46 protein-coding genes and 2 pseudogenes (2 of these 48 cut by a window edge) are annotated in these 57,671 nt (G+C 72.8%); 25 read left to right on the forward strand and 23 right to left on the reverse strand.

Annotated elements, in window-relative coordinates; genetic code table 11:
• The 3 genes from murQ to FJK98_RS26560 form a co-directional block, all read right to left on the reverse strand.
• Positions 1 to 8, reverse strand: the 5' end (the start) of a protein-coding gene (murQ, locus tag FJK98_RS26550; RefSeq protein WP_370516925.1) for an N-acetylmuramic acid 6-phosphate etherase. Its footprint begins 967 nt before the window's first position; only the first 8 of its 975 coding nucleotides appear in the window; it begins with the start codon at positions 6 to 8; its stop codon lies off the left edge, out of view.
• Positions 5 to 919 carry a MurR/RpiR family transcriptional regulator gene (locus tag FJK98_RS26555; RefSeq protein WP_145921405.1) on the reverse strand — a complete coding sequence of 305 codons (915 nt, stop codon included), beginning with the start codon at positions 917 to 919 and terminating at the stop codon, positions 5 to 7. The genes murQ and FJK98_RS26555 overlap by 4 nt, the downstream gene beginning before the upstream one ends.
• Before the next feature lie 148 nt (positions 920 to 1,067).
• Positions 1,068 to 1,808 carry a thymidylate kinase gene (locus FJK98_RS26560; protein WP_194821545.1) on the reverse strand — a complete coding sequence of 247 codons (741 nt, stop codon included), beginning with the start codon at positions 1,806 to 1,808 and terminating at the stop codon, positions 1,068 to 1,070.
• 156 nt (positions 1,809 to 1,964) lie between these two features.
• Between FJK98_RS26560 and FJK98_RS26565 the strand changes: the two genes are divergently transcribed.
• From FJK98_RS26565 to FJK98_RS26580, 5 genes are all read left to right on the forward strand, one after another.
• A complete protein-coding gene (locus FJK98_RS26565) occupies positions 1,965 to 2,570 on the forward strand; it encodes a nucleotidyltransferase (protein WP_088642727.1) in 606 nt (201 codons plus the stop codon).
• Complete coding sequence (locus FJK98_RS26570) at positions 2,567 to 2,833, forward strand: hypothetical protein (protein ID WP_088642728.1); 267 nt, start codon at positions 2,567 to 2,569, stop codon at positions 2,831 to 2,833. The genes FJK98_RS26565 and FJK98_RS26570 overlap by 4 nt, the downstream gene beginning before the upstream one ends.
• Before the next feature lie 10 nt (positions 2,834 to 2,843).
• Positions 2,844 to 3,566 carry a metallophosphoesterase gene (locus FJK98_RS26575; RefSeq protein WP_145921406.1) on the forward strand — a complete coding sequence of 241 codons (723 nt, stop codon included), beginning with the start codon at positions 2,844 to 2,846 and terminating at the stop codon, positions 3,564 to 3,566.
• Between the two features lie 42 nt (positions 3,567 to 3,608).
• Complete coding sequence (locus FJK98_RS33385; RefSeq protein WP_007464364.1) at positions 3,609 to 3,752, forward strand: GPGG-motif small membrane protein; 144 nt, start codon at positions 3,609 to 3,611, stop codon at positions 3,750 to 3,752.
• A gap of 157 nt (positions 3,753 to 3,909) precedes the next feature.
• Positions 3,910 to 4,404 (forward strand): TspO/MBR family protein, encoded by a 495-nt coding sequence (locus FJK98_RS26580; protein ID WP_145921407.1) that lies wholly within the window; start codon positions 3,910 to 3,912, stop codon positions 4,402 to 4,404.
• A gap of 39 nt (positions 4,405 to 4,443) precedes the next feature.
• Here the strand turns inward: FJK98_RS26580 and FJK98_RS26585 are convergent, their stop codons facing one another.
• A complete protein-coding gene (locus FJK98_RS26585; RefSeq protein ID WP_145921408.1) occupies positions 4,444 to 5,214 on the reverse strand; it encodes a M23 family metallopeptidase in 771 nt (256 codons plus the stop codon).
• A gap of 276 nt (positions 5,215 to 5,490) precedes the next feature.
• Here FJK98_RS26585 and FJK98_RS26590 point away from each other — a divergent pair, with 276 nt between their 5' ends.
• From FJK98_RS26590 to FJK98_RS26610, 5 genes are all read left to right on the forward strand, one after another.
• The gene (locus FJK98_RS26590) at positions 5,491 to 6,831 is read left to right on the forward strand and encodes an ABC transporter substrate-binding protein (protein ID WP_145921409.1); all 1,341 of its coding nucleotides are present in this window, start codon (positions 5,491 to 5,493) and stop codon (positions 6,829 to 6,831) included.
• 76 nt (positions 6,832 to 6,907) lie between these two features.
• On the forward strand, positions 6,908 to 7,957 hold the full coding sequence (locus tag FJK98_RS26595; RefSeq protein WP_145921410.1) for a carbohydrate ABC transporter permease: 1,050 nt from the start codon (positions 6,908 to 6,910) through the stop codon (positions 7,955 to 7,957).
• A 1-nt stretch (position 7,958) separates the two neighbouring features.
• Positions 7,959 to 8,924, forward strand: a complete 966-nt coding sequence (locus tag FJK98_RS26600) for a carbohydrate ABC transporter permease (protein WP_145921411.1) — start codon at positions 7,959 to 7,961, stop codon at positions 8,922 to 8,924.
• 69 nt (positions 8,925 to 8,993) lie between these two features.
• Positions 8,994 to 10,067 (forward strand): LacI family DNA-binding transcriptional regulator, encoded by a 1,074-nt coding sequence (locus FJK98_RS26605; RefSeq protein ID WP_145921412.1) that lies wholly within the window; start codon positions 8,994 to 8,996, stop codon positions 10,065 to 10,067.
• Positions 10,068 to 10,114: 47 nt separating this feature from the next.
• Positions 10,115 to 11,788: a glycoside hydrolase family 13 protein gene (locus FJK98_RS26610; protein ID WP_228543147.1), complete on the forward strand. Its 1,674-nt coding sequence runs from the start codon at positions 10,115 to 10,117 to the stop codon at positions 11,786 to 11,788.
• Between the two features lie 680 nt (positions 11,789 to 12,468).
• On the opposite strand, the gene FJK98_RS26615 is transcribed toward FJK98_RS26610, so the two are convergent.
• From FJK98_RS26615 to xylA, 3 genes and pseudogenes are all read right to left on the reverse strand, one after another.
• A complete protein-coding gene (locus FJK98_RS26615; protein WP_145921414.1) occupies positions 12,469 to 13,881 on the reverse strand; it encodes an MFS transporter in 1,413 nt (470 codons plus the stop codon).
• 137 nt (positions 13,882 to 14,018) lie between these two features.
• Positions 14,019 to 15,478, reverse strand: a pseudogene (xylB, locus tag FJK98_RS26620) (xylulokinase).
• An 11-nt stretch (positions 15,479 to 15,489) separates the two neighbouring features.
• Positions 15,490 to 16,677 (reverse strand): xylose isomerase, encoded by a 1,188-nt coding sequence (gene xylA / locus FJK98_RS26625; protein WP_145921415.1) that lies wholly within the window; start codon positions 16,675 to 16,677, stop codon positions 15,490 to 15,492.
• Positions 16,678 to 16,750: 73 nt separating this feature from the next.
• On the opposite strand from xylA, the gene FJK98_RS26630 reads away from it, so the two are divergent.
• The 3 genes from FJK98_RS26630 to FJK98_RS26640 all read left to right on the forward strand — a co-directional run bounded on the left by FJK98_RS26630 (position 16,751) and on the right by FJK98_RS26640 (position 20,862).
• Entirely contained in the window at positions 16,751 to 18,013 is a 1,263-nt protein-coding gene (locus tag FJK98_RS26630; RefSeq protein ID WP_145921416.1) for an ROK family protein, read from the forward strand.
• A gap of 129 nt (positions 18,014 to 18,142) precedes the next feature.
• A complete protein-coding gene (locus tag FJK98_RS34725) occupies positions 18,143 to 19,819 on the forward strand; it encodes a PP2C family protein-serine/threonine phosphatase (protein WP_305070081.1) in 1,677 nt (558 codons plus the stop codon).
• On the forward strand, positions 19,816 to 20,862 hold the full coding sequence (locus tag FJK98_RS26640) for a B12-binding domain-containing protein (protein WP_145921417.1): 1,047 nt from the start codon (positions 19,816 to 19,818) through the stop codon (positions 20,860 to 20,862). Before FJK98_RS34725 ends, FJK98_RS26640 begins: the two co-directional genes overlap by 4 nt.
• A gap of 11 nt (positions 20,863 to 20,873) precedes the next feature.
• Here the strand turns inward: FJK98_RS26640 and FJK98_RS26645 are convergent, their stop codons facing one another.
• Positions 20,874 to 21,383, reverse strand: coding sequence for a MarR family winged helix-turn-helix transcriptional regulator (locus FJK98_RS26645; protein ID WP_145923010.1), 510 nt, complete (start codon positions 21,381 to 21,383; stop codon positions 20,874 to 20,876).
• A gap of 94 nt (positions 21,384 to 21,477) precedes the next feature.
• Here FJK98_RS26645 and FJK98_RS26650 point away from each other — a divergent pair, with 94 nt between their 5' ends.
• Positions 21,478 to 22,611, forward strand: coding sequence for a PP2C family protein-serine/threonine phosphatase (locus FJK98_RS26650; protein ID WP_145921418.1), 1,134 nt, complete (start codon positions 21,478 to 21,480; stop codon positions 22,609 to 22,611).
• A 42-nt stretch (positions 22,612 to 22,653) separates the two neighbouring features.
• On the opposite strand, the gene FJK98_RS26655 is transcribed toward FJK98_RS26650, so the two are convergent.
• The 7 genes from FJK98_RS26655 to FJK98_RS26685 all read right to left on the reverse strand — a co-directional run bounded on the left by FJK98_RS26655 (position 22,654) and on the right by FJK98_RS26685 (position 31,129).
• Complete coding sequence (locus FJK98_RS26655) at positions 22,654 to 24,141, reverse strand: sugar transferase (protein ID WP_145921419.1); 1,488 nt, start codon at positions 24,139 to 24,141, stop codon at positions 22,654 to 22,656.
• A 214-nt stretch (positions 24,142 to 24,355) separates the two neighbouring features.
• Positions 24,356 to 26,098: a substrate-binding domain-containing protein gene (locus FJK98_RS26660; RefSeq protein WP_145921420.1), complete on the reverse strand. Its 1,743-nt coding sequence runs from the start codon at positions 26,096 to 26,098 to the stop codon at positions 24,356 to 24,358.
• A gap of 165 nt (positions 26,099 to 26,263) precedes the next feature.
• On the reverse strand, positions 26,264 to 27,295 hold the full coding sequence (locus FJK98_RS26665) for a lactonase family protein (protein WP_205789221.1): 1,032 nt from the start codon (positions 27,293 to 27,295) through the stop codon (positions 26,264 to 26,266).
• A gap of 110 nt (positions 27,296 to 27,405) precedes the next feature.
• Positions 27,406 to 28,008, reverse strand: a complete 603-nt coding sequence (locus FJK98_RS26670) for an ATP/GTP-binding protein (protein WP_145921422.1) — start codon at positions 28,006 to 28,008, stop codon at positions 27,406 to 27,408.
• Entirely contained in the window at positions 27,989 to 28,378 is a 390-nt protein-coding gene (locus tag FJK98_RS26675) for a DUF742 domain-containing protein (RefSeq protein WP_145921423.1), read from the reverse strand. The genes FJK98_RS26670 and FJK98_RS26675 overlap by 20 nt, the downstream gene beginning before the upstream one ends.
• Positions 28,368 to 28,787, reverse strand: a complete 420-nt coding sequence (locus tag FJK98_RS26680; protein ID WP_145921424.1) for a roadblock/LC7 domain-containing protein — start codon at positions 28,785 to 28,787, stop codon at positions 28,368 to 28,370. Before FJK98_RS26680 ends, FJK98_RS26675 begins: the two co-directional genes overlap by 11 nt.
• A complete protein-coding gene (locus tag FJK98_RS26685; RefSeq protein ID WP_145921425.1) occupies positions 28,787 to 31,129 on the reverse strand; it encodes a nitrate- and nitrite sensing domain-containing protein in 2,343 nt (780 codons plus the stop codon). The genes FJK98_RS26680 and FJK98_RS26685 overlap by 1 nt, the downstream gene beginning before the upstream one ends.
• A gap of 420 nt (positions 31,130 to 31,549) precedes the next feature.
• On the opposite strand from FJK98_RS26685, the gene FJK98_RS26690 reads away from it, so the two are divergent.
• From FJK98_RS26690 to FJK98_RS26710, 5 genes are all read left to right on the forward strand, one after another.
• The gene (locus FJK98_RS26690; protein ID WP_145921426.1) at positions 31,550 to 32,143 is read left to right on the forward strand and encodes a hypothetical protein; all 594 of its coding nucleotides are present in this window, start codon (positions 31,550 to 31,552) and stop codon (positions 32,141 to 32,143) included.
• A 29-nt stretch (positions 32,144 to 32,172) separates the two neighbouring features.
• The gene (locus tag FJK98_RS26695; protein WP_145921427.1) at positions 32,173 to 33,306 is read left to right on the forward strand and encodes a hypothetical protein; all 1,134 of its coding nucleotides are present in this window, start codon (positions 32,173 to 32,175) and stop codon (positions 33,304 to 33,306) included.
• Positions 33,307 to 33,521: 215 nt separating this feature from the next.
• Complete coding sequence (locus FJK98_RS26700) at positions 33,522 to 35,180, forward strand: sodium:solute symporter family protein (protein ID WP_145921428.1); 1,659 nt, start codon at positions 33,522 to 33,524, stop codon at positions 35,178 to 35,180.
• 31 nt (positions 35,181 to 35,211) lie between these two features.
• On the forward strand, positions 35,212 to 35,517 hold the full coding sequence (locus FJK98_RS26705; protein ID WP_145921429.1) for a hypothetical protein: 306 nt from the start codon (positions 35,212 to 35,214) through the stop codon (positions 35,515 to 35,517).
• Between the two features lie 72 nt (positions 35,518 to 35,589).
• Positions 35,590 to 35,964 (forward strand): hypothetical protein, encoded by a 375-nt coding sequence (locus FJK98_RS26710; RefSeq protein WP_145921430.1) that lies wholly within the window; start codon positions 35,590 to 35,592, stop codon positions 35,962 to 35,964.
• A gap of 120 nt (positions 35,965 to 36,084) precedes the next feature.
• Here the strand turns inward: FJK98_RS26710 and FJK98_RS26715 are convergent, their stop codons facing one another.
• A complete protein-coding gene (locus FJK98_RS26715) occupies positions 36,085 to 37,887 on the reverse strand; it encodes a glycoside hydrolase family 6 protein (protein WP_145921431.1) in 1,803 nt (600 codons plus the stop codon).
• A gap of 546 nt (positions 37,888 to 38,433) precedes the next feature.
• Between FJK98_RS26715 and FJK98_RS26720 the strand changes: the two genes are divergently transcribed.
• Both FJK98_RS26720 and FJK98_RS26725 read left to right on the forward strand, forming a co-directional pair.
• A complete protein-coding gene (locus tag FJK98_RS26720; protein WP_145921432.1) occupies positions 38,434 to 39,561 on the forward strand; it encodes a hypothetical protein in 1,128 nt (375 codons plus the stop codon).
• A 1-nt stretch (position 39,562) separates the two neighbouring features.
• The gene (locus FJK98_RS26725) at positions 39,563 to 40,285 is read left to right on the forward strand and encodes a class F sortase (protein ID WP_145923011.1); all 723 of its coding nucleotides are present in this window, start codon (positions 39,563 to 39,565) and stop codon (positions 40,283 to 40,285) included.
• A gap of 76 nt (positions 40,286 to 40,361) precedes the next feature.
• On the opposite strand, the gene FJK98_RS26730 is transcribed toward FJK98_RS26725, so the two are convergent.
• The gene (locus FJK98_RS26730; protein ID WP_145921433.1) at positions 40,362 to 45,428 is read right to left on the reverse strand and encodes an NAD-glutamate dehydrogenase; all 5,067 of its coding nucleotides are present in this window, start codon (positions 45,426 to 45,428) and stop codon (positions 40,362 to 40,364) included.
• A 362-nt stretch (positions 45,429 to 45,790) separates the two neighbouring features.
• Between FJK98_RS26730 and FJK98_RS26735 the strand changes: the two genes are divergently transcribed.
• Positions 45,791 to 47,752 (forward strand): penicillin-binding transpeptidase domain-containing protein, encoded by a 1,962-nt coding sequence (locus FJK98_RS26735; RefSeq protein ID WP_145921434.1) that lies wholly within the window; start codon positions 45,791 to 45,793, stop codon positions 47,750 to 47,752.
• Positions 47,753 to 47,942: 190 nt separating this feature from the next.
• Here FJK98_RS26735 and FJK98_RS26740 read toward each other — a convergent pair.
• From FJK98_RS26740 to FJK98_RS26765, 6 genes and pseudogenes are all read right to left on the reverse strand, one after another.
• A pseudogene (locus FJK98_RS26740) lies at positions 47,943 to 48,878 on the reverse strand (arginase family protein); the annotation flags it as partial.
• Positions 48,879 to 48,942: 64 nt separating this feature from the next.
• Positions 48,943 to 49,866, reverse strand: a complete 924-nt coding sequence (locus FJK98_RS26745) for a tetratricopeptide repeat protein (protein WP_145921435.1) — start codon at positions 49,864 to 49,866, stop codon at positions 48,943 to 48,945.
• A 145-nt stretch (positions 49,867 to 50,011) separates the two neighbouring features.
• Positions 50,012 to 51,700 carry a methylmalonyl-CoA mutase gene (locus tag FJK98_RS26750; protein ID WP_145921436.1) on the reverse strand — a complete coding sequence of 563 codons (1,689 nt, stop codon included), beginning with the start codon at positions 51,698 to 51,700 and terminating at the stop codon, positions 50,012 to 50,014.
• Between the two features lie 286 nt (positions 51,701 to 51,986).
• The gene (locus FJK98_RS26755; protein WP_145921437.1) at positions 51,987 to 52,400 is read right to left on the reverse strand and encodes an Asp23/Gls24 family envelope stress response protein; all 414 of its coding nucleotides are present in this window, start codon (positions 52,398 to 52,400) and stop codon (positions 51,987 to 51,989) included.
• An 87-nt stretch (positions 52,401 to 52,487) separates the two neighbouring features.
• Positions 52,488 to 53,423, reverse strand: coding sequence for a methylmalonyl Co-A mutase-associated GTPase MeaB (meaB, locus tag FJK98_RS26760; RefSeq protein ID WP_228543233.1), 936 nt, complete (start codon positions 53,421 to 53,423; stop codon positions 52,488 to 52,490).
• Positions 53,424 to 53,671: 248 nt separating this feature from the next.
• A complete protein-coding gene (locus tag FJK98_RS26765; protein WP_145921439.1) occupies positions 53,672 to 54,865 on the reverse strand; it encodes an acetyl-CoA C-acetyltransferase in 1,194 nt (397 codons plus the stop codon).
• Positions 54,866 to 54,928: 63 nt separating this feature from the next.
• Between FJK98_RS26765 and mce the strand changes: the two genes are divergently transcribed.
• The 3 genes from mce to FJK98_RS26785 form a co-directional block, all read left to right on the forward strand.
• On the forward strand, positions 54,929 to 55,405 hold the full coding sequence (gene mce / locus FJK98_RS26770) for a methylmalonyl-CoA epimerase (RefSeq protein ID WP_145921440.1): 477 nt from the start codon (positions 54,929 to 54,931) through the stop codon (positions 55,403 to 55,405).
• Between the two features lie 371 nt (positions 55,406 to 55,776).
• Positions 55,777 to 57,042: a DivIVA domain-containing protein gene (locus FJK98_RS26780; protein ID WP_088642764.1), complete on the forward strand. Its 1,266-nt coding sequence runs from the start codon at positions 55,777 to 55,779 to the stop codon at positions 57,040 to 57,042.
• Positions 57,043 to 57,219: 177 nt separating this feature from the next.
• A protein-coding gene (locus tag FJK98_RS26785; RefSeq protein WP_145921442.1) for a hypothetical protein crosses the window boundary here: on the forward strand, positions 57,220 to 57,671 show its 5' end (the start). 1,744 nt of this gene lie beyond the right edge of the window; only the first 452 of its 2,196 coding nucleotides appear in the window; it begins with the start codon at positions 57,220 to 57,222; its stop codon lies beyond the right edge, outside the window.

Here is a 57,671-nt window from a genome sequence, read left to right on the forward strand (position 1 = left end):
GCGGTCACGAGCGCCTCCGACTGCCGCCGACCCGGTGTGTTCGCACCGCCTCGGCGGTGACCTCCAGCGCCCGCCGGGCCCGGGTCCGGTTCCGGGCGGCCACCCCGACGAAGAGGCAGTCCACCACGGTGAGCTGGGCGATCCGGCTGGCCATCGCCCCGGACCGGTACGTCGTCTCGCGGGCGGCGGTGGTGAGGACGAAGTCGGCCCGTTCGGTGATCGGCGAGCGGGGGAAGTTGGTCAGCGCGACGGTGACCGCCCCCCGGGAGCGGGCCTGTTCGAGCACCTCGATCACGTCGGAGGTGGTGCCGCTGTGCGAGATGCCGATCGCCACGTCGCCCTTGCCGAGCAGGGCGGCGGAGGTCAGCGCGGTGTGCACGTCGGGGAAGGAGAACGCGATCCGGCCGATGCGGTGCAGCTTCTGCTGGAAGTCCGAGGCGACGAAGCCGCTCGCGCCGGCGCCGTAGACCTCGATCCGGCCGGCGCTGACGATCGCCTCCACGACCTGCTCGCAGACGGCCGGGTCGAGCTGCTCGGCGGTCTCCTCGACGGCCCGCGCGTCGTTGAAGGAGATGGTGGCGATGATCTGGGCCAGGTCGGCGCCGGGCGGGATGTCCCCACCGACCACCCGGGCGTCCGGCGGTTCGATCCGGCGGGCGGCCTCCGCGGCGAGCCGGATCCGCAACTGCGGGTAGCCGTCCATGCCGACGGACCGGCAGAACCGGATGACGGTGGCCTCGGAGGTCTCGGCGGCGGTGGCGAGGTCGGTGATGGTCCGTCGGGCGGCATCGGCCGGGTCGGCGACGACCAGTCGGGCGACCCGCTGCTCGGCGGGGGACAGCGACGGGAGCAGGCCGCTGATGTGGACGATCAGTCCACCCGGCTCGTGACTCGCGGAAATCTTCGGACTTTTCGCCACGGATGAAACTTACTTTCATGAGCCGCGAGCGTCAACCACGACCGCGCGGATCCGACAGGAAGTATCCCCCGGCCCGGGGGCGTACCGGCACAGACTCCCATTTGCGCAGCCTGACGCGCCTCCGCCGGTCCGGTGGAATCGCCTCGGTCTACGGGCGGGACTGCGCGGCGACCGGCTCCCGGGGCCCGCCGGCGGCCTCCGGGGCGGACGGGCCGGTGTCGTCCGGCGGATCATCGACGACCGGCCCCGCCTCCTCCGGCGGCAGCCAGCGCGCCAGGTGCGCCCGGATGCGCCGGGAGACCTCGTCGGGCCCGCCGCCGGCGTCGACCACCACGAAACCCGGGTACTCGGGCAGCGACCGGTAGGCAGCGTCGGCGGCGGTCAGCCAGCCCATCGTCTCGTGGTCCTCCCCCCGCCGCTCGATCCGCCGGTACGCCTCGGCCGGGTCGACGGCGAGCAGGAAGGTGACCTGCGGCGCGGGGAAGACCCGGTAACCGGCCCGGGCCAGCCGCTCCCACCGCTGCCCACCGTGCGCCCGGATGCTGGCGTACTGGCAGGCGGAGTAGCGGTCCATCACGGCGGTACGGCCGGTCACCAGGCAACTGAGCAGCGCGGCGGCGATCGCCAGCCAGCGCAGCACGGACTCCACCGCGAGCATCCCGTCCCGGCCCACCAGCAGCTGCGCGTCGGCCCGGCCGAACCGGGCGGCGAGCCGGCCCAGCCAGCGCCGGCCGCCCGCGTTGCGGTGGTAGGTGGCGGGTCGCCCGGCCGCGGTGAGCGCGGCGGCGAGCCGGTACGCCTGGGTGGTCTTGCCCGAGCCGTCGATGCCGATCAGCGCGACGCGCCGCAGTCGGGCCCCGCCGTCGGTCGCGCGCCGTGATCTGGCCACCCTGCACAGGATATCCGACCGGCGCATCTCCCCCGTCCGGTTGATGCCCGTCCGGGGCGCGGTGACCGGGACCGGCACGCCGGGCAGGTGTGGGCGGGCGGACAGCCGGGTACGCAACGTCATTTCCCACCGACCATCCACGACGGGAGAGACCAGATGGCCGAGCGCGGGGACGTCAGCCTCCTGCACACCCTCAAGCGGGTCGCCGCCGTGCTCAAGCAGAACGAGATCCCCTTCGCCCTCGGCGGCAGCTTCGCCGTCTACGCCCACGGCGGCCACTCCAGCGAGCACGACGTGGACTTCCTGCTCCCCGAGGAGCATGTCGAGCGGGCGTTGGAGGCGCTGACCGACGAGGGCTTCACCGCCGAGCGCCCGCCGGAGGACTGGCTGGTCAAGGTCTACGACGACGGTCGGATGGTCGACCTGATCCACCGGCCGGTGGAGACCCCGGTGACCCACGAGACCCTCGCCGACACCGTGGTCCGCCCGGTGGACGCCATCCACATGCCGGTGCTGTCGGCGACCCGGCTGATGGTGCACAAGCTGCTCAGCTTCTCCCAGCACTACTGCGACTTCGCCCGGGGCCTGCCCCTGGCCCGGTCGCTGCGTGAACAGATCGACTGGGAGCGGGTACGCAAGGAGACCCAGCACTCGCCGTACGCCGAAGCGTTCCTGATGCTGCTGGACCGGCTCGACGTCGTCCCGTACGGGGGCACGCCGGTGCCGTACGCCCGCATCCCCGAGGGAAGGGAGACCCCGTGACCGAGCACAGCGCCGGCCCGCCGGACGCCTACGTCGAGGCGGAGATCCAACGGCTGCTGACCGAGGACCCGGACGTCGCCGAGCAGGGGATCACCGTGGTCCACCGGGAAACAGGACTGGTCCTCACCGGCGAGGTGGAGAGCCCGCAGCGCCGGGCGGAGATCCTGCGCCGGGTGGCCGAGCGGTTCCCGGACGAGGCGATCACCAGCGACATCGGGGTGATCCGCACCCAGGCCCCGGTCCAGGTCGAGGAGCTGCCGTGAGGAGGACCCGATGATCCGGATCGCCGCGGTCGGCGACGTGCACCTGGACGCCGACGTGCTGGGCCGGTTCCGCCCGGCCCTGGAGGAGTTGCCCGACTGCGCCGACGTGCTGCTGCTCGCCGGCGACCTGACCCGGCACGGCACCGAGTCCGAGGCGCGCTGCGTCGCCGAGGAGTTCGGCGGGCTGGGGGTGCCGGTGGTCACCGTGCTGGGCAACCACGACCACCAGTGCGACCAGGTGCCGCAGGTGGTCAAGGTGCTGGAGGATGCCGGGATCACCGTGCTGGAGGGGACCGGCACGGTGCTGGAGTGCCCCGGTGGCCGGCTCGGGGTGGCCGGCGTCAAGGGCTTCGGCGGCGGGTTCGCCGGCCGGTGCGCCAGCGACTTCGGCGAGCCGGAGATGAAGTCCTTCGTCCGGACCAGCAACGAGAGCGCGGCGGCGTTGGGCGCGGCGCTGCGTGGGCTGGACTGCGACCTGCTCGTCGCGCTGACCCACTACGCCCCGGTGCCGGACACGCTGGCCGGCGAGCCGCTGGAGATCTACCCGTTCCTCGGGTCGTACCAGCTCGGTCAGGCGATCGACTCGGCGCCGACGGCGCTCGCCCTGCACGGGCACGCGCACGCCGGCAGCGAACGCGGCGTCACCCCGGGCGGGGTACGCGTACGCAACGTCGCCCACCCGGTGATCAAGCAGGCGTACAGCGTCTTCCACCTGGGAGATCAAATCGACTGAGAACCAGGTTTTCGGGTTCGGACGGCCGGGTATTCAGCAGCCATGGAGCTGATTCTCTGGATTCTCGCAGTCGTACTCGTGGTCGCCGGCATCCTCGCGCTGTTCCGCCGGCAGATCCTGTGGGGCATCGTCCTCATCGTGGTCGGCCTTCTGGTCGGCCCGGGTGGTGTCAGCATCTTCAATTGACGCCGGAACCCGCACCTGACCCGCCGGGGTCGTCGCCCCCGGAAGCTCCGTCCTCCCAGACAGGAGCCTCCGGCACCGACGACCCCGGCGCTGTGCTGTGCGGGGGTCGGCGCGGTGGGGCGGGTTTGGGACGGCGTACCCGGGAAATATCTTGACCATGGAGATAACCCGGAGCGACCGGCGGACCGGCTCGGCGCGGACCTGGTGGGTGCTGCTCGGCTTCGGCGCGGCCGTCGCGGTCGCCGCCGCGATCGGCGGGCTGGGGGTGTCCGGCACCCGCGACGAGTACGCCTCGCTCCAGCAGCCGACCTGGGCCCCGCCGGGGTGGCTGTTCGGCCCGGTCTGGACCCTGCTGTACGCGCTGATCGCGGTCGCCGGCTGGCTGGTCTGGCGGCGGGTCGGTTTCGGCCCGGCGCTCGGGGCGTGGACGGTCCAGCTGGTGCTGAACGCGATCTGGACCCCGCTGTTCTTCGGCGCGGGACGCTACGGGCTGGCCTTCGCCGAGATCGTGCTGATGTGGCTGGCGATCGCGGTGACGGTGGTCGCCTTCTGGCGGATCTCCCGGCCGGCGGCGGCCCTGCTGCTGCCCTACTGGGCCTGGGTCACCTTCGCCGCCGCGCTCAACTTCTCGATCTGGCAGCTCAACGGCTGACCGGGCACCGGGCCCGGTGCGGACCCGGTGCCCACAGGCTCAGCAGCGGGGCACGTTGGGGATGTAGCCGTCGTGGCCGGTGTAGACGTAGGCGTCGGCGATGAACCGGCCGGAGCCGATCCGGTCCCAGATCGCGCTGGTGCCGAAGGTGCCGGCGACCGTGCTGCCGCTGGTCTGGCAGCCGATGGTGACCTTGGCGCCGTCGGCGACCGTGCCGACCGACGCGTAGCCGGTGCCCGGCCCGGAGCGCACGGTCAGCGGGGAGCCGGCGGTGTCGACAGTGCCCGACCCGGTGCTGCTGGAACAGCCGTTTCCGCTGGTGTACGTCTTGGTGCCCCAGTACAGGGCGAGCGTGCCGTTGAACCGGACCTTGATGTCGTCGCCGTTGAGGCGCTGCTCGTAGTGCAGGTGCGGGCCGGTGGAGCCGCCGGTGCTGCCGACCCAGCCGATCACCTTGCCGTAGCCGACCTGCTGCCCGACCGAGACGTTGAAGCCGTTGAGGTGGGCGTAGTAGGTCGTGTAGCCGCCGCCGTGGTCGATCCGGACGTACTTGCCGTAGCTCGTGCCGCCGAGGTCGGTGACCCGGTCGACGGTGCCCGGGGCGCTGGCGACCACCGGGTCGCCGAGGTCGTCGGTGCGGTTGAAGTCCACCGCGTTCGCCGGGCTGTGGTCGGACCGGGTCTGGCCGGACCAGGACTGGTTGCAGGGGAAGGGCACCTTGAACGTGGGCGCGGCCCAGGCCGGGCCGGCCGGGACCAGGCTCCCGGTGACCAGCAGGGCCGCCGCCAGCAGGCTCCACCGTCTGCGCATCGCACACCTCCGATGTCGAGATCCTTCAATACCTTGCCCCGAGGGTGGCAGATATCGCCATCGATTCCAAGCCGCGCCCACCCCTGCCGACCCCTATTCGGTGACCACGGGTGGGAGCGCACCCACCTGCGGTGAGGGGGTTTCGGGATTGTTACCGGGCCGTGTCCGGCAGGGGGTGGACCGATCGGGATGCAAGCGCTTACATGTGGGGACGACTCATCGGACCGGCGTCGGGTTCCCCCACCTGTGGGCGCGCCGGCAAGGAAGGAGAACGGCATGGCGTTTGCCAGATCACGCCAGGCTCTCGCGATCGCCGGCGTGCTGGGGCTGGCGCTCGGCGCCGCCGCCTGTGGCACCGGCAACGACAAGAAGAGCAGCAACGCGGGTTCGGCCGAATGCGCCGCATACGAGAAGTACGGTGACAACGACGGCAAGAAGGTCACGATCTACTCGTCGATCCGGGACATCGAGGCCGACCGGCTGGCCCAGTCCTGGAAGCAGTTCGAGGACTGCACCGGCATCGAGATCGACCACGAGGGCTCCGGCGAGTTCGAGGCCCAGCTCCCCGTCCGGGTGCAGGGCGGCAACGCGCCCGACCTGGCCTTCATCCCGCAGCCGGGTCTGGTCAAGCGGTTCGTCGACGGCGGCAACCTCAAGCCCGTCTCCGCCGCCACCAAGACCGAGGCCGAGGCGAACTTCTCCCCCGACTGGCTGAAGTACACCACCATCAACGGCCAGTTCTACGGCGCCCCGCTGGGCTCGAACGTCAAGTCGTTCGTCTGGTACTCGCCGAAGACCTTCAAGGAGAAGGGCTGGACGGTCCCCACCAGCTGGGACGAGCTGATCAAGCTCTCCGACACGATCGCGGCCAGCGGCACCAAGCCGTGGTGCGCCGGCATCGAGTCCGGTGACGCCACCGGCTGGCCGGCCACCGACTGGATCGAGGACGTGCTGCTGCGTACGGCCGGGCCCGAGGTCTACGACCAGTGGACCACCCACGGCATCCCGTTCAACAGCCCGCAGGTCGCCGACGCCCTCAACCGGGCCGGCACCATCCTCAAGAACGACAAGTACGTCAACGGCGGCTTCGGCGGCGTGAAGAGCATCGCCACCACCTCCTTCCAGGAGGCCGGCGTGCCGATCACCACCGGCAAGTGCGCCCTGCACCGGCAGGCGTCCTTCTACGCCAACCAGTGGCCCGAGGGCACCAAGGTGGCCGAGGACGGCGACGTCTTCGCGTTCTACTTCCCGTCGATCGACCCGGCCAAGGGCAAGCCGGTGCTGGGTGGCGGCGAGTTCGTCGCGGCCTTCACCGACCGTCCCGAGGTCCAGGCGGTGCAGACCTACCTCGCCTCCGGCGAGTACGCCAACAGCCGCGCCAAGATCGGCGACTGGGTGTCGGCGAACAAGAAGCTCGACCTGGCCAACGTCCCGAACCCGGTCGACAAGCTCTCCGTGGGCATCCTCCAGGACCCGAAGACCGTCTTCCGCTTCGACGGCTCCGACCTGATGCCGGCCGCAGTCGGCAACGGCACCTTCTGGAAGGGCATGGTCGAGTGGATCAACGGTAAGGACACCACCACGGTGCTGAACGGCATCGAGAACAGCTGGAAGTGATCTGAGACGGGTGGCCCGGTCCGCACGGTGCGGACCGGGCCACCCGTCGGATACGAACCCTTGAGAGGGAGGGTCGATGGAGTTCGACTTCGCTGAGGAACAGCCGAAGTTCCTCATGCTGATGTACGGGCTGATCGCTTTCGTCGCGGTGGTGGGCGGTCTGCTCCTGCTCCTCGACGTGGTGCCGGCCTGGTTCGCCCGCCGTCGGGAGGCGCAGCTGATCGCCGCCTCGACCGGTGGTGGCCCCCTGCCCCGCCGACGCAAGCCGAGGGAGGGCCTGTTCGCGCTCTTCTTCCTGCTGCCGACGCTGCTGCTGCTCTCCGTCGGGCTGGTGGTGCCGGCGCTGCGCACCGTGCTGCTCTCCTTCATGGACGCCGGCAGCGACAACTGGGTGGGGCTGCGCAACTACGGCTGGATGTTCTCCGAGGACTCGATCGTCCGGGTGCTGCTCAACACCCTGATCTGGGTGCTGCTGGTGCCGCTGGTGGCCACCACGTTCGGCCTGCTCTACGCCGTGATGGTGGACAAGGCCCGGTTCGAGTCCATCGCCAAGTCACTGATCTTCCTGCCGATGGCGATCTCGTTCGTCGGGGCCAGCATCATCTGGAAGTTCGTCTACGCCTACCGCAGCGAGGAGCAGGACCAGATCGGCCTGCTCAACCAGATCGTGGTCAGCCTCGGCGGCGAACCACGGCAGTGGCTGCTCGACTCACCGCTGAACACCTTCCTGCTCATCGTGATCATGGTGTGGATCCAGGCCGGTTTCGCCATGGTGGTGCTCTCCGCCGCGATCAAGGCGATCCCCGCGGACATCGTCGAGGCGGCCCGCCTCGACGGGGTCACCCCGTGGCAGATGTTCTGGCAGATCACCATGCCGAGCATCCGGCCCGCGCTGATCGTGGTCGTGGTGACCCTGTCGATCGCCACGCTGAAGGTCTTCGACATCGTCCGGACCGCCACCAACGGCAACTACGACACCAGCGTGATCGCCAACGAGATGTACAACCAGGCGTTCCGGTACGGCGAGAACGGGCAGGGCTCCGCCCTGGCGGTCTTCCTCTTCATCCTGGTGATCCCGATCGTGATCTACCAGATCCGCAACCTGCGTCAACAGCGGGAGGGCTGAGATGACCACCGCCACGCCCACCGTCGGAGCCGGGGCCCAGGCCACCGGGAAGCCGACAAGCGCCGCCGGCCGGGTCCGTAGCCGGCTCAACAGCCGTACGGCCACCCTGGTCTCGATCGTCATCGCGCTGCTCTGGACGATCCCGACGTTCGGCCTGTTCGTCTCCTCGTTCCGGCCCGAGGCCGAGATCAAGTCCACCGGGTGGTGGACCTTCTTCACCGACCCGCAGTTCACCCTGGAGAACTACCAGGACGTCCTGTTCGGCTCCTCCTCGTCGTCGGGGCAGCTGGCCAGCTACTTCATCAACTCGCTGGCCATCACCATCCCGTCGGTGCTCTTCCCGCTGGCGTTCGCCTCGCTCGCCGCGTACGCGCTGGCCTGGATCAACTTCCGGGGACGGGACTGGCTCTACATCGCGATCTTCGCGATGCAGATCGTGCCGTTGCAGATGGCCCTGGTGCCGCTGCTGAAGTTCTTCTCCACCGGGGTCACCGTGGCCGGCATCCAGCTGCTGCCGGCCTGGAACCTGGTGGACGAGCAGAAGTTCGCCCAGGTGTGGTTCGCGCACACCTGCTTCGCCCTGCCCTTCGCGGTGTTCCTGCTGCACAACTTCATCTCCCAGCTCCCCCGGGACCTGATGGAGGCGGCGCGGGTCGACGGGGCCACCCACCCCAAGATCTTCCGCACCATCGTGCTGCCGCTGATCACCCCGGCGCTGGCGGCGTTCGGCATCTTCCAGTTCCTCTGGGTCTGGAACGACCTGCTGGTCGCGCTGATCTTCGCCGGTGGCGGCAACGAGACCGCCCCGCTCACCGTGCGCCTGGCCGAGATGGCCGGCACCCGGGGCAACGAGTGGCAGCGGCTCACCGCCGGCGCGTTCGTCTCGATCGTCGTACCGCTGGTGGTGTTCCTGTCGTTGCAGCGCTTCTTCGTGCGCGGCCTGCTCGCCGGGAGCGTCAAGGGTTGACGGCCGTCCGTCGCCGCCCGGCAGCACCGGGCGGCGACGGGGGCCGGCGCGGAGCGGGGGAACGACAGCGTGACGAGGATCGACGACGTGGCCCGGCTGGCCGGGGTTTCCACGGCCACGGTCTCCCGGGCGTTACGCGGCCTGCCGACGGTGTCGGCCGCGACCCGCCGCCGGGTGCTCGCCGCCGCCGAACAGCTCCAGTACGCGGTCTCGCCGAGCGCCTCCCGGCTGGCCGGCGGCCGGACCGGCACGGTCGCCGTGGTGGTGCCCCGGATCACCAGGTGGTTCTTCGGCACCGTCGTCGAGGCGGTCGAGGAGTTCCTCCACCACGCCGGCTACGACCTGCTGCTCTACAACCTCGGCGGGCGCGAGCAGGTGCGGCAACGGGTGCTGCGCACCGCCAACCTGCACAAGCGGGTGGACGCGATCATGCTGGTCGCCACCCCGCTGCGACCGGCCGACCTGACCGCCCTGGCCGAGCTGGACCTGCCCGGCATCACGATCAGCTCGGGCAGCACCGTCCCCGGCTGGCCCTGCGTGCGGATCGACGACGTGGCGGCGGCCCGGACGGCCACCCGGCACCTGCTCGACCTGGGTCACCGGCGGATCGCCCACATCTCCGGCGACCCCGACGACGAGTTGGCCTTCACCACCCACACCGACCGTCGCCGGGGCTACCAGGAGGCGCTGCGCCGCGCCGGGCTGCACCCCGACCCCCGGCTGGACATGGAGTCGCAGTTCACCATCGACGGCGGCAACCGGGCCACCGTCGAGCTGCTGGCCCGGGGCGAACCACCGACGGCGATCTTCGCCGCCTGCGACGAGATCGCGATGGGCGCGATGACCGCGCTGCGCGACGCCGGGCTACGGGTCCCGCAGGACGTCAGCGTGATCGGCGTGGACGACCACGACCTGTCCGCCGTGCTCGGGTTGACCACCATCGCCCAACCCGCCGCCGAGCAGGGCCGGCTCGCCGCCCGGATGCTGCTCGACCCGCTGGGCGCCGCTGCCGTCGAGGCGGACGCCGACCGGGTGCCGGCCCCGCGCGGACCCGACGTGCACGGCCCCGCGCCGCGCCCGCCGGTGATCCTGCCCACTCGCCTGGTGGTACGGGAATCGACCGCCCCGCCCCGGGCAAACTGAACGGATTCGACCGCACGGCCCGACCGGCTCGACACAGGGAGAAGGCTCTGAACACCGACGCGAGGCAGCAGGAACAGTCCGTGGGCGTGGCACCCGGATGGTGGACCGAAGCCGTCATCTACCAGATCTATCCGCGTTCCTTCGCCGACTCCGACGGTGACGGCATCGGTGACCTGCCCGGCATCACCGCCCGACTCGGGCACCTGGCCGAGTTGGGTGTCGACGCCGTCTGGCTGTCCCCGTTCTACCCGTCGCCGCAGGCCGACGCGGGCTACGACGTCGCCGACTACCGCGACGTCGATCCCCTGTTCGGCAGCCTGGCCGACGCCGACAGGTTGATCGCCGAAGCCCGTACGAAGGGCCTGAAGGTCATCGTCGACCTGGTCCCCAACCACACCTCGTCGGCGCACCGGTGGTTCCGGGCCGCCGTCGCCGCCGCCCCCGGCAGCCCCGAACGGGCCCGGTACATCTTCCGCGACGGCCTCGGCCCGGACGGCGTCGAGCCGCCCAACGACTGGCAGAGCGTCTTCGGCGGCCCCGCCTGGACCCGGCTCGTCGAGCCCGACGGCCGACCCGGCCAGTGGTACCTGCACCTGTTCGACACCGCCCAGCCGGACCTCAACTGGGACAACCCGGAGATCCGCGCCGAGTTCCTCGACGTGCTCCGGTTCTGGCTGGACCGGGGCGTCGACGGTTTCCGGGTGGACGTGGCGCACGGCCTGATCAAGCAGGCCGACCTGGCCAACTGGGAGGAGCCGCAGGAGATCCTCTCCGGCAACGAGGCGGACAAGCCGCGCCCGCCGATGTGGGACCAGGACGGCGTCCACGAGGTCTACCAGGAGTGGCGGCGGGTGCTGGACTCCTACGAGGGCGACCGGATCCTCGTCGCCGAGGCGTGGGTGGAGCCGGCCGAACGGATCGCCCGCTACGTCCGCCCCGACGAGATGCACCAGGCGTTCAACTTCGAGTACCTGCTCGCCGCCTGGACGGCCCCCGCCCAGTACGCGGTGATCACCCGCTCGCTGGAGGCCACCGACGCCGTCGGCGCCCCCACCACCTGGGTGCTGTCCAACCACGACGTCATCCGGCACGCCTCCCGGATGGGGCTGTCCGCCAAGGGCGGCCGGCCCAACGGCATCGGCATCGGCGACCCCCAGCCGGACGCCGCGCTGGGCCTGCGTCGGGGTCGGGCGGCCACCCTGCTGATGCTGGCCCTGCCCGGCTCGGCCTATCTCTACCAGGGCGAGGAGTTGGGGCTGCCGGAGCACACCACACTGCCCGACGAGTCCCGGCAGGACCCGACCTGGGAGCGCAGCGGCCACACCCAGCGCGGTCGGGACGGCTGCCGGGTGCCGATCCCGTGGGAGGCCGACGCCCCGTCGTACGGCTTCGGCCCGACCGACGCCAGTTGGCTGCCGCAGCCGCCGCTGTGGGCCGAGTACGCCCTGGACCGGCAGCGGGGAGTGCCCGGCTCGACGTACGAGACGTACCGGACCGCGTTGCGGCTGCGCCGCGAGCACGCCCTCGGCCGGGGGACGCTGGAGTGGCTCTCCTCCGGCGACGAGGTGCTGAGCTTCCGCAACGGCGGGCTGACCGTGCTGACCAACTTCGGTGCGTCCGCCGTGCCGCCGCCGGCCGGGGAACTGCTGCACAGCAGCGCGCCGCTGGACGCCGACGGCCGGGTCCCCACCGACGTGACGGTCTGGGTCCGCCACTCCTGACCCGCCCCGGCACCGTCGGGCGCTTCACCCACGACGGGTGCGGCGCCCGGCGGTGCCTACGCCCGGCTGGCGCAGCGCCCGACGATGCCGGCGCTCCGGCTCCCGGTGGCACCCGGTGGTGAGGGACGGGACCGGCCCCCGGTACACCCGGTCGCGTCCTTTCGAGCTGATGACGTCAGCGACTCACCGGCCCGCAGGACGCGTGTGCCCACCGGGACGACGTCATCGACTCACCAGCCCGCAGGACGCGCCCCCACCGACGTGACGGCAGCGGCTCAGCGGCCGGAAGACTCGCCCCCACCGATCCGCCGGAAACGTCCCGCCCCCGCCCGAACCGGCACCGTCCCAGCGGGACGCAGGACCGCACGGACGCAGGACCGCACAGACGCAGGACCGCACAGATGCAGGACCGCACAGACCGCACGGACGCAGGACCGCACAGACGCAGAGCCGTAGGGACGGCGGACGGCGGGCCGGCGGACGGCGACGCGTTCGGGTTGGCTGGTGATCCGTTGACGTCATCAGCTCGAAAGGACCCGACGGGGTATACCTGCCCCGGCCAGACCGCGAGGGAGCGGCGCGACCCGTTCCCGACCACGCCGGGGGCGGCACGACCACACGCGAGCAGCGCGACCGGGCACGACCACGCGGGAGCCACCGGGCCGCTCCCCGCAGGCAGGTCAGTGGCGGTCGGCGCGGTCGTGCAGCAGGTCGCCCACGGCGGCGATGTCGCCGGGCGACGTACGGGAAGCCAGCCAGTACATCAGCCCGGTGGGGATGAAGAAGAGCTGGAACGCGGCCAGCCCGACGGCGTAGTTCAGCGGCGGCGGGAAGGCCGCCCGCAACGCGTGGAAGGCCGCGCCGACCAGTCCGTTGCCGGCGGCCCGGCCGACCCCGTTGACCAGGTTGCCCAGGCTGTAGACGGTGCCCCGGTGCTCCGGCGGGTTCACGTCGGCGATCAGGGCGAACCAGTTCGGCGAGTTCGCCGAGGTCAGCGCCAACGCGACGACGGCGGTGAGCAGGCTCAGCCCAACCGTCGGCTCGGTCACCACGCTGGCCAGCACGGCGCCCACCACCGCGCCGGTGCCGCCGCCGTCGGGCACGTCGATCCGGATCGGCACGAAGAACAGCACCAGGTAGAACGGCAGCGCCGCGAAGACGCCGACCGCCGCGACCAGGGCCCGCCCCCGGGGGGTACGCCGTTGCAGCGCGTCCCCGGCCAGCCCGCCGACGATGGAGAACACCCCGCCGAGCTGGAACAGGGTGGCGAAGACGCTGCCCACCACGACCGCCGTCGCCGTCGAGTAGCCCTGCCCCTGCGCCCGCTCGGCGAACAGCACCGGCAGCCACACCAGCGAACCGAACGCCGCCTGCGCGGTGAGGCCCTGCAGGATCAGCCACCGGTTGGTCCGCCGGCCCAGGATGCGCGGCAGGTCGGCTCGGGTGATCCGGTAGTCGTAGTCGACGCCGGCCTCGATCGCCGCGGCCAGCTCCGGTTCGCTCTGCCCGCGCCGGATGTCGTAGGTCAGCAGGTAGGCCACCGTGGCGGCCAGGCCGACCACGGTGAGCAGCAGGAACGGGCGTCGCCAGTCGGTCGCGCCGAGCAGCCCGCCGGTGAGCGTGCCGGCCAGGGTGCCGACCCCCTGGGACAACCCCCAGAAGCTCATCACCAGGCCCCGGCGGCGCGGGGAGATCAGGTCGGTGACCACGGAGAACCCGACCGAGCCGACCGCGCCCAACCCGACGGCGGCGACCAGTTGCGCGGCGAGGAACGTCGGGAAGCCGGTGGCGAACGCGCTGCCACCGGTGCCGGCCGCCCAGACCAGCGTGCCGACCATCAGCAGCGGCTTGCGGTTGGTCCGGTCGCCGACGTACGCCCAGGCCACCGCCGCGACCGCGCTGACCAGGAAGCTCACCGCCGTGACCAGGCCGAGCATCCGCTGCGGCACACCCAGCGCCCCGGAGATCGGCCCGTACAGCGGCGGCACCAGGCCGATCGCCACGTTGTCCAGGGAGGCGAGCACCACGAACACCACGACGCTGTAGAGGCGGTGCGCCGCGTTCCCGCGCCGGGAGGTCCTGCTGCCGGTCATGTCCGGCAGCCAACCAGGTGCGCCTCCCGGCCCGACGGGCACCCCCGCCGGACCGGCCCATCCGGGGCGGAACCGGTCGTCGGCCGGTGACCGGCCCCCGTGCGCCGGTCACCGGCCGACGTCGTCGGTCGGGTGGGTCACTCCCCGGGCACGGCCACCCGGTCGAGGGTGTGGTCGCGGGCCTCGGCGTACCGCTGGCGGATGGCGGGGACGGGCTCCGCCGCGTACTCCTCGGTGTCCTTCGGGCCCAGGTGGGCGGCGTCGCCCCACCCAGGGCGACCCAGGCGGCCTGGCGGGCCGCGCCGTCGGCGACGTACTCCCCGGGCGGGGGCACCACCACGGGACGGCCGAAGACCTGCGGCGCGATCCGGCGGACCGCCGCCGAGCGGGCTCCGCCGCCGACCAGGATCACCCGCTCGACCGTCGCGCCCTGGGCGACCAGCGCGTCCAGGCCGTCGGCCAGCGCGCAGAGCATCCCCTCCACCGCCGCCCGGGCCAGGTGCGCCGGGGTGGCGGTGCGCAGGGTGAGGCCGTGCACCGAGCCGGTGGCGGTGGGGCGGTCCGGGGTCCGTTCCCCCTCCAGGTAGGGCACCATGACCAGGCCGTCAGCCCCGGGCGGGGCGCTCAACGCCAGGTCGGACAGGGTGTCGAGGTCGACGCCGAGCAGCGTCGCCGCCGAGTCGAGCACCCGGGCCGCGTTGAGCGTGCAGACCAGCGGCAGGAACCGGCCGGTCGCGTCGGCGAACCCGGCCACCGCGCCGCCGGCGTCGGCGGCCGGGGTGTCCGCCACCGCGAAGACCGTGCCCGAGGTGCCGATCGAGACGACCACGTCGCCCGGACCGGCACCGACCCCCAGCGCGGCGGCGGCGTTGTCCCCGGTGCCGGGGCCGAGCAGGACGTCCCCGCCCGGCGTCGCCCGGCCGTCGCCGAGCACGGCCGGGTCGAGCACGCCGGCCTGCGCGGCCGGACCGAGCACCGTGGGCACCTCGACGACCCGGCCGAACGCCTTTTCCAGCAGGTCGGGGCGGTACTGCCCGGTCACCGGCGACCAGTAGCCGGTGCCGCTGGCGTCACCCCGGTCGGTGCGCAGCGCCGCCAGCCCGGGGGCACCCGCCAACCGCCAGGTCAGCCAGTCGTGCGGCAGGCAGACGGCGGCGACCCGGGCGGCCCGCTCCGGCTCGTTGCGGGCCAGCCAGCGCAGCTTGGTGGCGGTGAAGCTGGCCACCGGGACCAGCCCCACCGCGTCGGCCCAGAACCGGCGGCCGGTCTCCCCGCCGCCGGCCTCGGCGATCAGGTCCCGGGCCGCGTCGGCGGACCGGGTGTCGTTCCACAGCAGCGCCGGCCGGACGACCTCGCCCGCCTCGTCGAGGCAGACCATGCCGTGCTGCTGACCGGCGACCGACACGGCCGCCACGTCGGCCAGCCCGCCGGCCGCCTCGACGGCGGCCAGCAGGGCATCCCACCAGGCCCGTGGGTCGACCTCGGTGCCGTCCGGGTGCGGCGCGCGGCCCTCACGGACCAGCGCGCCGGTCTCCGCGTCCCGGACGACCACCTTGCAGGACTGGGTGGACGAGTCCACCCCGGCGACGAGCGGCATGCCGGGCCGCCTCAGCGCGCGCCGAGCAGGTGCTCGACGGCGAGCTGGTTGAGCCGCACGAAGGCGAAGCCCTTCGCGGCCGTCGCGTCCACGTCGAACTCCTCGAACGCGGACCGGTCGGCGAGCAGCCCGGCGTAGCCCTCGCCGTCGCCCAGCGTCGGACTGGCCAACTCGCCGACCTTGCTGGCGGCGAGCGCCTCGACCACCTCCGGGTCGGCCCGGAACGCCGCCGCCCGCTCCTTGAGCAGCAGGTAGGTCGCCATGTTGGCCTCGGCCGACGCCCACACCCCGGCGATGTCCTCGGTGCGGGAGGGCTTGTAGTCGAAGTGGCGCGGGCCGTCGTACGCCGGGCCGCCGTTGGGGCCGCCGTTCTCCAGCAGGTCGACCAGGGCGAACGCGTTCATCAGGTCGCCGTGGCCGAAGACCAGGTCCTGGTCGTACTTGATGCCGCGCTGGCCGTTGAGGTCGAGGTGGAACAGCTTGCCCTGCCAGAGCGCCTGGGCGATGCCGTGGGCGTAGTTGAGGCCGGCCATCTGCTCGTGCCCGACCTCGGGGTTGAGGCCGACCATCTCCGGGCGGGCCAGTCGGGAGATGAACGCCAGCGCGTGCCCGACGGTGGGGAGCAGGATGTCGCCGCGCGGCTCGTTCGGCTTGGGCTCGATGGCGAACCGCAGGTCGTAGCCCTGGTCGACGACGTACTGGCAGAGCACGTCGACGGCCTCGCGGTAGCGGTCCAGCGCGGCCCGGATGTCCTTGGCGACGTCGTACTCGGAGCCTTCCCGGCCGCCCCACATGACGAAGGTCTTGGCGCCCAACTCGGCGGCGAGGTCGACGTTGCGCAGCACCTTGCGCAGCGCGTAGCGGCGGACGTCGCGGTCGTTGCTGGTGAACCCGCCGTCCTTGAACACCGGGTGGGTGAAGAGGTTGGTGGTGACCATCGGCACGACCAGGCCGGTCTCGTCGAGGGCCTTGCGGAACCGGGCGAGCTGGGCCTCCCGGGCGGCGTTGTCGGCGCCGAACGGGATCAGGTCGTCGTCGTGGAAGGTGATGCCGTACGCGCCCAGCTCGGCGAGCCGGTGCACGGCCTCGACGGCGTCCAGCTCGGGTCGGGTGGCGTCGCCGAACGGGTCACGGGCCTGCCAGCCCACCGTCCAGAGCCCGAAGGAGAACTTGTCGGCGGGGGTGGGACGGGGTGCCATGGCAGACCTCCGGTGAGGATGATGATGGTGGCGGTGGGTGGGTCACCCGCAATTTGTTCAGTGGTTGAATTAAATGGCCGTGCTGTGGCACTGTCAAGGGGTGACCGACACCCGGACCGCCGGCGCGGTCCGCCAGGGCAGCCTGCGCGAACTCAACCTCGCCGTCGTGCTGCGGCGGATCGCCACGACCGGCCGGCCGCCCTCCCGGGCCGAGATCGCCGCCGACACCGGCCTGACCCGGGCCACCGTGTCGGCCGTCGTCGACGACCTGATCGCCGGCCGGCTGGTCACCGAGGCCGACCCCGCGCCCCGCACCGGCGCCGGCCGGCCCGCCCGGGGGCTGCTGCTCGGCGACACCGGGCCGGCCGGGCTCGGCCTGGAGGTCAACGTCGACTACCTCGCCGCGTGCGTGGTCGACCTCACCGGCGCCGTCCGGCACCACGAGGTACGCCGGGTGGACCTGCGCCCGCTCTCCCCCGCCGACGCGCTCACCGACCTGGTCACCCTGGCCCGGCGGGCCCGCGCCGCCGCCGACGACGCCGGGCTCGGCCTGGCCGGGGCGGCCCTGGCCGTGCCGGGGCTGGTCGACGCACGCGGCCTGGTCCGGCTCGCCCCCAACCTGGGCTGGCGGGACGTCGACGTGCCGGCCCTGCTCGCCGGCCACCCCGCCCTCACCGACCCGGTCGACGGGGTGCCGCCGCTGGTGGTGGAGAACGAGGCGAACCTCGCCGCGCTGGGCGAACTGCACGCCCGCCCCGGCGGCCCGCAGAGCTTCCTGCACGTCTCCGGCGAGATCGGCATCGGTGCCGGGATCGTGCTCGACGGGGCGCTGTTCCGGGGTTCCCGGGGCTGGAGCGGCGAACTGGGTCACGTACCTGTCGATCCGGGCGGCCCCACCTGCCGCTGCGGGGCGCGCGGCTGCCTGGAGACGTACGCCGGGCAGGAGGCCGTGCTGGCCGCGGCCGGGCTGGCCGGGGTGGACCTGCCGGCCGACACCGCCGCCCGCCGGCTGGCCGACCTGGCCTGCTCCGGCGACCCGGCCGCGCTCGACGCGCTGCACGCCGCCGGCACCGCCCTCGGGGTGGCCGTCTCCGGGGTGGTGAACCTGCTCGACCTGGACACCGTCGTGCTCGGCGGCGGATACGCGACCCTCGCGCCGTGGCTGTGCCCGCCGGTGCTGGCCGAACTCGACGCCCGGGTGCTCACCAGCGGGTGGTCCCCGGTGACGGTCCGGCCGGCGGCGCTCGGGGCCGAGTCCGCCGCCGTCGGCGGCGCCGGTGCGGTGGTCCGCCGGATCATCGCCCGCCCGTCCGGCTGGCTGTCCCGCCCGGGGTGACCCCCGCTTCCTCGCTGGCCGATCGTCGGCCCACCTCGGTACGCTTTCCCTGAGGCAACGAATTCCTACCGAGGAGAGCACTCCCAGCATGCGCAGAGGTCGACAGACCGACGCGCCCGGCGACCGGCGGTGACGACGACCCACCGGGACGGGCACGCCGGCCCGGTGAGCGGCGGCGGAGAGGTCTCCCGCGCACCGGCCCACCCGTCACCGGACGGCCCGCTGCCGGCCGACCCGCAGCTCGCCCGGGAACTGCTCGACGGGCTCGCCGAGGCGGTGGTCACCACCGACCATGCCGGGCGGGTCACCCTGGTCAACGCGATGGCCGGGCAGCTCCTGCCCGAGCTGACCCCCGGCACCGACCTGGCCGGGGGCACCGTGCCGGCGCTGGCCCGCGCGGTCACCGGCGACGCCGCGACGTTCGACGCCGAGCACCGGGGACGCCGGCTGCGCGGGGTCTGCCGCCCCCTGGCCGGCGGGGGCTGCGCCTGGTACGTGCGGGACGTCACCGACGAACAGGCCCGCACCGACGCGTTGCTGGCCGAGCGTTCCCGCACCGCGTTCCTGGCCCGGGCCGGCAGCCGGCTCGGGCTCTCGCTGCACCGCGAGCAGACCCTCCGCAGCACCGTCACCCTGCCCGTGCCCTACCTGGCCGACGCGGCGCTGGTCGTGCACCGGCCCCCGCAGCCCGGCGAGGACGTCCCGCACTGGCTGCGCTACGCCGACGGCGACCCCGGCCCGGTCGGCGGGGTCGCCGACCCGGAGCTGACCGGCGCGGTCCCCGGGCTCGTCGAGGCGCTCAGCGGCGCGACCACCGACCCCAGTCCCTGGCTCGACGCCGAACTGGCCGACCTGGACGCCGTGCTGCCGCCGGACTTCGGCCGCCCCGGCACCGTGCTGACCAGCCCGATGCCCAGCGCCGGCGGCCCGGCCGGCGCGCTGGTCCTGGTCCGCCGGATCGGCCGGCCCGGGTTCGACCAGCGCGACATCGAGCTGGCCCGGGAGTTCGCCGCCCGGGCCGGGTCCGCCGTCGCCGCCGCCGAACTCTACGGCGAGCAGGCCCACCTGGCCCGGGTGCTCCAGCACAGCCTGCTTCCCCCGGAACTGCCCCCGGTGCCCGGCGTCACCCTGGCCGGGGGTTACCGCTCCGCCGGGGACAGCCTGCGCATCGGCGGCGACTTCTACGAGGTCTTCCGCACCGCCACCGGGGCCCTGTTCGCCCTCGGTGACGTCTGCGGCAAGGGGGTCGGCGCGGCCGTGCTCACCGGCCGGGTACGCCAGTCGTTGCAGACCCTGCGGCTTGTCGAACAGCGTCCCCGGGAACTCGTCGCCCTGCTCAACCGGGCGCTGTTCGACTCCCCGGACGCCGCCCGGCGCAGCCAGTTCACCACCCTGCTGCTGGGCACCACCGAACCGGAGGCCGACGGCGGCCTGCGGGTCCGTATCGCCGGCGGCGGGCACCCGTCCCCCCTGGTGGTACGCGCCGACGGCAGCATCGCCGAGGCCCGGGTGGGCGGCATGCCGATCGGCGCGTTCGCCTCGGCGACCTTCGTCGAGGTGGAGGTGCGGCTCGCGCCGGGTGAGCTGCTGCTGGCGTACACCGACGGGGTGACCGAGGCGCGCGGCGGCGCGGCGGCCGTCGAGATGTTCGGCGAGCAGCGGCTGCGGCAGGCGCTCGCCACGGTGGCCGGCCTGCCGCCCGCCGCCGTGATCGACTGGCTGCTCCAACTCGTCGACGAGTGGCTGGACGGGGAGAGCCACGACGACATCGCGATGCTGGCCGTCTGCGCTGCGGACCCGGCGTGAGCCGACCGGACGGCCCGACCGCTGCGGACCCACGCCCGCCGGCATCCGGGCCGACCGTGGTGGGTCCGGAGGTCGTCGCGGCGTACCTCGACTGTCTGGACCGGGCCGACCTGCCCGCCGCCACCCGGATCGCGACCGGGCTGCTGGACGCCGGCTCGTCGGTGGCCGACGTCCTGGTGGACCTGGTCGCCGTGACCCAGCGCGAGGTGGGACTGCGCTGGCTGACCGGCCGGTGGAGCGTCGCCCAGGAACACGCTGCCACCCACGTCAGCGAACGGGTGGTCGAGACGGTCGCCGCCCGCACCGGCCCGACCGGCGACCGGGGGCACGTGGTGATGGCCTGCGTCGAGGGCGAGTGGCACGCGCTGGCCGCCCGGATCGTCGTCGAGGTGGTCCGCGCCGCCGGCTGGCGGGTCACCTTCCTCGGCGCCAGCGTGCCGGTCCGGCACCTGGTCTCCTACCTGCACCAGACCGGCCCGGACGCGGTGCTGCTCAGCTGCGTGCAGCCGAGCCGGTTGATCCGGGCCGGACGGATGATCGAGGCGTGCCGGGCGGCCGGGGTGCCGGTGGTGGCCGGTGGCCCGGGTTTCGGCCCGGACGGCCGCTGGGCCGCCGCCGTCGGCGCCGCCGCCTGGGGGGCGACCGCCCGGGACGCGGCCCGGCTGCTGGCCGGCCCGCCGTTCCCGGCACCGCACACCGGCCCCGTCCCGGCGGCCGGCACCGACGAGTACGTCGCGGTGCTGCGCCGCCGCCGCGACCTCGTACAGCTGGTGCTCCGCGAGGTGGCCCCGGAGGCGGACCGGGTCGAGGAGGTCGCCGGCGCGGTCGCCCAACTGGTCGACGCGCTGGCCGCGGCGATCCGGATCGGCGACCCGCGGCTGCTTGTCGAGTTCGTCCGCTGGCAGACGGAGGTGCCCGACACCCGCGACGGCGCCCGGCTGCTGGACACCATGCTCCGGGTGTGCGCCACCGCGCTGACCGAACACCCGCACGCCTGGGACTACCTGCGTCAGGCCCGGGTCCTGCTGACCGCCGCCCCGTGACCGCCGGCGGATCAGGCCGAACGGGCCGCCGGGGTGCCGTTACCGGGCCGGGCCTGGACCGACGGGGGCGGTGCGGACGGTAACTCGACCACCGGCCCGCTCTCCCCCTCCCGGGCCCGCGCCACCCGGTCGAACTCCACCAGACCGCGCAGCAACGCCCCCCGGCCCTCGCCGCTCATCCCGGCCAGCACGGCGGCGAGCCGCTGCCGGCGGTCCCGACGCAGCTCGGCCAGGAGGCGGGTCGCCTCCGGGGTCAGGTGCAGGGCGATCTCCCGCCGGTCCGACCGGCCCGGCTCCCGCTCCAGCATGCCGGCGGCGACCAGCCGGTCGCAGAGCCGGCTCGCCGAGGAGAGCAGCATGTTGAGCAGTGTGGCGAGCCGGCGCAGGTTGATCCCGTCGTGCCGTTCGACCACCATGACGGCGCGCAACTGCGCGCTGGACAGCCGGCTGGTGGTGCTCTCCCGGGCCGCCTCCCACACGGAGAGCAGGGCCCCTGTCGCGGCGTCCAGCTCGGCGGCCATACTCACGTCTGGTCCGTCAGGACCACTTTCTTCGGCCATGGTGGGCCCGAGACTACCCCCCGTACCAGGGGATCTGCGCTGTCAGGAGGCGTGAATGACCAGCGGACCCGAGTGCCGGGCCCGACGGGTGCTGACCGAGTCACCCGCGGACCTGCTGCTGGAACGGCTCGCCGACGAACTGGGGCGGTCCTACCGGATCACCGACGTGGAGCTGTTCCAGGTCGACTACCGGCTGTCGGTGCTGCTGCCGCTGGGTGGCGGCGACCCGCTGACCGGGCCCGGTCACCCGGCCTGGCGCTGCTACGACCACCAGCAGCCGGTGCTCGCCGACGGGATCGGCTGGTTCCCCGTCGGCATGCGGGGTGAGCGGCGCGGGGTGCTGCGGTTGGCCCCGGTGCCCGACGACCGGACGGCGGTCGACGAGTTGACCCGCATCGCCACCGCCCTGGGGCACGAACTGGCCGCGGTCACCGCCGGCACCGACGTCTACCGGGCCTCCCGCCGGGCCCGCCGGCTCACCCTCGCCGCCGAGATGCAGTGGGAGCTGCTGCCGGGGCGCAGCCGGGACCGGCCCTCGTTCCGCCTCGCCGGCCAGCTCGAACCGGCGTACGCGGTGCGTGGGGACAGTTTCGACTGGTCCGACGACGGCACCCGGCTGTGGCTGTCGGCCATCAACGGCACCGGTGAGGGGGTGGCCGCCTCGATGCTCACCGCGCTGGCCACCCACGCGTTGCGCAACGCGCGCCGGGGCGGGTTGGCCCTCGCCGACCAGGTCGCCCTCGCCGACCAGGCGGTCTACGCCCTGCACCGGGGCGAGCAGCACCTGTCCGCACTGGTGATGGAGCTGGACCTGGCCACCGGGGTGCTGACGGCGGTGGACGCCGGGTCGCCCCGGCTGGTGCTGCTGCGCGACGGTGAGGTCAGCGAGCAGGCGCTCGACAAGCAGTTCCCGCTGGGCATGTTCGAGGGCACCGACTACCAGCACCAGAGCTTCGAGCTGCGCCGTGGCGACCGGCTGTTCGTACTCAGCGACGGCGTGATCGACGCGACCGGGCAGCATGTCCGGTACGGCGAGACGGCCCTGGACCGGTTCCTGCGGCGTACCGGACCGGTGACGCCGCTGGACGCGGTCCGCTCGCTCATCGGTGACCTGCGCGCCTTCGTCGCCGGTGACCTGGTCGACGACGCGGTGGTCGTCTGCCTGGACTGGACCGGCCCGCAGGAGTGAGACCGGCGGCGGGCCCGGCGTGCAGCGACGTCGGGCCGGCGGTCAGTACGCCCCGCGCCCGCGCAGCACCGCGCCGAAGGTCTTCCACAGGATGGTCAGGTCGGCGGCGAGCGACCAGTTCTCCACGTAGTAGAGGTCCAGCCGGATGCCGTCCTCCCAGCTCAGGTCGGACCGGCCGCTGACCTGCCAGAGGCCGGTCATGCCCGGCTTGACCAGCAGGCGGCGGGCCACGTCGCCGTCGTAGCGGGCCACCTCGGAGGGCAACGGCGGCCGGGGGCCGACCAGGCTCATCTGGCCGAGCAGCACGTTGACCAGCTGGGGTAGCTCGTCGAGGGACCACTTGCGCAGCAGCCGCCCGATCCGGGTGACCCGCGGGTCGTCGCGCATCTTGAACATCAGCCCGTTGGTCTCGTTGCGGGCGACCAGCTCGGCCAGCAGCGCGTCGGCGTTGACCACCATGGTGCGGAACTTCAGCACCCCGAACTCCCGGCCGCCCTGCCCGACCCGGGTCTGCCGGAACAGCACCGGCCCCCGGCTGTCCAGCCGGACGGCCAACGCGATCAGCGCCACCAGGGGCAGCAGCAGCGCCAGCGCCACGGCGGCGGCGGACCGGTCGACGAACTCCTTGACCAGCTTGCGGGCCCCCCGGAACTCGGGCGCCTCGACGTGGATCAGCGGCAGCCCGGCCACCGGCCGGGTGTGGATGCGCGGGCCGGCGACGTCGGTGAGGGCGGGGGCGACGACCAGGTCGATGCCGGTGCCCTCCAGCTGCCAGCCCAGCCGGCGCAGCCGGGTCGCGGTCAGCTCGCCGGACGCGGTGACGGCCACGGTGTCCGCGCCGATCGCGGCGGCGGCCTCGGGGATGCCCCGCAGGGAGCCCACCACCGGCACGTCGCTGAGCCGCTGCGGCACCGGGGCGAGCAGCGCGTCGGGGATGCACGCGCCGACCACGTGGTAGCCGGCGTACGGCTCCCGGCGCAGGGTGTGCACCAACTCCAACACGTGCGCGGTGTCCCCGACGACGAGCACCCGGCGGGACCAGCCGTCGCCCCGGCAGCGGGCCCGGTGCAGTGCCTTGCGGGCGGCGAACCGGGTGGCCACCAGCCCGACCGTGCCGACGGCGAAGGAGATGCCGAGGAAGCCGCGGGAGACCCCGACGTCGAAGATGTAGCCGGCGATCGCGACCCCACCGGCCAGTCGCAGGCTCGCCCCGCTGACCCGCCGGTACTCGTCCGCGCCGTAGCCGAGCACCCGGTCGTCGTAGCAGCGCAGCGCCTTGAGCGAGACCAGCCAGACCAGCACCAGGGCCGGCGCCACCACCACGTACGGGATCTCCGAGCCGCGCGGCACGGCGTCGCCGAAGCGGGTGGCGTAGCCGGCGAGGACCGCCAGCGACAGCACGGCGGTGTCCAGCACCACGAGCGTCCGTACGTAGCCCCGCTGGCTGGACTGTGACCGGGTACCCGCCGGCCGGGCACCGGGTGCCGACGGCGGGGTACGGACGGGCGTGGACAGCGTCGCCGAGGTCACCCAACCTCCCCCACATCACACTGGTCGACTCCGCAGCCGGTGGTCATCCCCACGGGCCGGCCGCCGGAGCACTCCCGACATCCTGCCCCAACAATGATGCTCACCAATTGCCTCGGACACATTACCGTCAGTTTTCGTCATCCGGCCGGAGCCGGAAAGCGCACTACCGCACCGGTTTGCCCGGCGCGGCAGGTCGCCAGCGCTGTGCGAGGGCTCAGCGCGGTGCGTTCGGGCGCAACGCGATGGCCTTCAGGAAGATGTCACCGATCTTGGACGGGTCCTCGGTGACGAAGGCGCCGCCACCGGTGACGTTGGTGATGGACTGGAGTTCGGCCTTGGAGACCTCGCTGCCGATGCCGATGATGACCACCTGCACCGGGCGCTCCGGGTCGTTGAGCTGCTTGAGCCGGCTGATCAGCGCGCTCTGCGAGATGCCGTTCTTGTCCTCGTTCTTGCCGTCGGTGAACAGCACCACCGAGTTGACCCGGCCGGGCTCCCAACCGTCCTGGACGGTCTTGTACGCCGCCAGCATGGTGTCGTACAGGCCGGTGTCGCCGCTGGACGGGCGGATGCCGGCGAGCCCCTGCTCCAGCTTGCCCCGGTTGCCGGACAGCGGGTTGATCGGCTCGATCTCCCGCCAGTCCCGCGAGCCGACCAGCTCGGTGGAGAAGGTCCACAGCCCGATCGACCAGGAGTCGTCGAAGAGGTTCAGGCCCCGGCTGGCCGCCGCCACGGTCACCTGTTCCCGGCTGGCGTTGTTGGCCGACGGGACGGGGGCCTTCATCGAGCCGGAGACGTCGATGACGCAGAGCATCCGCCCGGACTGGGTGGCGATCGACCAGCCGGAGACCGCCCGGTCTATGGCCACCGGGTCCAGGCCACCGGCGGCGGTCCCCCCGGACGGGGGCACGGCCGTGCCGCCGCCGGCCGGGCTCGGCGCGCCCTGCGGCGCCTTGAAGCCGTCACCCCAGTTGCCGTCCGGGGCGCGCAGCGACTGCACGGCGAGCCGGTTCTTGAAGCTCTGCGTGGTGAGCAGTTCGAAGAGCACCTTCGCGGCCGACGCCTTGGCCTGGTCGATCCCGGGGAGCACCGCGTACGGGTAGTCCAGCGGCATCGGCGACGGCTCCAGGTAGAGCGCGGCCAGCGGGATCGGCGGCTTGGTGTTGTTGTAGGCGATGACGTCCTCCTCCGACAGCGCGGCGGCACCGAGCGCGCTGGCGATGGAGGTCGGGTCGTTGGAGCGCGGGAACCGGGCCAGCAGGTCCTGCCGCAGCGCCGAGCGACCGGTGGCCAGCGCCCGCAGGGCGGCCGTGGTCGCCTGCTGGGCGTCGCCGCCCCCGCCGCTGGCCGCGGCGGTCAGGGAGAGCAGGCCGGAGAGCCCGGCGGCGTCCTGGGTCGGCTCGACGATGCCGGCCCGCAGCGGCTTGTCGCTGCGTACGGCGCGCAGCATGTCGTTCCAGGTGAGCTTCTTCTCCGGCCAGCCGAACTTGGTGCTGGCGATCGGCTGCGGCATGGCCACCACGATCGGGCTGCGGGCGATCGACGCGCCGTTGCCGGGGGCGAACGCGGTGGCGCCGCCGCTCTTGAGGCGCAGCAGCCAGGTCGACGAGTCCGGAATCCACACGTCGGGCGTGACCGCGGTGCCGCTGGCCTGCCCCACCCCGGCGAGGCTGGCCCCGTGCTTGCTAGCCACCGCGGCGGCCACCTCCACCGGTTCGGAGGCCGTGACGTTCACCTTGATGCAGGTGCCACCGACCGCCGCCCCGTCCGTCGTCCACTGGGCCGCCGCCGCCTCGACGGCCGGCGCGACCTCGGGCGCGGCGGCCACGCCGAGCTGGATCTCCCCCGAGCAGGACGGTCCGGCCAACTGCTGGTAACCGACCCAGGAGCCGCCGACCACGACGACGAGCGCGGTCGCCGCCGCGGCGGCGCCCGCTCCACGGATACTTGAACGCATGCGATGGCGGCCAGACACGCTGACCATCTTGCGTATCTCGTGCGCTTACTGCCACAACCGTTCGGACGAAAGTTACGCAGGAGAAACAGTTGATCACTATTTCGGCACTCTGAGTAATCAAATCGTCTCGTGACGTGGCACCGATCCACCCCGGACGGACGTATGTCAGGGCAGTACGCAGGTCGGACTGCCGGTGGGCACCGGCTCACCCACCGGCGACGGCACGCCCGACTCGGGGTCGACCCAAAACACCCGGATCATGTCGGCCCGCTCGTCGGCGACGTACAGGTGCCGGCCGGCGAACGCGAAGTGCCGGGGCCACTCCCCGCCGGTGTCCACCTCGTCGACCAGCCGGGGCAGCTCCCCGTCGAGGGCGAAGACCGCCACCGTGCCGACCCCCCGGTTGCCCAGGTAGAGGAACCGCCCGTCCGGGCCGACGGTGATCTCCGACGGCTGGACGTGACCGGCCCGCCCGCTGGCGTCCACCCGACCCCGCTGGTGCAGCGCCCCGTCGGCGGTCAGCTCGTAGGCGGTCACCGTCGCGTCCAGCTCACCGGAGAGCCAGCAGCGCTGCCTGTCGGGATGCCGGGCCAGGTGCCGGGGGCCGGTGCCCGCGACCGTGTGCACCCGGGGGGCACGCGGCGTCAGCCGGCCGGTGGCGGCGTCCAGGTCGTACCGGTAGACCGAGTCGGTGCCCAGGTCGACGGCGAGCAGCGGGCCGGCGTCGGGATCGGGCGACACCATGTGGCAGTGCGCCTGCTCCTGCCGCTGCGGGTCCGGGCCGTGCCCCTGGTGGACCACCAGGTCGGTCCGTTCCCCGGGCACCCCCTGCCCGTCCAACGGCAGGACGGCGACGCTGCCCCCGCCGTAGTTGGCGACGAAGAGGTGCCCGCCGTCCGGGGCGACCGCCAGGTGGGCCGGCTCGGCACCGCCTGTCGACCGGACCCCCAGCGGGGTCAGCCCGCCGTCGGGGTCGACCGCGAAGGCGCTCACCTGCCCCTCGGGCAGCTCGTTGACCGCGTAGAGCACCGGCCGGGACGGGTGCCGGACGAGGAAGGACGGCGCCGGGGTCACCGCGACCGTGCCGAGCGGGGTCAACTCCCCCGTCTCCGGGTCCCGCCGGGCGGCGACGATGCCCTCCCCGCGCCCGCCCGTGTCCGCCGTGTAACCGCCGATGTGGACGATCGTCCCCGTCACCGAACCATCCCTCCGCCGAATCCCGTCGTCGCTCCCCAGGCTTCCCGCAATCGCCCGCCGGCATCCCTGGTTTCCCGGTTTTCCTCAGCCCGGCAGGGGTGCGGGGCCGGTCAGCCCACCGGGACCGGTTCGCCGCGCTGCCGGGCCACGTGCTCGACCAGCGAGATCAGCACCAGTTTGCCGGACTGCCGGTCCCGGGCGTCGCAGAGCATCACCGGCACCTCCGGTTCGATGTCCAACGCCTGCCGCACCGCGTCGACACCGAACCGGCGGGTGTCCTCGAAACAGTTCACCCCCACCACGAACGGGATGCCGCGCTGCTCGAAGTAGTCGATCGACGGGAAGCAGTCGGCCAGCCGGCGGGTGTCGGCCAGCACCACCGCGCCGAGCGCGCCGAAGGCCAACTCGTCCCAGAGGAACCAGAACCGGTCCTGCCCGGGGGTGCCGAACAGGTAGACCTGGAGATCGTCGGTGATGGTGATCCGGCCGAAGTCCATCGCCACGGTGGTGGTCGACTTGCCCTCCACCCCGGACAGGTCGTCGGTGCCGATGCCGGCGTCGGTCAGCACCTCCTCGGTCTGCAATGGCCGGACCTCGCTGAGCGCGCTCACCAGCGTCGTCTTGCCGGCGCCGAAGCCACCGGCAATGAGGATCTTGAGAGCCAGCGGCAGCCGGCCCGCTGAGGAGTCGCGATCAGAGCGCACGTAGTCCACTGACCACCGCCTTGAGAATGTCGTCGTCGGGAAGGCCGGCGGCGGCCGGCGGTTCGTGCACGGTGACCAGCCCACGGGCGAGCAGGTCACCGAGGAGGACCTGGACCACCCCGAGGGCGAGATCCAGGTCGGCGGCGAGATCCACCACCGCCACCGGCTGCCGGGCGCACTCCACCAGCCGACGGTGCTCGGGTTGCAGCCCCGGCTGGCCGTACGGGTCGACACCCGCCGCGGCCAGCACGAAGGCCACCAGGTCGAAGCCGCCGACAGCGGGCCGCACCCGGCCACCGGTGAGGGTGTACGGGCGCACCACCGGACCGGCCGCACCGTCCAGCCACTCGTGCTGGTGACCCGGCTGCTCAGCCCGCATCGGCGAGCCCCGCCGCCCGCGCCGGGGCGGTCAGGTTCTCGCCGACCCGGACGACCAGCATCGCCATCTCGTAGGCCACCAGGCCGATGTCGGCGTCCGCCGCGCAGGCCACCGCCAGGCAGGCGCCCTGCCCGGCGGCGGTCACGAAGAGGTACGCCTCCTCCATCTCCACCACCGTCTGCCGGACGCCACCGGCGGCCAACTGCCGGCTGGCCCCCTTGGCCAGGCTGGAGAAGCCCGAGGCCAGCGCGCAGAGGTGTTCGGCGTCGGCCCGGTCCAGCCCGGCGGAGGCACCGAGCAGCAGGCCGTCGGCGGAGAGGACCACCGCCTGCTGGGCCGCCGGCACCCGCTCCACCAGTTCGTCGAGCAACCAGCCGAGATCGGCGTTCTGCCGTGTCGTGTGCACCACTAGGCGTCCCTCTCAGTCGCGGTCGAATCGGGCGTCGCCACCGGGCCGGCCGGCGACGGGGATGCCCCGGCGTCGGACCGCCCCGGGTCGCCGCCCGTGGTCGGGGCGGGCCGGGCCGGTGGGACCGGGTGGACGCCGCTGCTGTCCAGCCGTCCCCGGGCGGTGCCGGCCTGCAGGGCCGACATCTGTCGCCGTACCTCCTCGGGGGAGCGGGTGGTGGGCGTGTCGGGGCCGGCCGGCGGGCGCGGGGGGCGGGCCACCGGGCCCCGGCGGCGGACCCGGCGGGGCAGGCCGTCGCCGTCGACGGCGGCCTCCACCGACGAGGTACGGGCCGGGGCGAACGGCAGCACCGTCTGGTCCGGTCGCTCCCGGGTGGTCCGGGTGGTACGCGGTCGGGGCAGGGTGGTCAGCCGGGTCACCGACGCCGCCGGACGGTCCCGGGTCGGCGGGGCGATCGGCGGCTCCTCGGTGATCAGGTCGGCCGGGAGGCGTACCAGCGCGGTGAGCCCGACCGGCGTCCCGGCCCGCAGGGTGACCCGGACGCCGTGCCGGGCGGCCAGCCGCGAGACCACGAACAGGCCGAGCCGGGCGCTGTCGGCCGGGTCGAACTCGGGCGGGGTGGCCAGCCGCCGGTTGGCGTCCTCGACCGCCTGCGGTGACATCCCGAGCCCGTGGTCGGTGATCTCGACGAGGTAGCCGTCGACGACCGACGCCCCGGTCACCTCGACCCGACGCTCGGGCGGGGAGAACGCGGTCGCGTTCTCGATCAGCTCGGCGAGCAGGTGGATGACGTCGGCGACGGCCCGGCCGAGCAGCCCGGCCGGCTCGACCCGGCCGATGTCCACCCGGTCGTACGCCTCGACCTCGGAGATCGCGCCGCGCAGCACGTCCAGCAGGGCGACCGGCTGCCGCCAGCCCCGGCCCGGTGCCGCCCCGGCCAGGATGACCAGGTCCTCGGCGTGCCGGCGCAGCCGGGTCGCCAGGTGGTCGACGCGGAACAGCTCGGCCAGCTCGTCCGGGTCCTCGGCGCGGCGCTCCATCCGGTCGAGCACGGCGAGCTGCCGGTGCACCAGGCCCTGACTGCGCCGGGCGAGGTTGAGGAAGACCTCGTTCAACCCCCGGCGCAGCGTCACCTCGTCGATCGCCGACCGCACCGCCACCCGGCTGACCTCGGTGAACGCCCGCCCGACGTCGCCGATCTCGTCCGCGCCGTAGGACAGCGGCGGGGCCTCCCGGGCCACGTCGACCTGTTCGCCCCGGCGCAGCCGGGCCACCACGTCGGGCAGCCGGTGCCCGGCCAGCTCCAGCGCGGCGTTGCGGACGGCGGACAACCGGCGGGCCAGCGTCCGCCCGACCCGGACGGCGACCAGCAGCGACACCCCGATCGCGACGAGGCCCAGCACCCCGGCGACGCCGAGGCGCAGCAGGATCGTGACGGCCACCGGCACGGACCGTTCGGCCAGCCCGTCGGCCTGGCTGAGTTCGAAGTCGCGCAACCCCTGCTGGACGGCCTCCTGGCTGGCCTGCCAGGTACGCGGGTCGATCGGCGGGAGGCCGGACGGCCCGGCGCTGAGCAGCTGCTCCTGCATGGTGCGGAGCCGGACGAACACCTCCCCCTCCACCAGCCGCTGGTAGGCGGCCCGGTCGGCGGCCGGCAGGTCGGCCACCGCCGATTCGGCGAGGAACCGTTCGTTGGCGATGGTCTGCACCAGCCGCAGGTGCTCGCCCTCGGTGAACCGGCCGGCGACGAACGCCCCGGCGAGCATCGCGTCGGTCTGGCCGAGCAGTTCGCGGGAGCGGCCGACCGCGGTGAGGGCGAGTGCCTGCCGGTTCAACTCGGCGTCGGGCAGCGCCGCCGTCGCGGCGAACGCCTGGAAGGCCGAGGAGATCATGCCGCTGTACAGGCCGATGGCGCCGGCCCGGTCGACCTGCCGGCGGTCGATGAACCCCCGGCCGGCCGGCAACGCCTCCAGGGCGGCGCCGAGCGCGTCGAGCCGGGCGTTGAGCAGGTCACCGGCGGCGTCCCGCAGCGCGTCGCCGGCCATCATCCGACGCAGCTCGACGATCGCCTCGTCGGTGCGTCGCCGCTGGTCGGCGAGGGCGGGCAGGGTGCCGGTGCCGGCCAGTTGGATCACCGAGGTCCGCCGTTCCCGTTGCAGCTCGGCCACCACCCGTTCGCCGGGGCGGCCGAAGTCCGACAGCAGGGTCCGGGCGGCGAGCAGGTCGAGCGCCGGCCCGAAGGTCAACGTCGTGGCGAAGATCCAGAGCGCCAGGAGGGCGGCCACCGGGGTGACGACCAGGGCGGTCAGCTTGGCGCGGATCGGCCAGTCGCGGGTGTCCATGAGTCCTCGCCCGGGCGGGAGTGTCGGCGGTGGCGCCGGCACCGACCGGGCGGTTCCGGCATCGATGCCGGGCACCGGCGCGGCACCTTGGGCAGAATACGTAATCCTGACGCTCAGCACTACCGTGCGTCTCCCGGCGTCACCGCTGCGTCGCCGCCCCGCCACGCGACGGGCCGCCCCGGCCGACCGGGCCGCAGCCGGCTTGATCAGGCATCCGCGCCGGGCCGTGGTGCCCGTGCCGAGCCCGTGCCGGCCGGGCCGGACCGATGGAAAAACGTGATCGGATTTCCCCCCGGACGGACCCGGACGGACGTCGTGGCCGCTTCGTCCCGGTCGGGATCGGCGTGGGCGGAGGAAATTCGCCGGATCGGGATTGGTGATCAGTGCGGGGAGGGAATACCGCAGGGCGAAGGAGGAGCCATGTCGCCCACGCAGATAGTCCTACTGGTTCTCGCCGTACTGGTGGTGGCGGCGCTGGTCGCCGTGGCCGTGGTGGCCAACCGCCGACGCGCCCTGCGGTCCCGGTTCGGGCCGGAGTACGACCGGGTGGTCGCGGAGCAGGACAGCCGCAGCGCCGCCGAGCGGGAACTGCGCGAACGGGAGCGCCGCCACGCGGAGTTGACGCTCACCCCGCTCAGCCCGACCGACCGGGCCCGGTACGCCACCGCCTGGGAGGAACTCCAGGTCCGCTTCGTCGACTCGCCGGCCGAGGCCGTCGGTGACGCCGACGAGCTGGTCAGCCGTCTGATCGCCGACCGGGGCTACCCGACCGGGGAGTTCGCCGAGCAGGCCGCGCACCTGTCGGTGGAGCACGCCCGCACCCTGACCCACTACCGGGAGGCGCACGAGATCCGGCTGCGCAACGAGCGTGGCGAGGCCGGCACCGAGGATCTCCGGCAGGCCGTCGTCCACTACCGCGCCCTCGTCGCCGATCTGCTCGGCGAGGAGCCGGTCGGGCACCGCCTGCCGGAGCAGCAGCACCCGGACAGCCCGCAGGACGCAACCACCCGCTGACGCCACCACCCGCTGAGGAGAACACCGCCATGCGCCAGGACGAGCAGCAGTCGACCACCGACCACCCCGAGGTCGTCCGGTCCACCCCGGTGGCGGTGCCGCCGCCGGACGCGGTGGACGCCGACCCGGGCGGCCGGCACGCCACGGCCCGCGACGACCGGGACCGCAACGGCGTCGACGACCGGGACCCCATCGACCTCGACGACGACGGCATCGACGGCGACGGCTTCGACGACCGGGACGGCTTCGACAACCACGACGGCTACTACGGCCCGCGGGCCGACGACGGGTCGCCCCTCACCCGCCCGCACCCCCGCGACGACGCCGAGCTGGCGACCGACCGGGAGACACCGGCCGACACCGACCCGGACGGGGACCGGCGGCCGGAGTTCCACGAGCCCGCGCCCCTGCCCACCGCCTTCGGGGCGGCCAGCGTGGGCGACGCGGTGGCCGCGTCGGCGCTGGCCGGCGGACGACCGCAGGACGAGCGGGACGCCCGGGACGAGGACCTCGCCGTGCCCGGTGACGGGGCGCCGGGGCGGACCGGGCCGTTCGACGACGAGCGCGCCGACCCGACCGGGGCGGACCGGATCCACGACCGGGACCGCTGGTCGGCCGACCGCACCGCCGCCGACGTCGACGCCGGGGACACCGCCACCCGGGACGTCGACGCCACCGGCCCGGCCGGCCACGCCGACCCGGACCGGGACACCGACCGGCCGGCCCCGGTGACCGACGCCGCCGGCTACGGCAGCGCCACCCCGGCGATGGTCGACCCGGACGCGACGGCCGACGGCGACGGGTCGACGGCGGCCGGCGTCGTCGCGGCCGGTGCCGCCGGTGCGGTGGCCGGTGCGGCCGCCGACCGGTCGACGGGCGCGAACGTGCCCAGCGACGCGGCGACCCTGTTCGAGGCGGACGCCGCGCAGGGCTTCCGGGACCGGTGGCGCGACGTGCAGCTCCGCTTCGTCGACGACCCCCGGGGCGCGGCCGGCGAGGCGCAGTCGCTCGTCGAGGAGGCGATCGCGGCCCTCTCCGAGGCGCTCGCCGGGCAGAAGGAGAAGCTGGGCGGCTGGCAGGGCGCCGACGAGGCGGACACCGAGCAGCTCCGGGTGGCCGTGCGGCGCTACCGCGACTTCCTGGACCGCGTGCTGGGCCGCTGAACCGCCGGAGGGCCGCACGGACGGCCCGCCGGCGCCGCACCGGACGGACCCACCGCCGGTGCCCACCCTCCGTCGACGCCCCGGCCGGGCCACTCCCGGCCGGGGCGTCGACGGTCCGTCCGCCGAATCGACCCGGACGCCAGGCATGAAAACCCGCACGAGGGGTAATAGCGCGCCCGGCGGGCGTCAAGGGCGCATCGGAGAGGTGGCGGACGATGGACGGTGCCGGGCTCAGACTGAACATGAACGTGCTGGATTACGGAATCCTCGCGCTCTACTTCGTCACCGTCCTCGGGGTCGGTTTCGCCGCCCGCCGGGCGATCCGCACCAGCGTCGACTTCTTCCTCTCCGGGCGTTCGCTGCCCGCCTGGGTGACCGGCCTGGCCTTCGTCTCGGCCAACCTGGGCGCCCTGGAGATCATCGGGATGGCCGCCAACGGCGCGCAGTACGGCATCATGACCGTCCACTACTACTGGATCGGCGCCGTACCGGCGATGATCTTCCTGGGCATCGTGATGATGCCGTTCTACTACGGCTCCCGGGTGCGCAGCGTCCCGGAATACCTGCGGCTGCGGTTCAACCGCCCGACCCACCTGCTGAACGCGATCAGCTTCGCGGTCGCCCAGGTGCTGATCGCCGGGGTCAACCTGTACGCGCTGGCGCTGATCATGCAGGCGCTGCTCGGCTGGCCGCTCTGGCTGGCGGTCATCGTCGGCGCGGTGATCGTGCTGGCCTACATCACCGTCGGCGGGCTCTCCGGCGCGATCTACAACGAGGTGCTCCAGTTCTTCGTCATCATCGCCGGTCTGGTGCCGATCACCGTCATCGGACTGGTGAAGGTGGGCGGCTGGTCCGGCCTGATGGACTCGGTCCGCGACTCGAAGTTGGGCGAGGCCGGGCTGCACGCCTGGGAGGGCACCGGCAGCACCGCGAACCCGCTCGGCGCGCACTGGCTGGGCATCGTGTTCGGGCTCGGTTTCGTGCTCTCCTTCGGCTACTGGACCACCAACTTCGCCGAGGTGCAGCGGGCGCTGTCGGCCAAGAACATGAGCGCCGCCCGGCGTACGCCGATCATCGCCGCGTACCCGAAGCTGGTCATCCCGGTGGTGACCGTGGTCCCCGGCCTGATCGCGCTGGTCACCGTCAAGGGGCTGGGGGCCGAGTCCGGTGACCTGGTCTACAACAACGCGATTCCGCTGCTGATGCGTGACCTGCTGCCCAACGGGGTGCTGGGGATCGCGGTCACCGGCCTGGTCGCCTCGTTCATGGCCGGCATGGCGGCCAACGTCAGCGGCTTCAACACCGTCTTCACCTACGACATCTGGCAGGCGTACGTCCGCAAGGAGCGCTCCGACGAGTACTACATCCGGATCGGGCGGATCGCCACCGTGGGCGGGGTGGTGGTGGGCATCGGCACCGCCTTCATCGCCGCCGGGTTCAGCAACATCATGAACTACATCCAGGCGCTGTTCTCCCTGTTCAACGCCCCGCTGTTCGCCACCTTCATCATCGGCATGTTCTGGAAGCGGATGAGCGCGCTGGCCGGTTTCTGGTCGCTGCTGGCGGGCACCCTGGCCGCGTTGGCGACCTACCTGCTCTACAAGGCCGGCGTGGTGCACTTCAACTCCGACCTGGAGGAGAGCTTCTGGGGCGCGGGCATCGCCTTCGTCACGGTCGCCGTGGTGGCGGCGGTGGTCACGCCGCTGACCCGCCCCAAGCGGGCCGAGGAGTTGCAGGGTCTGGTCTACGGCATGGGCGGGATCGACCTGAAGGGCGACGTGCTCGCCGGGGACCAGGTCTGGTGGCGTTCGCCGGTGCTGCTCGGCGCGATCGCGCTGGTGCTGGCCGTGCTCTTCTACATCCCGGTCTTCTGAGCCCGGTCCGTCACGAGAGGGAGGCGCAGACGTGGACCAGCACAGCGAGCGGGCGAACGACCCGCAGGTCGCCGAGACCGAGAACGAACGCAAGCGGTCCGCCGCCGCCCGGCTGTTCGACATCCGCCGGGTCATCGGTGGTCTTTTCGTGGTGTACGGGGTGATCGTCGGCCTGGTCGGTCTCTTCGACTCGGCGGCCGAGATCGACAAGGCGCAGGGCGTCCGGATCAATCTCTGGGCCGGGCTGGCGATGCTGGCCTTCGGGCTGTTCATGCTGGCCTGGCAGTGGCTGCGCCCGGTGGTGCCGCCCAGCGCCGAGGAGGCCCGGGAGGTCTGATCCGCCCGGCATGGGGTCGCCCGGACGGGGTACCCGGGACGCGGGAAGCGTCTGGGACAGGAGGGCGGCACCATGACCGACCGTGACCCGAACCGACCGTTGGAGGAGCGCCAGGAGGTGGCCGCCGCGGTGGACGACGACTCCACCGTGCCGCAGTTGGCCCGGGGCGGCGCCGGTCCGGCCGATCCGTCGTTCGTCGCGCCGGGTGACCAGCCCGGTGGTGCGACCGGGGAGCTGATCGGCGACCCGTACGCCGCCGGCACCGGGGCCACCGGTACCGGCACCGGGGCCGGTGGGGACAACATCCGCACCGGGGCGGAGCAGCCCTGGGAGCCGGAGGACCTGGTCATGGCGCGCGGGCAGGACCTGACCGCGGAGAACCTGGAGCGGGCCCGGCGCGACCTGGCCGAGATGGGCCGGGCCGCGGTGGAACGTACCGTCCCCTGAGCCCGTCGCGACAGCGGCCCGGCACACGGGTGGGCCCCCGGCCCGACCTCTCGGTCGGACCGGGGGCCCGGGTGCGCCCGCCGCGTCAGTGCCTCACTCCAGCCGCAGCGGGCTGGTTCGTCAGAGCGCCGGGTAGGCGTTCTTCATGAGCTCCTGGAACTGCGCGGAGAACCAGGCGCCGGAGATCGGAGCGTTGGGCAGCGCACCGCTCATGCTGTTGCCGTTGCGGGCGTTACCGGTGTAGGTCGGGTCGCACATCCGGTCGAAGCCCTTGCCCTCGTTGTTCGGGATGAGGGAGCTGGAGCCGTCGGACTCACCCGGAGGCTTCACCCAGACGTAGGCGTCGATGCCCGACTCGGGGTTGGCCTTCGGCCGCTCGCCGAGACCCGCACCGGCCTGGTTGCACCAGTTGCCGGCGTGCAGACGACGGTCGATGCGACCACCGTTGACGTAGGTGTCCACGCTGGTCGTCGCACCCGGGCCGGTGGGCCGGGCGGTGCCGCCCCAGCCGTTACGGGAGGTGTCGATCAGCATGCCGATGTTGCTGTTGAAGCCGACCGAGACCAGCTTGGTGCGGAACGCCTGGGCGAACGACAGCTCGTCGACGTACTGGTTCCAGTCGATCCACTTGGCCTGGCGCACGGTCTGGCCGTTCACCGAGTCGGTGATCTTGACGTACGGCTCCTTCAGGGCGGAGTAGTTCGCCGTGTTGGTGATGAAGCCGTGCACGTAGTTCACGTTGCTGCCGGACGCGGTGGCCGCGGTCTTCAGGATGTCGGCGGTCGGGCCGAAGTTGGTGTCCCAGCCCAGCCAGCCGTGGTGACCGGCGTCGATGTAGTTGTAGACGTTGCCGATCGAGCCCAGCTTGGCCAGGGCGTAGCCGACGCCGTTGACGTACGCGCCGTTGGCCTTCACCACGTCACACTGCACCGTGCCACCGGCGTTGCCGGAGGTGTTGGTGATCAGGTTCGGCAGCGAGTCGATCTCGATGATGTTGATGATCCGCAGGCTGGCGTACTTGGCGTCCCGCTGGATCGCGGCGATCGGGTCGATGTACTCCGCCTTGTAGCGCGGCAGTTCGTCGGCGGCCAGCTCACCGTTGGAGGCGAGCGCCGAGCAGTCCCGGCCGGGCAGGTTGTAGATCACGAACTGGATGTAGCCGGCACCCTGGGCGAGGGCGGCGTCCAGGTGGTCCTTGACGCCCATCGCGCCGTTGGAGCTGCTGTCGGTGGTGCCGTTGATCGCGGCGATCCGGTCCAGCCACACGGCGGTCGGGTTGTTGGAGATCCGGCTGCCACCGGCCTCGGCGTCCGCCTTGGCCTTCCACTCCGGGTTCACGTAGCCCTTGACCCCGGCGTAGGGGTTGTCCACCTTCTGCCCCGGCGGGGGCGTGGTGGGCGGAGGCGTCGTGGGCGGCGGGGTGGTGGGCGGAGGCGTGGTCGGCGGGGGCGTGGTGGGCGGAGGCGTGGTGGGCGGCGGGGTGGTGGGCGTGGTGCCGCCGTTGCAGACCACCCCGTTCAGGGTGAACGAGGTCGGCTTGGGGTTGCTGCCGCTCCACGAGCCGTTGAAGCCGAGGGTGGTGCTGCCGCCGCGACCCAGCGAGCCGTTGTAGGACTCGTTGGTGGCGGTCACGTTCTGGCCGCTCTGCGACCACTTGGCCGACCAGCCCTGGGTCACCCGCTGGCTGCTGTTGGGGAAGGTGAAGCCGAGGGTCCAGTTGCTGATCGGGTCACCCACGTTGCGGATGGTGACGTTCGCGGTGAAGCCACCGGACCAGTCGTTGGTGGTGTAGTCGATGCTGCACTGGGTGGCGGCCTGCGCCGCGGTGACCGGGAGGGTCACCAGCCCGCCCGCGACCAGCACGCTCGCCCCGGTGAGGGCGAACGCCCGGCGTCGGGCGGACAGACTTCTCCACAGATTCATGCCTTTTGCACTCCTTGGGCGAGACCGGCACCACGAGGGGACCGGCAAGTGGCGCGTGAGCGTCCTGGGGTACGGACGACCCCGGCGCCAACGGGACATCTCGGGGGGTGCCCGACCCGGAGGACGGGCGTGGTGGTGGTGAGCTTCACCGGCCCGCACGGACCGGTCGGCGGCGATGTCGTCCGGTGCACCGGTTGCCCTCGACCTCTGCCGTGCGCGGTGTGGCTCCCCGAACCGCGTGCAGCGATTCTTGCATGGGAGCGCTTCCATGGCAATGGCTCGATACTTCGCGGCAACCTGGCCGCAACGCCCGGGCCGGTATCCGGGCCGCTACGAGCCTATCTCCGCCCAGCCCGGCCGGGAGCGCACCGACCGCGCAGCCGGGTGGTAATACCGACACAAGCGGCCCGGGGTGCTTAAGGGTCGCATCATCGGTAAAGCCGAAAACACGAATCTTTCCCCGAATAAGTCATGAAACCGTCTAACGTCGGTCATAGCTCGACTGTCGTCGGGCTCAGGACAACAGGGGATGGAGTGACGCAGGTCATGGCTAACAAGATGCTCGGGAAGGTTGTCGCGGGTGCCGCTCTCGGTGGCGCGTCCCTTCTGGTGTTCACGCCGGGGATCGCGTTCGCGGACGGTCACCACGACGGCGAGAGCCGGGACGGCAAGGTCATCGCCAAGCCGCACGTCGTCAAGCCCGGCGACGAGGTCAAGCTCATCGAGATCTGCCCGGAGGCGCAGGAACACGCCTTCGTCTGGTCCAAGGTCACCGGCAAGGTCAAACTCAAGCCCGCCGAGGGCCGCGGCGAGGAACACGGCGGCTGGAAGGACGACGAGGGCAAGGGCGACGAGCACGGCAAGCCCGAAGAGGGCAAGGGCGAGGACCACGGCAAGCCCGGAGAAGGCAAGGGCGAGGAGGGCAAGGGCGAGGACCACGGCAAGGGTCCCGACGGCCAGGCCCCCGACGACAACGGCCCCAAGCCGCAGCCCCCGGCCGAGGGTGGACAGCCCCCGGCGGACGGCGGTCAGGGCGGCGGCTTCATGGCCGCCGACCAGGGCCCGGACCACGGCGGCAAGCCCGACGAGGGCAAGGGCGAGGAACACGGCAAGCCCGAAGAAGGCAAGGGCGACGAGCACGGCAAGCCCGAAGAAGGCAAGGGCGACGAGCACGGCAAGCCCGAAGAAGGCAAGGGCGACGAGCACGGCAAGCCCGAAGAAGGCAAGGGCGAAGAGCACGGCAAGCCCGAAGAAGGCAAGGGCGAGGAACACGGCAAGCCGGGGGCCGGCGAGGAGTCCGGCGAGCACGGCAAGCCCGGCTGGGACGAGGAGTCCGACGAGGGCGACTGGCAGGGCCACGAGGGCTACGGCAAGGACGACGAGTCCGGCTACGGCAAGGACGAGGGCGGCTGGGAGCACAAGAAGGACTTCGTCTACTACGGCGAGGCCGAGATCTCCAAGGACGCCCGTCCGGGCCGCTACGAGCTGGAGGGCTCGTGCGGCGAGGGCGAGCTGGTCGTCCTGCCGAAGGGGCACGTCGACGGCGGTGACGGTGGGATGACCACCACCGGTGCCGACCGGGGCATGGCCGCCGGTGGTGCGGGCATGATCGGCGCGGCTGCCCTCGGCGGCATCGTGCTGATGCGGCGGCGTCGGGCCAATGAGCTCGGCTGACCTGACGGCGACACGGGCCGGCGGCCGTCACGGGAGACCGTGGCGCGCCGCCGGCGCGGCCGTCGTCGTCCTCCTCGCCATGGCCGGCTCCGGCATGATCGGCGCGTCGATCCGGACCACGCCCCCGCCCCGTCCGCCGCAGCCGGCGGCCCAGGCCGCACCGCAGACCGCCCCGACGGACACCCCGGCCGGGGACACCGGGCCGGTCGACGACCCGGACGCGCAGGTCCCCGCCGACGCGAGCGTGCCGCCGGGCCCCGACCCGCTGCCCCGCTCCGCTCCCACCTCGATCGTGATCCCCAGGATCGGGGTCAACGCGGGGATCATGCCGCTGGGCACCAACCCGGACGGCACGGTCCAGGTGCCCCCGCTGGACCAGGCCCAGCAGGCGGGCTGGTACGAGCCGGGCGTCAGCCCCGGCGAAACCGGCAACGCGGTGATCGTCGGGCACGTCGACTCGGCACAGCTCGGGCCGGCGGTCTTCTTCCAGCTCGGCTCGCTCCTGCCCGGCGACACCGTCGCGGTGGCGCGGGCCGACGGCAGCACCGCCACCTTCACCGTCGACGAGGTGCGGTCCTACCCGAAGACGCAGTTCCCCACCGACCTGGTGTACGGCCCGAACGACCGTCCCGGGCTGCGGGTGGTGACCTGCGGCGGCCAGTTCGACCAGGCCGCCGGCAGCTACCAGGACAACGTGATCGTCTTCGCCACGCTGACGTCCTGAGCCGGCCGCGGCCGGTCACACACGACCGCGCCCGGGGCGGGACCCTCGTCCCGCCCCGGGCGCGGTCGGCGTACGGTCAGGCGGCGGCGGACGTCCGGACCAGGGTGCGGATCTGCCGCAGCAGCACCGACAGCGAGGCGAGGTCCGCCCGCGACTCGTCGAACTCCCCCATCGCCCGGTGCGCCCGGTGGATCGAGGTGGCGTTCGACTGCTCCCACTGGAGCACCCGCTCCTGCGGCGGCAGGTCACCCGGGGTGGAGTCGAGCACCTCCCCGGTCAGCGCGGCCAGCGCGGCGTACAGGTCGTAGCGCAGCGCCATCCGGGCCAGCGTCTGCCAGCGGTCCTCACGCGGCAGCAGGGAGATCTTCGACAGCAGCGAGTCCACCCGGAACCGGTCGGAGAGCACGAAGTAGACCGACGCCACCTCGCCGACGTCCCGGCCACTGGTCCGCGCCGTCTCCACCACGTCCAGCAGGCCGAAGCTGTACATCAGCCGGGTCGCCCGCCCGGCCAGCTCGGCCGGCAGTCCCCGGGCGGTCATCGCGTCGATGTGCGCCTGCAACGACTCCCGCTCGCTGCCGTGGAACCGGTCCTGAAGGTCGGGCAGCAGCCGGGCCACCCCGTCGCGGAGCCGCTCGATCTCGGCGGGCACGTCGATCGGCGAGCGCCGGTTGGTCACCAGCCACCGGACGGCCCGGTCGAGCAGCCGGCGGGTGTCCAGGTAGACGCTGGTCTGCAACTCCGGCGAGACCTCGTTGTCCAGCGCCTCGACCGCGTCCCACAGCTCGCGCAGTCCGAAGACCTCCCGGACCACCACGTAAGCCCGGATCACGTCGGCCGCCGACGCGGCCGTCTCCTCGACGACCCGGAAGACGAACGAGATGCCGCCCCGGTTGATCGCCTCGTTGACCAGGACCGTGGTGACGATGTCCCGGCGCAGCCGGTGCTGGGCCATCCGGTCGGCGAACCGCTCGCGCATCGGCGTCGGGAAGTACCTGACCAGGACGTCGGTCGTCCACTCCTCGTCCGCGAGGCCCTCGGCCAGGATCTCCCGCTCCAGCACGATCTTGACGTACGCGAGCAGCACCGCGAACTCCGGCGCGGTCAACCCGGACTCGGTGCGGACCGCCAGCTCCTCGTCCGGGGGCAGCGCCTCCAGCGCCCGGTCGAGCTGGCCGGCCCGCTCCAGCTCGCTGATCATCCGGCGGTGCACCGGCAGCAGCGAGGCGGCCTGGGCCTGCGAGTTGTTGATCGCCCGCGCCTGGTCGTAGTTGTCCCGCAGCACCAGCTCGGCGACCTCGTCGGTCATCTGGGCGAGCAGCTCGTCCCGCTCGGGCACGTCCAGCGCGCCGTCGGCGACCGCCGTGTTGAGCAGGATCTTGATGTTCACCTCGTGGTCGGAGCAGTCCACCCCGGCCGCGTTGTCGATGAAGTCGGTGTAGATCCGGCCGCCGGTAGACGCGTACTCGATCCGGCCGAGCTGGGTGCAGCCCAGGTTGCCGCCCTCGCCGACGACCCGGCAGCGCAGGCTCCTGCCGTCCACCCGGATCGCGTCGTTGGACTTGTCGCCCACCTCGGCGTTGGTCTGGCTGGACGCCTTCACGTAGGTGCCGATGCCGCCGTTCCAGAACAGGTCGACCGGCGCGGTGAGGATCGCCTTCATCAGCTCCGCCGGGCTGAGCTGGGTGACGTCGTCGGCCAGGCCGATGGCCGCGCGCACCTGCGGGGTGACCGGGATCGACTTGGCCCCGCGCGGGAAGATCCCGCCACCTTCGGAGATCAGCTTCGGGTCGTAGTCCTCCCACGACGACCGGGGCAGGTCGAACAGCCGCTTGCGTTCCCGGAAGGAGGTGGCGGCGTCCGGGTCCGGGTCGAGGAAGATGTGCCGGTGGTCGAACGCGGCCACCAGCCGGATGTGCTCGGAGAGCAGCATCCCGTTGCCGAACACGTCACCAGACATGTCGCCGACGCCGACCACGGTGAAGTCCTGGGTCTGGGTGTCGTGGCCCAACTCGCGGAAGTGCCGCTTGACCGACTCCCAGGCGCCCCGGGCGGTGATGCCCATCTTCTTGTGGTCGTAGCCGGCGGAGCCGCCGGAGGCGAACGCGTCGCCCAGCCAGAAGCAGTGCGCCGCCGAGATCTGGTTGGCGATGTCGGAGAACGTCGCGGTGCCCTTGTCCGCCGCCACCACCAGGTACGGGTCGTCGGGGTCGTGCCGCACCACGTCCACCGGCGGCACGATGTCGCCGGAGACGATGTTGTCGGTGACGTCGAGCATCGCGCCGACGAACTCCTGGTAGCAGGCGACCGCCTCGTCCCGGTCGCCCGGCTTCTGCTTGAGCACGAAGCCGCCCTTGGCGCCGACCGGCACGATCACCGCGTTCTTCACCATCTGCGCCTTGACCAGGCCGAGCACCTCGGTCCGGAAGTCCTCCCGCCGGTCGGACCAGCGCAGCCCGCCCCGGGCCACCGGCCCGAACCGCAGGTGCACACCCTCGAACCGGGGCGAGTACACGAAGATCTCGAACTTGGGCCGGGGCGCCGGCAGGTCCGGGATGGCCTGCGGGTCCAGCTTGAACGCCACGTACGACTTGGGCCGCCCGTCGGCGCGCTTCTGGTAGAAGCTGGTCCGCAGGGTGGCCTGGATCAGCGTCAGGTAGGCGCGCAGGATGCGGTCCTGGTCCAGGCTCGCCACGTCGTCCAGCGCGACACCGATCGCGTCGACCAGCTCGTCGCTGCGTTCCCGGCGCTGCCCGGCGTCCCGCCCGTCCGGGGCGAACCGCACCTCGAAGAGCTCCACCAGCAGCGCCGCGATCCGCGGGTACGCGATGAAGGTCTGCTCCATGTACTCCTGGGAGAAGACCGCCCCGGTCTGCCGCAGGTACTTCGCGTACGCCCGCAGCACCACCACCTGCCGCCAGGTGAGACCGCCGCGCAGGACCAGCTCGTTGAAACCGTCCACCTCGGCCTCGCCCCGCCAGGCGGCGGCGAACGCGTTCTCCACGTGCGGACGCACCTCGGCCAGCTCCTGGTGCCCCTCGGGCAGCCGCAGCCCGAAGTCGTACAGGAAGACCCGCCCGTCGATCCGGTCCACCTCGTACGGATGCTCGTCGACCACCCGGACGCCCAGCGAGTGCAGCACCGGCAGCACGGCGGAGAGCATCATCGGCTCGCCGTAGCGGTAGACCTTGAACCGGACGTCCATCGCCTCGTCGGCCCGCTGCCCGGCCCGCGGCGCCCACTGCTTGCGGAACAGGTGCATCTCCAGCTGGCCGGGCTCCTCCAGCAGCTCCAGCTTCGCCAGGTCCTTCATCGCCTCGTACGGCGTGTGGGTGTCCTTGTAGCCCTCCGGGAACGCGTCGGCGTACCTGGTGAACAGGTGCTTGGACTGCTCGTCGCCGAGCTTGCGTTCCAGCACCAGCCGGTAGTCGTCGTCCCAGAGCCGGGTCGCGTCGGCCAACTCCTCGGCGAGCAGGTCGGCGTCGATGTCCCCGGGCGGGTTGTTCGGGTCCGTCCGGACGATGAAGTGCACCCGGGCCAGCATCGACTCGGTGACCCGGGTGGTGTAGTCGACCCCGATGCCGTTCAGTTCGCGCAGCAGGATGTCCTGCATGCGCAGCCGGTTCTGGGTGGTGAACCGGTCCCGGGGCAGGTAGATCAGGCAGGAGATGAACCGCCCGTACGCGTCGCGGCGCAGGAACACCCGCAGCTGCCGGCGGCCGGCCATCCGCAGCACGCCGGTCACCGCGTGGTACAGGTCGTCGGTCTTGATCTGGAACAGCTCGTCGCGCGGGTAGGTCTCCAGGATCTGGAGCAGGTCCTTGCCGGAGTGGCTGCGCTGGCTCAGTCCGGAGCGGTCCAGCACCTCGGCCACCTTGCGGCGGACCACCGGCAACTCCCGCACGCTGGTCCGGTACGCCGCCGTGGAGAACAGGCCCAGGAACCGCCGTTCGCCGACCACCGCACCGGCCGAGTCGAAGATCTTGAAGCCGATGTAGTCCAGATAGGCCGAGCGGTGCACGGTGGCCCGCGAGTTCGCCTTGGTGATGATCAGCAGCCGCTTCTCCATCACCTTCTCGTGCGCCTCCGGCGTCATCGACGACAACGCCCGCGCCTCCGGCGAATCCGACCGCAGGATCCCCAGCCCGGTGCCGAGCACCGCCTCCAGCGCCGGGCCGCCCTGACCACCGGAGTCGACCAGCCGGTACTCCCGGTAGCCGAGGAAGGTGAAGTGGTCGTGGGCCAGCCAGCGCAGCAGCTCCACCGAGTCGGTGATGTCCTTCTCCGGCACCGGCGGGCGGTCGTCCGCCGTCCGGGCCGAGGCCAGCTCGTCGGCGAGCGCCAGCGCCCGCTGGCGCATCTTCGGCCAGTCCTCGACAGCTTCCCGCACGTCCGTGAGCACCCGCTGCAACTCGCGGCGCAACTGGTCCCGCTGGTCGGCGTCGCGGACCGGATCGATCTCGATCCGCATCCAGCTCTCCACCAGGTCACCGGCGATCGCGTCGTCCGGCTCCACGTCGGCGGAGACCTCGGTCAGCCGGCCCAGCGGTTCCCGCCGGACCACCACCAGCGGATGCACCAGCAGGTGCACGTCGAGGTGGTGGGCGTTGAGCAGGGCGGTCACCGAGTCGACCAGGAACGGCATGTCGTCGGTGACGATCTCGACGACGGTGTGGTGCTGGTCGGCGTCGGGGGGCAGGATGCGCAGCTTCAGCTCGCCCGGCACCCGCTGCTGGGCCAGGTCCCGGTGCGCCCGCGCGGCGTCGAGCATCTCCTCGGCGGTGAACCCGATCAGCTCCTCGTCCGGCGCGAACCGCCAGAACCGGCCCACCAGGGTCGCCGCGTCGTGGTCGTCCCCGGCCAGCGCCACCGCCTGCGCCACCAGGCGTTCCGCGTTGGGCACCGGCTCGTCGAGTTCGGCGTCCTCCACGTCCTCGCCGAGCGCCTCCACCGGAAGGCCCAGGTCGTAGAGGGTGTCGATGCTCGAACCGGTCACCCCGGTCACGCCTGTGTCGAGTCGGCCGTAGCCGTCCCCGTCGATCGGCGGGCTGTCCCCGTCGGTCGCCGAATCGAAGCTGTCGTCCCGGCCGGTGTCGCTCTGCCGGAGGTCGGGTACCGGTTTGATCGCCGGACGCCGGTCCATCGGTGCCACTCCCCTCGACGACCCACCGCGTTGTGGGTCACTCTGCCGCCCCACCATAGGCCCTGCCGCTTCGTGCCTTGGTCGGTGGACCACCGGTGGGACGTCCGGTTCGGGACTCTGGCCTGGCATCTGTGGCAGATGCACGATCGGCCGGGTGCCGAGTACCCCGCCTCGGGATGTTCATCACACCCTCGCGCCCACCACTTCGGGCCGCCCGCCGGGGCCCGGCCGCCGCAGTCGCCACGGCCGGTCCGTACCGGCGTACGGCCTGGCCGGGTGGCTCCGGCGACCGCGCGGGGCGGTACGGGCGGCGACGGCGTACTAGCGTGCAGGGCAGCCCGCCGTCCGGAAGGTGCAGCTCCATGCCCCTGTCGTACCCCTACCGCAGCCCCGGCACGCCCCTGCGGCGGGGGCTCGCGGCCCTGACCGCCACCGTGCTGGCGGCCGGCGCCCTCGTCGGCTGCTCCGCCGACGACGGGCTGACGGGCAGCGTGGACGCGTTCCTCGCCGGCTGGCGTTCCGGCGATCTGGACAAGGTGGGCTTCGTCGACCCGACCGGGGCGAGAGTGCCCGCCGATACCGTCGTCGAGGAACTCAAGGCCCTCTCCGGCGACCTCGCCGGCACCCCGCCCACCCTGCGCCGCGTCGGGGAGGCCGAGGTCACCAGGAACCTCGCCACCACCACGGTCGACATCCGGTGGACGCTGCCGGGTGGGGCGGACTGGGCCTACCAGCGGCCGGTCCGGTTGCGGCAGAACTCCGGCGACGACCAGTGGCAGGTGATCTGGGAACCGAAGGTGCTGCACGAGCAACTGGACAGGGGCGACCGGTTGACGCTGCGACGGACCGCCGCGCCCCGGGCCGGGCTGCTCGACGGCGCGGGACAGCCGATCGTGACGCCCCGGCCGGTGGTCCGGATCGGACTGCAACCCGGCGAGATCCCGGACGTCCCGGCGCTGGTGGGGCGGCTCGACGCGGCGTTCAGGGCGGTCCGGCCGCCGATCAGCCCCCCGGTCGAACTGGCCGACCTGCCGCAACGGCTCCGCGACGCCGATCCGGACGCGTTCGTCGAGGTGGTGACGTTGCGGGACGAGGCGTACCGGCAGATCCGTTCCCGGATCTACGACCTGCCGGGGACGAAGTTCCGGGCCGAGAAGCTCGACCTGGCGCCGACCCGGGAGTTCGCCCGCGCCCTGCTCGGCACGGTCGACCCGGCGCAGGCCGACGACCTCGCCGCCCACCCCGACCGGTACGCCAAGGGCGACCTGGTCGGCCACGGCGGACTCCAGGGCCGCTACGACGAGCGGCTGCGCGGCGCTCCCGGCACCACCGTGGAGATCCGCCGGCCCACCGCCGAGGGCGGCAGCACCCTCGTCACCGAGGCGTTCCGGCAGGAGCCGGGCCCCGGCCAGCCGGTCCGCACCAGCCTCGACGTGACCACCCAGAACGCCGCCGACGGCGCGTTGCGGGGCGAGAGGCGACGCTCGGCCCTGGTGGCGGTGCGGGTCAGCGACGGCGCGGTGCTCGCCGCCGCCAACGGCCCCGGGGCGGCCGGGGAGAACCTGGCGTTCACCGCCCAGGTGCCACCGGGCTCCACGTTCAAGACGGTCAGCGCCCTGGCCCTGCTGGACAAGGGGGCGGTGACCCCGCAGACCATCGTCGACTGTCCCAAGACCAGTGTGGTGGACGGCCGCCCGTTCAAGAACTCCGACGACTTCGTGCTGGGCAGGGTGCCGTTCCGCACCGACTTCGCGAAATCCTGCAACACCGCGTTCGTCGCGCTGGCCCCGCAGCTCGGCCCGGACGGGCTGGCCGCCACCGGCCGTACCCTCGGGTTGGAGGGCTCGTGGGACCTCGGCGCGGACGTCTTCACCGGCAAGGTCTCCACCGGCGGCGGGCCGACCGAGCAGGCCGCCGCCGCGATCGGCCAGGGCACCACCGTGGTCAGCCCGCTGGCCATGGCGGGGGTGACCGCCGCCGTCGCCCGGGGCCGCTTCGAGCAGCCGAAACTGGTGCTCGACCCGGCTCCCGCCGCGCCCGCCGCGGCCGGCCAGCCGCTGCGGGCCGAGTCGGTGGCGGCGCTGAAGACGATGATGCGCGAGGTGGTCACCGCCGGCACCGCCAGGGCGCTGGCCGACGTGCCGGGTGGCCCGGTGTACGGCAAGACCGGCACCGCCGAGTACGACGACGATCCGGCGCACACCCACGCCTGGTTCGTCGGGTGGCGGGGCGACGTCGCGTTCGCCGTCTTCGTCGAGCAGGGCGGATCGAGCACGGCCAGCGCCGTCCCGATCGCCGAACGCTTCCTCCGCACCCTCCGCTGACCCGCCCGGTCTCGCGCTCAACGGGGGCGATGTAGCGGTGTCCGGCTCGCGGGACCGCGCCATATCGGCCCCGTTGCTCGGTCACGCGTGCTCGGTCACGCGGGCCGGGGCTCGGTCAGGCGACCGGCTCCTCGGCGCGACCCGGTGCGTCGGCCGGGTCGGGTTCGGCGGGGTGCGGCTGGGGCGGCAGCAGTCGGGGCGCGACGGCGTCCGGGGCGACGACCGGGGCCAGCCCGGCGACGACCGTGTTGACGATCTCGGCAGCGTACGCGCCGTCCGGGTCGTAGTCGGGGTCGAAGACGGTCAGCTCGACACCGAGGCAGTGCGGGGTGTCCACCAGCCCGGCGAGCAGGATCTCCAGCTCGGCGAAGGCGATCCCGCCCGGGTCGGGGGCGTCCACGGCCGGCATCACCGCCGGGTCGAGCACGTCCACGTCGATGTGCACCCAGTAGCCGGCGCAGTCGGCCAGCTGCTCGTGCGCCCACTGGGCGCTGCGGGCGGCCCCCTCGGCGCGCAGGGCCGGCACCGGCCGGGTGATGATCCCGGCGGCCTGGAGGTCGAGCCGGTACTCGTCCTGCGCCCGGATGCCGAGCACCACCACGTCGATGTCCCGGAAGTACGGTCGACGTCCCTCGATGGCGGCCAGGTCGGCCTGCCCCCGCCCGGTCACCAGGGCGAGGTCCTCCCCCGCCGCCGCACCGACGTAGGAGGCGTTGCCGGGGTGCCGGAAGTCGGAGTGGCCGTCGACGAAGACCAGCCCGATCCGCCCGCCGACCGCCTCACCGAGCCGGTGCATGGCCAGCGCCGAGCCGAGCAGCACCGAACAGTCACCGCCGAGGACCAGCGGAAACTCCCCCCGGTCGATGATCGCGCCGATCCGGTCGGCCAGCGCCGTCGAGTAGCCGGAGATCTCCCGGGCGTGGCAGACCCCGTCGCCGGGACGCCAGTCGCCCGGGTCGTACCGGGGGGCGGTGAGGCAGCCGGCGTCGCGGGCCCCGAGCCGGGCGAGCAGGCCGTGGTCCCGTAGCGCCCCGGGGGCCTTGCCGCAGCCGGGGACGGAGGTGGAGGTGGGTGGGCGCAGACCCAGGTTGGTCGGCGCGTCGAGGACGGCGATTCGGCGCATCACGGGCTCCCGTCCTCGATGGTCGGCGGGCCGGCCGTGTGGCCGGCCCGCGCGGGGTGTCAGGGGATCAGAACAGGGCGCTGGCCAGGGCGCGACGGGCGGAGGCCACGGCGGGGTCGTCCGGGCCGGCGATGCTGAACAGCGAGACCAGGTGTTGGCGGGCCCGGTCCCGGTCGTCGCCGACGGTCCGCCGGACCAGCCCGACCAGTCGTCCGTACGCCTGCTCGGCCATGCCGCTGAGCACCTCGATGTCGGCGGCTAGGAGCTGGGCCTCGACGTCGTCGGGGTTGGCCTGCGCGGCGGCGAGGGCGGCCTGCGGGTCCGCACCGGCGACCCGCCGGGCCACCCCGACCTGGGCCAGGCCGGCCTCGGCCGCGGCGTCCGCCGGGGACTCGGCGAGGATCTTGCGGTACGCCTGCTCGGCGGCGTCGAGGTCGCCGCTCATCAACGCGTCGTCGGCCTCGTCGAGGCGCGGGTCCTCCGGCTCGGCGACGGTGACGCCACCGGCCTTGAGCACGGCGGCGAGCCACTGGCGCAGCTGCGGCTCGGGGATCACCCCGGGGAAGGCGTCGATCGGCCGCCCGCCGACCACCGCGTAGACGGTGGGGATCGCCTGGATCTGGAACATCTGCGCGATCCGCGGATTCTCCTGGACGTCGACCCGGGCAAGGACCCACTGGCCGGCGCCCTCGGCCGCCAACCGCTCCAGCACCGGGGCGAACTGGTCGCTGTCCGGGTAGCCGGCCGCGCCGAAGAAGACCACCACGGGTGTGGTCATCGACTGTTCGAGCACCCCGGACTGGATGTTCGCCTCGGTCACGTCGAGCACGGCGGCGGTGCCGCCGGTGGCGGGACCGCCCGGTGCGCCGGTGGGTGCGCCGGTCTGGCTCGGTGTGGCGGGACGGGAACTGGCCGGGGCGGTGCCGCGCAGCGCGCTGAGGTCGACCGCGCCGCGGGTGAAGATCGACGAGGTGATCCGTGGGTCGCTCATGGTTACCTAGTCTCGCACGATCCCCACCGTTGTCGGCTCAGCCGCAACGCCCACAGTTGCCACTCTCACCTCCCGTTCTCCCCCCGCCACCGCCCACCCCCACACCCCCGCCCCCCACCCCGACCGGGGGGTGGGGTGGGGAGGATCAGAAGCGGGCGGGTTCGCGGTAGGTGCCCCATTCGGCGCGCAGGGCGTCACAGATCTCGCCGAGGGTGGCCTCGGCGCGGACGGCGTCGAGCATCGGCGGGATCATGTTCCCGCCGGTACGGCTGACCTCGATCATGCGGGTCACCGCCGCCGCCACCGCCGCGTCGTCCCGGGTGGCCTTGCGCTCGGCGAGCACCCGACGCTGCTCCAGCTCCACCTCGTGCGAGATGCGCAGGATCTCCAGCTCCTTGGCGACCGTGCCGGTGTGGCAGTTGACCCCGACGATCTTCTTGTCGCCCTTCTCCAGGGCCTGCTGGTAGACGAAGGCCGACTCGGCGATGTGGCCGGTGAACCAGCCGTCCTCGATGCCGCGCAGGATGCCGGAGGTCATCGGGCCGATCCGGTGCGGGCCGTCGCCGCCGAGCTGCCGGATGCGGGCGAAGATCTCCTCCGCCTCGGCCTCGATGGCGTCGGTGAGCGCCTCGACGTACCAGGAGCCGCCGAGCGGGTCGGCCACGTTGGTCACCCCGATCTCCTCCATCAGCACCTGCTGGGTGCGCAGGGCGATCTCGGCGGATTCGTCGGTGGGCAGGGCCAGGGTCTCGTCGAGGGCGTTGGTGTGCAACGAGTTGGTGCCGCCGAGCACGGCGGCGAGGGCCTCCACGGCGGTGCGTACCACGTTGTTGACCGGCTGTTGCGCGGTCAGCGACACCCCGGCGGTCTGGGTGTGGAACCGCAGCCAGAGGGCCTTCTCGCTGGTCGCGCCGTAGACGTCGCGCAGCCAGCGGGCCCAGATCCGGCGGGCGGCGCGGAACTTGGCGATCTCCTCGAAGAAGTCCAGGTGCGCGTCGAAGAAGAAGCTCAACCCGGGGGCGAAGACGTTGACGTCCAGCCCGCGCGAGAGCCCCAGCTCGACGTAGCCGAACCCGTCGGCCAGGGTGTACGCCAACTCCTGCGCGGCGGTCGAGCCCGCCTCGCGGATGTGGTAGCCGGAGACCGACAGCGGCTTGTAGCGCGGGATCTCGGCGGCGCAGTATTCCATCAGGTCGCCGATCAGGCGCAGGTGCGGCTCGGGGTCGAACAGCCACTCCTTCTGCGCGATGTACTCCTTGAAGATGTCGGTCTGCAACGTGCCGTCCAGCCGGGACAGGTCGACGCCCTGCCGCTCGGCGGCGACCAGGTACATGCAGAACACCGGCACCGCCGGGCCGGAGATGGTCATCGAGGTGGTGACGCCGGCCAGGTCGATGCCGTCGAAGAGCACCTCCATGTCGGCGGCGGAGTCCACCGCGACCCCGCAGTGCCCGACCTCGCCGAGCGCCTGCGGGTCGTCGGAGTCCCGCCCCATCAGGGTCGGCATGTCGAAGGCGACGGAGAGCCCGCCGCCGCCCGCGCCGAGGATCATCTTGTACCGCTCGTTGGTCTGCCGGGCGTTGCCGAACCCGGCGAACTGCCGGATCGTCCAGGCCCGACCCCGGTAGCCGGTCGGATGCAACCCCCGGGTGTACGGGAACTCGCCCGGCCAACCGATCCGTTCGAACCCGGGGTAGGCGGTCCCCTCGGGTGGCCCGTACACCGGCTGCACGGTGGCGCCGGACAGGGTGGTGAAGTCGGCGTCCCGCTTGCGCGCGGCGTCGTACCGGGCCTGCCAGCGTGCCCGTCCGGCGGCGATCTCGTCGGCGTTCATCCGCGGGGCTCCTCCTCGAGTCCTCGACCGAACCCCGAGTGTAGAACGACAACCTGAACGATCACTAAGCCAACCCGCCCCACCCCCTATGGCCCGGCCGGCCCCCGCCACCGCCGGTGATCAAGAGGTTTGCGTCAACCCGCCCCGAATCCTGACGCAAACCTCTTGATCACCGCCGTAGCCTGACGTAAACCTCTTGATCACCGGGCGGAGCGGTTGATCGGCGGGCAGGGGGGCGAGGGCTGGGCGGGGGCTGGGCTGGGCGGGGGCTTTTGTGGGTGGCTGCTCAGGCGATGGGGGCTTCTGGGTCGTTCATCGCTACGTCGTCGACGCGGATGTTGATCTCGTCGGCGCGGAGGCCGTACGACTCCACCGCTGCTGTCACAGCGGCGCGTACCGCATCGGTGACCTGGGGCACCGGGTGGCCGGCGGAGATCACCAGGACCAGGTTGACCACGGCCGCGCCGTTGGTGACGTGCGCCGAGCAGCCCCGCCGGGCGTCGCCCACCCGGTCCAGCCCGACCTTGTCGAGGACGGCGTTGAAGAACCGGGCCACGTCACCACCCAGCTCGGCCACCCCGGGCACGGACTTCGCGGCGGCCACCGCGATCTTCTCCACCACCTCGTCGGAGACCTGCGTCGTCCCGCCGGCCACCGCATCCGGCGTCACCGACAACTCCTGCGTCGCCTCGTGGTCCATGATCGCCCCCGGAAAGCCGTCGCACCGCCCCACGGGTCCGTGGCGCGGTGCGAGCGTACTAGCCGATCGTGCTCCGTTGTGGACGGATCAGGTGCCGATCTGGGCGAGCAGTTCGTCGGCCGCCGCGTACGGGTCCAGGGCACCCTCGGCCACCTTCGCGGCGAGCGTCGGGAGGTCCGTACCGTCGCTCAGGGAACCGATCCGGGCGCGCAGGACGCCCAGCGCGATCGCCTCGATCTCGGCGGCGGCCCGCTTCTCCCGGCGGCGGCGTAGCTCGTCGTGCTGCTCCAGCCAGGCCCGGTGCTTGTCGATCGCGGCGGCGATGTCGTCGATCCCCTCGCCCCGCGCGGCGACCGACCGGACCACCTGCGGCCGCCACTGCCCCGGCCCGCGCTCGCCCAGCGCGATCATGCCCTGGATGTCGCGGACGGTGGCGTCCGCGCCGTCCCGGTCGGCCTTGTTGACCACGAAGACGTCGGCGATCTCCAGGATGCCGGCCTTGACCGCCTGGATCGCGTCACCCATCCCCGGGGCGAGCAGCACCAGCGTGGTGTCGGCGAGCGAGGCCACCTCCACCTCGGCCTGGCCGACCCCGACCGTCTCCACCAGCACCACGTCGCAGCCGGCGCCCTCCAGCACCCGGACCGCCTGCGGGGTCGCCGCGGAGAGCCCACCGAGGTGGCCCCGGCTGGACATCGACCTGATGTAGACGCCCGGGTCGGTGGCATGGTCCTGCATCCGCACCCGGTCGCCGAGGATCGCCCCGCCGGTGAACGGGCTGGACGGGTCGATCGCCAGCACGCCGACCCGGTGCCCGCCCGCCCGCAACGCCCGCACCAGCTCGTTGGTGGTGGTCGACTTGCCCACCCCCGGGGAGCCGGTCAACCCCACCACCTGGGCCTGCCCGGCGTACGGCGCGAGCGCCGCCGCCACCTGCGGCAGCACCTCGTCACCGGACTCGACCAGGGTGATCAGCCGGGCCACCGCCCGGGGGTCACCCTCGCGCGCCCGGCGCACCAGCATCGGTACGTCCCGACTACGGCGAACCGGGACGGCGGCCGGGGCGGGGGCGTTCTCGACAGTCACTGGGCCACCTTCGCTCACGACTGCGGGGCTCGCAAACCCCGCTCACTCCTCGCGCTCGCCACCGAGTCACCTTCGCTCACGACTGCGGGGCTCGCAAACCCCGCTCACTCCTCGCGCTCGCCACCGAGTCACCTTCGCTCACGAAAGGGGGCAGCTGTCGGGCTCGCGGGGCCGGCGCCTTCGGGTCAGCTCTGGGCGTCGGCCGGTACGTGGATGATCAGGGCGTCGCCCTGGCCGCCGCCACCGCAGAGCGCCGCCGCGCCGGTGCCGCCGCCCCGCCGCTTCAGTTCGAGTGCGAGGGTGAGCACCAGCCGGGCGCCGGACATGCCGATCGGGTGCCCCAGCGCGATGGCGCCGCCGTTGACGTTGATCTTGTCGGTGCTGACCCCGAGGTCCCGCGCGGACTGGATGCCGACCTGGGCGAACGCCTCGTTGATCTCGATGAGGTCGAGGTCGTCGATGCTCAGGCCACCCTTCTTCAGGGCGTGCTGGATGGCGTTGGACGGCTGCGAGTGCAGGGAGTTGTCCGGGCCCGCCACGTTGCCGTGCGCGCCGACCTCGGCCAGCCAGGCCAGGCCCAGCTCGTTCGCCTTGGCCTTGCTCATCACGACAACGGCCGCCGCGCCGTCCGAGATCGGCGACGAGGAGCCCGCGGTGATCGTGCCGTCCTTGGCGAACGCCGGGCGCAGCTTGGCGAGCGACTCGGCGGTGGTGTCCGGCCGGATGCCCTCGTCCTCGTTGATCACCAGCGGGTCGCCCTTGCGCTGCGGGATGACCACCGGGGTGATCTCGTCGGCGAAGTGGCCGTTCTTCTGGGCGGCGGCGGCCCGCTGGTGGCTGGCCGCCGCGAACGCGTCCTGCTCCTCACGGGTGATGCCGTGCCGTACGCCGAGCCGCTCGGTGGACTCGCCCATCGAGCAGCAGTCCCAGGCGTCGCTGAGCCCGTCGTGGGCCATGTGGTCCTTGATCGTCACGTCGCCGTACTTGTAGCCGGCGCGCTGGCCGAGCAGCAGGTGCGGGGCGTTGGTCATCGACTCCATCCCGCCGGCCACCACGATGTCGAACTCGCCGGCCCGGATGAGCTGGTCGGCCAGGGCGATCGCGTCCAGGCCGGAGAGGCACACCTTGTTGATGGTCAGCGCCGGCACCGACATCGGGATGCCCGCCTCCACCGCCGCCTGCCGGGCCGGGATCTGCCCGGCGCCGGCCTGGAGCACCTGGCCCATGATCACGTACTGCACCTGGTCGGGGGCGACCCCGGCGCGCTCCAGCGCCGCCTTGATCGCGATGCCGCCGAGCTTCGTCGCCGGGAGGTCCTTCAGGTTGCCCAGCAGCCGGCCCATCGGGGTCCGCGCGCCGCTGACGATGACCGATGCCACTGTCTGCCTCCGAGGGGGGTACCGAGCTGTACGCCTTAACGGCTGTTCGGCAAGACTAGCGGCATGGCTGAGAACACCCCCGTCGAGCCCGCTGCCGACTACGTCACAGACATCGGGCTGCGCCGTATCGATCACGTCGGGGTCGCGGTCGCCGACCTGGACGCCGCGATCGACTTCTATCAGCGCACCTTCGGGATGCGCTGCATACACGAGGAAACCAACACCGAGCAGGGCGTACGCGAGGCGATGATGGCCGTCGGCCCGACCGCCGAGGGCGGCTGCGTGCAGCTGCTCGCCCCGCTGTCGCCGGAGTCGACCATCGCCAAGTTCCTCGACCGCAACGGCCCGGGCGTGCAGCAGGTGGCGTACACGGTCGCCGACATCGACGCGGCCTGCGCGATCCTGCGCGAACGCGGCGTACGACTGCTCTACGACACCCCGAAGCGCGGCACCGCCAACTCCCGGGTCAACTTCGTCCACCCCAAGGCCGCCGGCGGCGTGCTCATCGAACTCGTCCAACCCGCCGACACCCCCCACTGACCCCCGCCCTCCCCGCGTTCCGCTCCCCGCGCCCCGCGCCCCGCGTCCCGTGTTGATCAAGAGGTTTGCGTCATCCCGATCTCCAGATCTGACGCAAACCTCTTGATCACCGGGGCGGGGCAGACCGTTGATCGCCGGGGCGGGGCGGACCGGGGCGGGCATTGTGTGGGGGCGTTATTCCGGGGGTGGCGGGGAAAGGGGTCCGGGCACTGCCGGGATAGCGGGCGGTGGCGGCGGCGGGGCCGCCCGGACCTGCCAAGATCGCCGTTTGGTGCCGGCCGCCGGTACGACCCGGTGGACCATGTAAAGAGGACACGAAAGCTCGGCACCGCTCTTGCGAACGACCCCGGGGGGTCTGCAAGTATGTCCCAATGCCCCAGCAGCAGTCCTCCCCTCTCGCGTTCTTCGATAACGCGAACTCGCAGCCCGACTTCACGGTGGGCCTGCGCGGATACAACACCCACCAGGTCGACGACTTCCTCGGCCGGATGACAGCGGCGTTGACCCAGTCGGAGCAGGCCCGCGCCGAGGCCGAGCAGCGGATGAACGACGCCCAGCGTCGGCTCCGCCAGGCCGAGCAGCGGCAGGCCGCCCTTGAGCAGAAGCTCACCGACACCAACAAGCAGCTCGAGGAGAACAGCCGGCCGACCCTCTCCGGTCTCGGCACCCGGGTCGAGCAGATCCTCCGGCTGGCCGAGGAACAGGCCAACGACCACCGCAACGAGGCCAAGCGCGAGTCGGAAGGGATTCTCTCCGCTGCCCGGCTGGAGGCGCGGGAGATCACCGACAAGGCGCGCGCCGAGGCAGCCGCGATGAAGGCCACCGCCGAGCGGGAGGCCGGCACCGTCCGCACCGCCGCCGAGCGGGAGGCCGCCGAGGCCCGGGTGCAGGCCCGTCGGGAGGCCGACACGCTGCGTGCCGACGCCGACCGGGAGACCAAGCAGCTGCGTACGGTCACCGCGCACGAGGTGGCCGAGCTGAAGTCCACCGTCGAGCGGGAGGTCGCCACCCTGCGCGCCACCGCCGAGCGGGAGATCACCCAGCAGCGGGCGAAGGCCGCGCGGGAGGCCGAGGAGAAGCGCGCCGAGGCGACCAAGCTGCTCACCGACGCCCGGGACAAGCGGGACAAGGACCTCCAGGCGCTGGAGCTCCAGCTCGCCGAGCGGCGGGAGAAGGCCGAGCGCGAGGAGTCGGAGCGGCACGCCGCCCAGGTGGCGCAGACCCAGAAGCTGGTCGGCGAGGCCGAGCAGCGGGCGCGGGCCGCCCAGGAGCGGGCCAAGGAGATCGAGCAGCGTGCCGAGGCCCGCCGGGTCGAGTCCGAGCGCACCGCCAACGACACCGTCGACAAGGCCAAGGCGTTGGCCGAGAAGACCCTCAACGAGGCCAAGGCCGAGGCGAAGCGGCTGCTCACCGAGGCGCGCACCGAGGCGGACCTGACCACCCAGGCGGCCCGCCGCGAGGTGGAGGACCTCACCCGCCAGAAGGACGCGGTCACCTCGCAGCTTGGCCAGATGCTCTCCGGCCTCGCCGGGATCGTGCCGGGTGTTCCGGCCCAGCAGCAGGCCGCCGCGCCGGCCAAGGCGGAGCCGGCGAAGGCCGACGCCGAGTCCCGGGCGACCGCGGAGACCGCCAGCTGACCGAACACATCGACGGGGCATGAGTCGCGGCGCGGAGGGACACCGGATGACCGGTGCACCCCCGCGCCGCGCCCGTTCCCGCCCTGTGACACCCTGTCGCGGGACAGCACTGAAACAGCTCCCCACAGCGGCGTCCGTATCGCCCCCGGAGGGCCGGATGCGTGTGAGGATGGGGGCATGTCGCACGGCGAGGAACTGTTCGCTCTCGGCGGGGATGTGACCACGGAGCCCAGCTTCGAGTCCGCTCTGCGGGGATACGACAAACGACAGGTCGACCGGTACGTCGCTCGTGCGGAGCACGAGATCGCCACGCTGACGGGTGAGCGGGAACAGGCGTACACCCAGATCCACAAGCTGGCCGGTCAGGTCGAGCACCTGCAGCGGGATCTCGCCCAGGTGCGCAAGCAGGTCGGGGTGGTGGACCGGGCCTCCTTCAAGCACCTCGGCCCCCGGGTCGAGCAGATCCTCGCCCTCGCCGAGGAGCAGGCCGACGCGATCCTGGTCGCCGCCAACGAGGAGATCGAGGCCCGCCGGGCCGCCGCCGAGCACATCATCGACGAGGCCCGCGAGCAGGCCGCGCGGGCGCTCAAGGACTTCGAGATCGCGCTCGCCGCCCGGCGGGCCGAGGA

This window comes from Micromonospora sp. HM134 (assembly GCF_007833915.1).
GTDB classification, from domain to species: Bacteria; Actinomycetota; Actinomycetes; order Mycobacteriales; family Micromonosporaceae; genus Micromonospora; species Micromonospora wenchangensis.

Excerpts from the sequence above, each read along its gene's own strand:
- FJK98_RS26675 (WP_145921423.1), bottom strand. The coding sequence starts at position 28,378 with ATGCGGGCTGAGCAGCCGGGTCACCAGCACGAGTGGCTGGACGGTGCG.
- FJK98_RS26685 (WP_145921425.1), bottom strand. The coding sequence starts at position 31,129 with ATGGACACCCGCGACTGGCCGATCCGCGCCAAGCTGACCGCCCTGGTC.
- FJK98_RS26600 (WP_145921411.1), top strand. The coding sequence starts at position 7,959 with ATGACCACCGCCACGCCCACCGTCGGAGCCGGGGCCCAGGCCACCGGG.
- FJK98_RS26745 (WP_145921435.1), bottom strand. The coding sequence starts at position 49,866 with ATGAGCGACCCACGGATCACCTCGTCGATCTTCACCCGCGGCGCGGTC.
- FJK98_RS26710 (WP_145921430.1), top strand. The coding sequence starts at position 35,590 with ATGACCGACCGTGACCCGAACCGACCGTTGGAGGAGCGCCAGGAGGTG.
- mce (WP_145921440.1), top strand. The coding sequence starts at position 54,929 with ATGGCTGAGAACACCCCCGTCGAGCCCGCTGCCGACTACGTCACAGAC.
- FJK98_RS26730 (WP_145921433.1), bottom strand. The coding sequence starts at position 45,428 with ATGGACCGGCGTCCGGCGATCAAACCGGTACCCGACCTCCGGCAGAGC.
- xylA (WP_145921415.1), bottom strand. The coding sequence starts at position 16,677 with ATGGCACCCCGTCCCACCCCCGCCGACAAGTTCTCCTTCGGGCTCTGG.
- FJK98_RS26755 (WP_145921437.1), bottom strand. The coding sequence starts at position 52,400 with ATGGACCACGAGGCGACGCAGGAGTTGTCGGTGACGCCGGATGCGGTG.
- FJK98_RS26700 (WP_145921428.1), top strand. The coding sequence starts at position 33,522 with ATGGACGGTGCCGGGCTCAGACTGAACATGAACGTGCTGGATTACGGA.
- FJK98_RS26715 (WP_145921431.1), bottom strand. The coding sequence starts at position 37,887 with ATGAATCTGTGGAGAAGTCTGTCCGCCCGACGCCGGGCGTTCGCCCTC.
- FJK98_RS26720 (WP_145921432.1), top strand. The coding sequence starts at position 38,434 with ATGGCTAACAAGATGCTCGGGAAGGTTGTCGCGGGTGCCGCTCTCGGT.
- FJK98_RS26565 (WP_088642727.1), top strand. The coding sequence starts at position 1,965 with ATGGCCGAGCGCGGGGACGTCAGCCTCCTGCACACCCTCAAGCGGGTC.
- FJK98_RS33385 (WP_007464364.1), top strand. The coding sequence starts at position 3,609 with ATGGAGCTGATTCTCTGGATTCTCGCAGTCGTACTCGTGGTCGCCGGC.
- FJK98_RS26750 (WP_145921436.1), bottom strand. The coding sequence starts at position 51,700 with ATGAACGCCGACGAGATCGCCGCCGGACGGGCACGCTGGCAGGCCCGG.
- FJK98_RS26650 (WP_145921418.1), top strand. The coding sequence starts at position 21,478 with ATGACCAGCGGACCCGAGTGCCGGGCCCGACGGGTGCTGACCGAGTCA.
- FJK98_RS26660 (WP_145921420.1), bottom strand. The coding sequence starts at position 26,098 with ATGCGTTCAAGTATCCGTGGAGCGGGCGCCGCCGCGGCGGCGACCGCG.
- FJK98_RS26735 (WP_145921434.1), top strand. The coding sequence starts at position 45,791 with ATGCCCCTGTCGTACCCCTACCGCAGCCCCGGCACGCCCCTGCGGCGG.
- FJK98_RS26630 (WP_145921416.1), top strand. The coding sequence starts at position 16,751 with ATGGCCGTGCTGTGGCACTGTCAAGGGGTGACCGACACCCGGACCGCC.
- FJK98_RS26585 (WP_145921408.1), bottom strand. The coding sequence starts at position 5,214 with ATGCGCAGACGGTGGAGCCTGCTGGCGGCGGCCCTGCTGGTCACCGGG.
- FJK98_RS26595 (WP_145921410.1), top strand. The coding sequence starts at position 6,908 with ATGGAGTTCGACTTCGCTGAGGAACAGCCGAAGTTCCTCATGCTGATG.
- FJK98_RS26690 (WP_145921426.1), top strand. The coding sequence starts at position 31,550 with ATGTCGCCCACGCAGATAGTCCTACTGGTTCTCGCCGTACTGGTGGTG.
- FJK98_RS26590 (WP_145921409.1), top strand. The coding sequence starts at position 5,491 with ATGGCGTTTGCCAGATCACGCCAGGCTCTCGCGATCGCCGGCGTGCTG.
- FJK98_RS26580 (WP_145921407.1), top strand. The coding sequence starts at position 3,910 with ATGGAGATAACCCGGAGCGACCGGCGGACCGGCTCGGCGCGGACCTGG.
- FJK98_RS26645 (WP_145923010.1), bottom strand. The coding sequence starts at position 21,383 with ATGGCCGCCGAGCTGGACGCCGCGACAGGGGCCCTGCTCTCCGTGTGG.
- FJK98_RS26695 (WP_145921427.1), top strand. The coding sequence starts at position 32,173 with ATGCGCCAGGACGAGCAGCAGTCGACCACCGACCACCCCGAGGTCGTC.
- meaB (WP_228543233.1), bottom strand. The coding sequence starts at position 53,423 with ATGCTGGTGCGCCGGGCGCGCGAGGGTGACCCCCGGGCGGTGGCCCGG.
- FJK98_RS26615 (WP_145921414.1), bottom strand. The coding sequence starts at position 13,881 with ATGACCGGCAGCAGGACCTCCCGGCGCGGGAACGCGGCGCACCGCCTC.
- FJK98_RS26575 (WP_145921406.1), top strand. The coding sequence starts at position 2,844 with ATGATCCGGATCGCCGCGGTCGGCGACGTGCACCTGGACGCCGACGTG.
- FJK98_RS26780 (WP_088642764.1), top strand. The coding sequence starts at position 55,777 with ATGCCCCAGCAGCAGTCCTCCCCTCTCGCGTTCTTCGATAACGCGAAC.